The 55,737-nt window shown below is 72.8% G+C and carries 57 protein-coding genes, 2 tRNA genes and 1 riboswitch (2 of these 60 cut by a window edge); of the genes, 35 read left to right on the top strand and 24 right to left on the bottom strand.

The annotated features are described in order from the left end of the window. The 4 genes in view from ACERM0_RS11975 to flgF are tightly spaced (at most 26 nt apart) and all read left to right on the top strand, a layout consistent with a single transcriptional unit that may run on beyond the window. Window positions 1–543, top strand: the 3' portion of a protein-coding gene (locus tag ACERM0_RS11975; protein ID WP_373678823.1) for a lytic transglycosylase domain-containing protein. 159 nt of this gene lie to the left of the window's left edge; the window shows 543 of its 702 coding nt (coding positions 160–702); its start codon lies off the left edge, out of view; the stop codon is at window positions 541–543. After that, window positions 540–1,670 carry a hypothetical protein gene (locus ACERM0_RS11970; protein WP_373678822.1) on the top strand — a complete coding sequence of 377 codons (1,131 nt, stop codon included), beginning with the start codon at window positions 540–542 and terminating at the stop codon, window positions 1,668–1,670. The genes ACERM0_RS11975 and ACERM0_RS11970 overlap by 4 nt, the downstream gene beginning before the upstream one ends. A 9-nt stretch (window positions 1,671–1,679) precedes the next feature. Beyond that, a complete protein-coding gene (locus ACERM0_RS11965; protein ID WP_373678821.1) occupies window positions 1,680–2,114 on the top strand; it encodes a flagellar hook assembly protein FlgD in 435 nt (144 codons plus the stop codon). Between the two features lie 26 nt (window positions 2,115–2,140). Continuing rightward, on the top strand, window positions 2,141–2,929 hold the full coding sequence (flgF, locus tag ACERM0_RS11960) for a flagellar basal-body rod protein FlgF (RefSeq protein WP_373678820.1): 789 nt from the start codon (window positions 2,141–2,143) through the stop codon (window positions 2,927–2,929). Between the two features lie 168 nt (window positions 2,930–3,097). Here flgF and ACERM0_RS11955 read toward each other — a convergent pair whose 3' ends face one another. The 4 genes from ACERM0_RS11955 to ACERM0_RS11940 all read right to left on the bottom strand — a co-directional run bounded on the left by ACERM0_RS11955 (window position 3,098) and on the right by ACERM0_RS11940 (window position 6,408). Continuing rightward, a complete protein-coding gene (locus ACERM0_RS11955) occupies window positions 3,098–3,319 on the bottom strand; it encodes a hypothetical protein (protein WP_373678819.1) in 222 nt (73 codons plus the stop codon). A 500-nt stretch (window positions 3,320–3,819) separates the two neighbouring features. Beyond that, window positions 3,820–4,170, bottom strand: a complete 351-nt coding sequence (locus ACERM0_RS11950; RefSeq protein ID WP_373678818.1) for a hypothetical protein — start codon at window positions 4,168–4,170, stop codon at window positions 3,820–3,822. Beyond that, window positions 4,082–5,086, bottom strand: coding sequence for a DUF389 domain-containing protein (locus ACERM0_RS11945; RefSeq protein ID WP_373678817.1), 1,005 nt, complete (start codon window positions 5,084–5,086; stop codon window positions 4,082–4,084). The genes ACERM0_RS11950 and ACERM0_RS11945 overlap by 89 nt, the downstream gene beginning before the upstream one ends. A gap of 110 nt (window positions 5,087–5,196) precedes the next feature. Then, a complete protein-coding gene (locus tag ACERM0_RS11940; RefSeq protein WP_373678816.1) occupies window positions 5,197–6,408 on the bottom strand; it encodes an EAL and HDOD domain-containing protein in 1,212 nt (403 codons plus the stop codon). A 208-nt stretch (window positions 6,409–6,616) separates the two neighbouring features. Here ACERM0_RS11940 and ACERM0_RS11935 point away from each other — a divergent pair, with 208 nt between their 5' ends. The 15 genes from ACERM0_RS11935 (at window position 6,617) to ACERM0_RS11865 (ending at window position 19,480) form a co-directional block, all read left to right on the top strand. Continuing rightward, a complete protein-coding gene (locus ACERM0_RS11935) occupies window positions 6,617–6,859 on the top strand; it encodes a flagellar FlbD family protein (protein ID WP_373678815.1) in 243 nt (80 codons plus the stop codon). A gap of 2 nt (window positions 6,860–6,861) precedes the next feature. Further along, window positions 6,862–7,659 carry a motility protein A gene (locus ACERM0_RS11930; protein ID WP_373678814.1) on the top strand — a complete coding sequence of 266 codons (798 nt, stop codon included), beginning with the start codon at window positions 6,862–6,864 and terminating at the stop codon, window positions 7,657–7,659. Next, window positions 7,659–8,453 carry a flagellar motor protein MotB gene (locus ACERM0_RS11925; RefSeq protein ID WP_373678813.1) on the top strand — a complete coding sequence of 265 codons (795 nt, stop codon included), beginning with the start codon at window positions 7,659–7,661 and terminating at the stop codon, window positions 8,451–8,453. Before ACERM0_RS11930 ends, ACERM0_RS11925 begins: the two co-directional genes overlap by 1 nt. Then, window positions 8,450–8,902, top strand: a complete 453-nt coding sequence (fliL, locus tag ACERM0_RS11920; protein ID WP_373678812.1) for a flagellar basal body-associated protein FliL — start codon at window positions 8,450–8,452, stop codon at window positions 8,900–8,902. The genes ACERM0_RS11925 and fliL overlap by 4 nt, the downstream gene beginning before the upstream one ends. Before the next feature lie 62 nt (window positions 8,903–8,964). Further along, window positions 8,965–9,924 carry a flagellar motor switch protein FliM gene (locus ACERM0_RS11915; protein ID WP_373678811.1) on the top strand — a complete coding sequence of 320 codons (960 nt, stop codon included), beginning with the start codon at window positions 8,965–8,967 and terminating at the stop codon, window positions 9,922–9,924. After that, window positions 9,924–10,232, top strand: coding sequence for a flagellar motor switch protein FliN (gene fliN, locus ACERM0_RS11910; protein WP_373678884.1), 309 nt, complete (start codon window positions 9,924–9,926; stop codon window positions 10,230–10,232). Before ACERM0_RS11915 ends, fliN begins: the two co-directional genes overlap by 1 nt. After that, entirely contained in the window at window positions 10,229–10,726 is a 498-nt protein-coding gene (locus ACERM0_RS11905; protein WP_373678810.1) for a flagellar biosynthetic protein FliO, read from the top strand. Before fliN ends, ACERM0_RS11905 begins: the two co-directional genes overlap by 4 nt. A 43-nt stretch (window positions 10,727–10,769) precedes the next feature. Continuing rightward, the gene (fliP, locus tag ACERM0_RS11900; protein ID WP_373678809.1) at window positions 10,770–11,570 is read left to right on the top strand and encodes a flagellar type III secretion system pore protein FliP; all 801 of its coding nucleotides are present in this window, start codon (window positions 10,770–10,772) and stop codon (window positions 11,568–11,570) included. 8 nt (window positions 11,571–11,578) lie between these two features. Continuing rightward, the gene (locus ACERM0_RS11895; protein ID WP_373678808.1) at window positions 11,579–11,848 is read left to right on the top strand and encodes a flagellar biosynthetic protein FliQ; all 270 of its coding nucleotides are present in this window, start codon (window positions 11,579–11,581) and stop codon (window positions 11,846–11,848) included. Between the two features lie 13 nt (window positions 11,849–11,861). Beyond that, complete coding sequence (locus ACERM0_RS11890; protein ID WP_373678807.1) at window positions 11,862–12,647, top strand: flagellar biosynthetic protein FliR; 786 nt, start codon at window positions 11,862–11,864, stop codon at window positions 12,645–12,647. A gap of 113 nt (window positions 12,648–12,760) precedes the next feature. After that, the gene (locus ACERM0_RS11885; protein ID WP_373678806.1) at window positions 12,761–13,831 is read left to right on the top strand and encodes a flagellar biosynthesis protein FlhB; all 1,071 of its coding nucleotides are present in this window, start codon (window positions 12,761–12,763) and stop codon (window positions 13,829–13,831) included. Then, window positions 13,828–15,918, top strand: a complete 2,091-nt coding sequence (locus ACERM0_RS11880) for a flagellar biosynthesis protein FlhA (RefSeq protein WP_373678805.1) — start codon at window positions 13,828–13,830, stop codon at window positions 15,916–15,918. Before ACERM0_RS11885 ends, ACERM0_RS11880 begins: the two co-directional genes overlap by 4 nt. After that, on the top strand, window positions 15,896–17,041 hold the full coding sequence (locus ACERM0_RS11875) for a hypothetical protein (protein ID WP_373678804.1): 1,146 nt from the start codon (window positions 15,896–15,898) through the stop codon (window positions 17,039–17,041). The genes ACERM0_RS11880 and ACERM0_RS11875 overlap by 23 nt, the downstream gene beginning before the upstream one ends. Beyond that, complete coding sequence (locus tag ACERM0_RS11870) at window positions 17,038–17,283, top strand: hypothetical protein (protein ID WP_373678803.1); 246 nt, start codon at window positions 17,038–17,040, stop codon at window positions 17,281–17,283. The genes ACERM0_RS11875 and ACERM0_RS11870 overlap by 4 nt, the downstream gene beginning before the upstream one ends. A 100-nt stretch (window positions 17,284–17,383) precedes the next feature. Then, a complete protein-coding gene (locus tag ACERM0_RS11865) occupies window positions 17,384–19,480 on the top strand; it encodes an S-layer homology domain-containing protein (RefSeq protein WP_373678802.1) in 2,097 nt (698 codons plus the stop codon). 63 nt (window positions 19,481–19,543) lie between these two features. Here ACERM0_RS11865 and ACERM0_RS11860 read toward each other — a convergent pair whose 3' ends face one another. From ACERM0_RS11860 to ACERM0_RS11840, 5 genes are all read right to left on the bottom strand, one after another. Next, the gene (locus ACERM0_RS11860; protein ID WP_373678801.1) at window positions 19,544–20,356 is read right to left on the bottom strand and encodes an SGNH/GDSL hydrolase family protein; all 813 of its coding nucleotides are present in this window, start codon (window positions 20,354–20,356) and stop codon (window positions 19,544–19,546) included. After that, entirely contained in the window at window positions 20,353–20,919 is a 567-nt protein-coding gene (locus ACERM0_RS11855) for a hypothetical protein (RefSeq protein ID WP_373678800.1), read from the bottom strand. Before ACERM0_RS11855 ends, ACERM0_RS11860 begins: the two co-directional genes overlap by 4 nt. Then, window positions 20,916–21,872, bottom strand: coding sequence for a carbohydrate ABC transporter permease (locus ACERM0_RS11850; RefSeq protein ID WP_373678799.1), 957 nt, complete (start codon window positions 21,870–21,872; stop codon window positions 20,916–20,918). Before ACERM0_RS11850 ends, ACERM0_RS11855 begins: the two co-directional genes overlap by 4 nt. Next, on the bottom strand, window positions 21,869–23,017 hold the full coding sequence (locus tag ACERM0_RS11845) for a carbohydrate ABC transporter permease (protein ID WP_373678798.1): 1,149 nt from the start codon (window positions 23,015–23,017) through the stop codon (window positions 21,869–21,871). Before ACERM0_RS11845 ends, ACERM0_RS11850 begins: the two co-directional genes overlap by 4 nt. 158 nt (window positions 23,018–23,175) lie before the next feature. Further along, on the bottom strand, window positions 23,176–24,522 hold the full coding sequence (locus tag ACERM0_RS11840; protein WP_373678797.1) for an ABC transporter substrate-binding protein: 1,347 nt from the start codon (window positions 24,520–24,522) through the stop codon (window positions 23,176–23,178). 366 nt (window positions 24,523–24,888) lie between these two features. Between ACERM0_RS11840 and ACERM0_RS11835 the strand changes: the two genes are divergently transcribed. The 6 genes from ACERM0_RS11835 (at window position 24,889) to ACERM0_RS11810 (ending at window position 33,152) form a co-directional block, all read left to right on the top strand. Further along, on the top strand, window positions 24,889–26,268 hold the full coding sequence (locus tag ACERM0_RS11835) for a GH1 family beta-glucosidase (RefSeq protein WP_373678796.1): 1,380 nt from the start codon (window positions 24,889–24,891) through the stop codon (window positions 26,266–26,268). Continuing rightward, window positions 26,265–27,320: a LacI family DNA-binding transcriptional regulator gene (locus tag ACERM0_RS11830; RefSeq protein WP_373678795.1), complete on the top strand. Its 1,056-nt coding sequence runs from the start codon at window positions 26,265–26,267 to the stop codon at window positions 27,318–27,320. The genes ACERM0_RS11835 and ACERM0_RS11830 overlap by 4 nt, the downstream gene beginning before the upstream one ends. Before the next feature lie 246 nt (window positions 27,321–27,566). Then, entirely contained in the window at window positions 27,567–28,868 is a 1,302-nt protein-coding gene (locus ACERM0_RS11825) for an acetyl-CoA C-acetyltransferase (protein WP_373678794.1), read from the top strand. Window positions 28,869–28,939: 71 nt separating this feature from the next. Beyond that, window positions 28,940–30,283 (top strand): 3-oxoacyl-ACP reductase, encoded by a 1,344-nt coding sequence (locus tag ACERM0_RS11820; protein WP_373678793.1) that lies wholly within the window; start codon window positions 28,940–28,942, stop codon window positions 30,281–30,283. A gap of 3 nt (window positions 30,284–30,286) precedes the next feature. After that, the gene (locus ACERM0_RS11815; RefSeq protein ID WP_373678792.1) at window positions 30,287–31,156 is read left to right on the top strand and encodes a MaoC/PaaZ C-terminal domain-containing protein; all 870 of its coding nucleotides are present in this window, start codon (window positions 30,287–30,289) and stop codon (window positions 31,154–31,156) included. 1 nt (window position 31,157) lies between these two features. Beyond that, on the top strand, window positions 31,158–33,152 hold the full coding sequence (locus ACERM0_RS11810) for an acyl-CoA dehydrogenase (protein ID WP_373678791.1): 1,995 nt from the start codon (window positions 31,158–31,160) through the stop codon (window positions 33,150–33,152). Window positions 33,153–33,156: 4 nt separating this feature from the next. On the opposite strand, the gene ACERM0_RS11805 is transcribed toward ACERM0_RS11810, so the two are convergent. The 5 genes from ACERM0_RS11805 to ACERM0_RS11785 all read right to left on the bottom strand — a co-directional run bounded on the left by ACERM0_RS11805 (window position 33,157) and on the right by ACERM0_RS11785 (window position 38,670). Continuing rightward, window positions 33,157–33,930: a GAF domain-containing protein gene (locus tag ACERM0_RS11805; RefSeq protein ID WP_373678790.1), complete on the bottom strand. Its 774-nt coding sequence runs from the start codon at window positions 33,928–33,930 to the stop codon at window positions 33,157–33,159. 103 nt (window positions 33,931–34,033) lie between these two features. Further along, a complete protein-coding gene (locus ACERM0_RS11800) occupies window positions 34,034–35,089 on the bottom strand; it encodes an ABC transporter ATP-binding protein (protein ID WP_373678789.1) in 1,056 nt (351 codons plus the stop codon). Further along, window positions 35,090–36,721: an ABC transporter permease gene (locus ACERM0_RS11795; protein WP_373678883.1), complete on the bottom strand. Its 1,632-nt coding sequence runs from the start codon at window positions 36,719–36,721 to the stop codon at window positions 35,090–35,092. A 110-nt stretch (window positions 36,722–36,831) separates the two neighbouring features. Next, window positions 36,832–37,956: a thiamine ABC transporter substrate binding subunit gene (locus ACERM0_RS11790; protein WP_373678788.1), complete on the bottom strand. Its 1,125-nt coding sequence runs from the start codon at window positions 37,954–37,956 to the stop codon at window positions 36,832–36,834. A 9-nt stretch (window positions 37,957–37,965) separates the two neighbouring features. Continuing rightward, the gene (locus ACERM0_RS11785; protein ID WP_373678787.1) at window positions 37,966–38,670 is read right to left on the bottom strand and encodes a thiamine diphosphokinase; all 705 of its coding nucleotides are present in this window, start codon (window positions 38,668–38,670) and stop codon (window positions 37,966–37,968) included. Then, a riboswitch (TPP riboswitch) is annotated at window positions 38,663–38,806 on the bottom strand. Its footprint overlaps the gene before it by 8 nt. A 94-nt stretch (window positions 38,807–38,900) precedes the next feature. Between ACERM0_RS11785 and ACERM0_RS11780 the strand changes: the two genes are divergently transcribed. Beyond that, on the top strand, window positions 38,901–39,539 hold the full coding sequence (locus ACERM0_RS11780) for an SDR family oxidoreductase (protein WP_373678786.1): 639 nt from the start codon (window positions 38,901–38,903) through the stop codon (window positions 39,537–39,539). A 37-nt stretch (window positions 39,540–39,576) separates the two neighbouring features. On the opposite strand, the gene ACERM0_RS11775 is transcribed toward ACERM0_RS11780, so the two are convergent. Continuing rightward, window positions 39,577–40,659: an AAA family ATPase gene (locus tag ACERM0_RS11775; protein WP_373678785.1), complete on the bottom strand. Its 1,083-nt coding sequence runs from the start codon at window positions 40,657–40,659 to the stop codon at window positions 39,577–39,579. Between the two features lie 161 nt (window positions 40,660–40,820). Between ACERM0_RS11775 and ACERM0_RS11770 the strand changes: the two genes are divergently transcribed. Both ACERM0_RS11770 and ACERM0_RS11765 read left to right on the top strand, forming a co-directional pair. After that, complete coding sequence (locus ACERM0_RS11770) at window positions 40,821–41,087, top strand: DUF3253 domain-containing protein (RefSeq protein WP_373678784.1); 267 nt, start codon at window positions 40,821–40,823, stop codon at window positions 41,085–41,087. Window positions 41,088–41,192: 105 nt separating this feature from the next. Further along, window positions 41,193–41,735 (top strand): hypothetical protein, encoded by a 543-nt coding sequence (locus tag ACERM0_RS11765; protein ID WP_373678783.1) that lies wholly within the window; start codon window positions 41,193–41,195, stop codon window positions 41,733–41,735. A 62-nt stretch (window positions 41,736–41,797) separates the two neighbouring features. On the opposite strand, the gene ACERM0_RS11760 is transcribed toward ACERM0_RS11765, so the two are convergent. Beyond that, entirely contained in the window at window positions 41,798–42,202 is a 405-nt protein-coding gene (locus ACERM0_RS11760) for a DUF1992 domain-containing protein (RefSeq protein ID WP_373678782.1), read from the bottom strand. Between the two features lie 81 nt (window positions 42,203–42,283). On the opposite strand from ACERM0_RS11760, the gene ACERM0_RS11755 reads away from it, so the two are divergent. Then, entirely contained in the window at window positions 42,284–42,475 is a 192-nt protein-coding gene (locus ACERM0_RS11755; protein ID WP_373678781.1) for a PspC domain-containing protein, read from the top strand. 10 nt (window positions 42,476–42,485) lie between these two features. On the opposite strand, the gene ACERM0_RS11750 is transcribed toward ACERM0_RS11755, so the two are convergent. The 3 genes from ACERM0_RS11750 to ACERM0_RS11740 all read right to left on the bottom strand — a co-directional run bounded on the left by ACERM0_RS11750 (window position 42,486) and on the right by ACERM0_RS11740 (window position 44,599). Beyond that, a complete protein-coding gene (locus ACERM0_RS11750; protein ID WP_373678780.1) occupies window positions 42,486–43,058 on the bottom strand; it encodes a biotin transporter BioY in 573 nt (190 codons plus the stop codon). A gap of 9 nt (window positions 43,059–43,067) precedes the next feature. Continuing rightward, window positions 43,068–44,444, bottom strand: a complete 1,377-nt coding sequence (locus tag ACERM0_RS11745) for an MFS transporter (RefSeq protein ID WP_373678779.1) — start codon at window positions 44,442–44,444, stop codon at window positions 43,068–43,070. 80 nt (window positions 44,445–44,524) lie between these two features. Further along, a tRNA-Gly gene (locus ACERM0_RS11740) sits at window positions 44,525–44,599 on the bottom strand. 154 nt (window positions 44,600–44,753) lie between these two features. Here ACERM0_RS11740 and ACERM0_RS11735 point away from each other — a divergent pair. Further along, a complete protein-coding gene (locus ACERM0_RS11735) occupies window positions 44,754–45,077 on the top strand; it encodes an HPF/RaiA family ribosome-associated protein (RefSeq protein WP_373678778.1) in 324 nt (107 codons plus the stop codon). A gap of 12 nt (window positions 45,078–45,089) precedes the next feature. Here the strand turns inward: ACERM0_RS11735 and ACERM0_RS11730 are convergent. Continuing rightward, a tRNA-Pro gene (locus ACERM0_RS11730) sits at window positions 45,090–45,167 on the bottom strand. Between the two features lie 290 nt (window positions 45,168–45,457). Here ACERM0_RS11730 and tig point away from each other — a divergent pair. Continuing rightward, entirely contained in the window at window positions 45,458–46,879 is a 1,422-nt protein-coding gene (tig, locus tag ACERM0_RS11725; protein WP_373678777.1) for a trigger factor, read from the top strand. A gap of 94 nt (window positions 46,880–46,973) precedes the next feature. Here the strand turns inward: tig and ACERM0_RS11720 are convergent, their stop codons facing one another. Then, a complete protein-coding gene (locus ACERM0_RS11720) occupies window positions 46,974–47,825 on the bottom strand; it encodes a hypothetical protein (protein WP_373678776.1) in 852 nt (283 codons plus the stop codon). A gap of 248 nt (window positions 47,826–48,073) precedes the next feature. Between ACERM0_RS11720 and ACERM0_RS11715 the strand changes: the two genes are divergently transcribed. Together ACERM0_RS11715 and clpX are read left to right on the top strand one after the other, a co-directional pair. After that, a complete protein-coding gene (locus tag ACERM0_RS11715; RefSeq protein WP_373678882.1) occupies window positions 48,074–48,703 on the top strand; it encodes an ATP-dependent Clp protease proteolytic subunit in 630 nt (209 codons plus the stop codon). A gap of 155 nt (window positions 48,704–48,858) precedes the next feature. Further along, window positions 48,859–50,133, top strand: coding sequence for an ATP-dependent Clp protease ATP-binding subunit ClpX (clpX, locus tag ACERM0_RS11710; protein ID WP_373678775.1), 1,275 nt, complete (start codon window positions 48,859–48,861; stop codon window positions 50,131–50,133). Between the two features lie 349 nt (window positions 50,134–50,482). Here the strand turns inward: clpX and ACERM0_RS11705 are convergent, their stop codons facing one another. The 3 genes from ACERM0_RS11705 to ACERM0_RS11695 are packed head-to-tail and all read right to left on the bottom strand — an operon-like array spanning window position 50,483 to window position 54,248. After that, on the bottom strand, window positions 50,483–51,391 hold the full coding sequence (locus ACERM0_RS11705; RefSeq protein WP_373678774.1) for a carbohydrate ABC transporter permease: 909 nt from the start codon (window positions 51,389–51,391) through the stop codon (window positions 50,483–50,485). Window positions 51,392–51,402: 11 nt separating this feature from the next. Beyond that, window positions 51,403–52,782, bottom strand: coding sequence for a carbohydrate ABC transporter permease (locus ACERM0_RS11700; RefSeq protein ID WP_373678773.1), 1,380 nt, complete (start codon window positions 52,780–52,782; stop codon window positions 51,403–51,405). Continuing rightward, on the bottom strand, window positions 52,782–54,248 hold the full coding sequence (locus tag ACERM0_RS11695) for an extracellular solute-binding protein (RefSeq protein WP_373678772.1): 1,467 nt from the start codon (window positions 54,246–54,248) through the stop codon (window positions 52,782–52,784). Before ACERM0_RS11695 ends, ACERM0_RS11700 begins: the two co-directional genes overlap by 1 nt. A 168-nt stretch (window positions 54,249–54,416) precedes the next feature. Between ACERM0_RS11695 and ACERM0_RS11690 the strand changes: the two genes are divergently transcribed. Continuing rightward, on the top strand, window positions 54,417–55,415 hold the full coding sequence (locus ACERM0_RS11690; RefSeq protein WP_373678771.1) for a serine/threonine dehydratase: 999 nt from the start codon (window positions 54,417–54,419) through the stop codon (window positions 55,413–55,415). A 160-nt stretch (window positions 55,416–55,575) separates the two neighbouring features. After that, window positions 55,576–55,737, top strand: the 5' end (the start) of a protein-coding gene (locus ACERM0_RS11685) for a DUF2157 domain-containing protein (protein WP_373678770.1). 831 nt of this gene lie beyond the right edge of the window; the window shows 162 of its 993 coding nt (coding positions 1–162); its start codon is at window positions 55,576–55,578; the stop codon falls past the right edge of the window.

Below are 55,737 nucleotides of genomic sequence, written 5' to 3'. Positions count from 1 at the left end.
GCCAGCGCCTCGTACCCGGTCATGTCCGCCACGGCCGGTGCGGCGACGACCACCCCCGTCGGCGCCACCCCCGGCAGTGGCACCCCGGTCGGTGCGACCGCGGGCACGCCGGCCGAGGCGACGACGGGCACGAGCGGCGCGTGGGCGGACCGGCTGCCGCCGGCCGGCCGTCGCTGGGCCGGGGCGATCGAGCAGGCCGCCACCGAAGCCGGTGTCGACCCCGCCCTGCTGGCGGCCCTCGTGAAGCACGAGTCGAACTTCGACCCGAACGTCCGCTCGCACGCCGGCGCCATCGGCCTCGCCCAACTGATGCCCGGCACCGCCGCGGGCCTGCGGGTCGACCCGACCGACCCGCTGGACAACCTGCGTGGTGGTGCCCGCTACCTCAAGCAGCAGCTCGACCGGTTCGGGTCCGTGGACCTCGCGCTGGCGGCCTACAACGCCGGCCCCAACCGCGTGGCGCAGGCCGGCGGGGTCCCACGCATCCGCGAGACCCAGACCTACGTCCAGCGCGTCATGAACACCTGGGAGCAGCTGCGGTGATCCACCTCCACACGACGGCGGCACCGACCGCCACCACGCCGGCCGGAGGCAGGGACACGCCCACCACCGGTGACTTCCTCGCCCTGCTCGCCGCCCTGGTCGGTGGCATCACCAGCGAGGCGACCGAGGACGGCGCCGGCGCGCTGTTCCCGGGCACGCCGCTGCTGGCCGACCCGGTCGCACGGGACGGCGAGGCCGCCGGCCGCACGGCGCAACCGGCGGCGCCGCCCGACGAGCCGGAGACGGCCGAGGATCGCGACGGGGCGTCACCCGCTGCGGGCGGGTGGCCCTCGGGACCGGTGCTGGCCGCGCTGCTCGCCCTGCCCGCGCCGGAGGTGGCTGGCATGACACCGGCGACCACGGGGGCCACGTCCCTCGACGCCGAGGACGGCGTGTCGGTCGCCGCCGAACCGGACGAGGCTGGCGTTCCCACTTCCGCTGCCCCGGATGCCGACGTCATCGGTGTCGACGCCACCACCGGGCGTGCGACCGGCGCGACCACCGGTGTCGTGCTGCCGCTGGAGACCGGGGGGGCCGTCGGCGAGGTCGACGGCAACTCCGACCTCGCCACGAAGCAGGACGCGTCGTCGGAGCCGGCGTCCGCTGCGGGCGTGACGGGGGCGACGGCGGGCAGCGACCGGCGCGCGGAGCGGGCGGCAGCCGACCCTGCCCGCCCACGCCTCGACGGGCTCGACGGGCAGACGGCCGAGACGGCCGCCGTCGCCGGGCCCCGCGGTCACGGCGAGGTCCGGGGCCGTACCACCTCGACATCGATGGGCGCGGCGATCTCGCGGGTGCTCGACGCGCTCGAGCAGCTGGAGGCGGCGCCGCCGCCGCGGCAGGTCACGCTCGAGCTGGGTGACCTGCGGGTCCGGGTGGCCCTGGAGGACGGCAACGTCCGGCTGCAGGTCCTGGGCGACCAGCGCGACGCCGCCCGCGAGTTCGTGCGGGCGGCCACCGACGCCCTGCGCGAGCGCGGCTTCGACCTCGGCCGCGACCAGGGCGAGCGTGCCCGCGACGGCCACCCACCGTCACGGCCCGACGTGCCGGCCGCGAACCGGGCCGGGCGTGGGACGGCCACCACGACCGCGACGACCGCCGGCACCCGCCCCGGCGTGCACCTCTAGGAGTCCACGATGACGACCATCGCCACGGGCACCGGGATCGGCGCGACCGCCGGCCTGCCCACCGGTGACGGTGCCCTGACCGCGCTCGGCGGTCTCGGCAGCGACGGCTTCCTCCAGCTCATGGTGGCCCAGCTGCGCTACCAGAACCCGATGAACCCGTCCGATCCCACCGCGATGATGATGCAGACGGCGCAGCTCGCGCAGCTCGACGCCGTCCAACAGCTCGCAACCCTCCAGCGTCGCGACCTCGGCCTGCAGAACGCCGTGGCCGCCGCGGGGCTGGTCGGATCCAACGTCAGTGCGCTCGCCACGGATGGCGGCACCGTCGAAGGCGTCGTCGACGCCGTTCGCTACACGACGCTGGGCCCGGTCCTGGACATCGGGGGACAGGAAGTCCCCTTCGACCAGGTCACCGAGGTCCGCCGCACCACCGACGACGCCTGATCGCCAGGCGAGAAGAGAGCCATCCGATGCTTCGTTCGATGTTCTCCGCGGTCTCCGGGCTGCGGTCCCACCAGACCATGATGGACGTGACCGGCAACAACGTCGCCAACGTCAACACCGCCGGCTACAAGTCGGTACGTACCACCTTCCAGGAGACACTCACCCAGGTCGTGCGCGGCGGCACCGCCGGCGGCGCGAACAACGGCGGTGTCAACCCGATGCAGCTCGGACTGGGCTCGTCGGTCGCGGCCACCGACCTGGTCTTCACCCAGGGCGCCTCGCAGGTGACCGGCCGGGCGACCGACGTGGCGATCCAGGGCGACGGGTTCTTCGTCGTGCAGGACGCCGCCGGCACCAACTTCTACACGCGTGCCGGCGCGTTCGGCGTCGACAACAACGGCAACCTCGTCACCCCGGAGGGCCTGCGCGTCACCGGCACCAACGGTCCGATCAACGTCGGCCAGGCCACCGACCTGGCCATCGGTTCGGACGGGACCGTCACCGGCCGGGTCGACGGCCAGCAGCAGCAGCTCGGTCAGATCCAGCTGGCCCGCTTCCCGAACCCGGGCGGGCTGACCCGCGTCGGGAACGGCCTGTTCGACGCCGGCGACGCGGCCGGCGCGCCGATCGTCGGCGTCCCCGGCGACGGCAACGGGCTGGGGGGTCTTCAGGCCGGCACGCTGGAGATGTCGAACGTCGACATGGCCGCGGAGTTCACCAACCTGATCCTCGCCCAGCGCGGGTTCCAGGCCAACGCCCGCACCATCACCGCCAGCGACGAACTGCTGCAGGAACTGGTCAACCTCAAGCGCTGACCACGCCACGACCTGCGAGGAGGCCGGCCCGATGGGCCGGCCTCCCGTCGTACTGGACGCGCGTCTGTCATCTCGTCGCGCACCGCCCGGCGTACGCGGCGCCGTCGACGCCGTCGCGGCGAGGTCGCGTCAACGGCTCACCGCCTGCCACCGGCCCGGCGACGCGCGCTACCGGCTCTTCGCGATCGCCATCCCGAGGAAGATGCCGATGATCAGACCGGCGGCGCCCGCCACCATCGTTCCCATCGTGCCGGCCTGCATGGCCGTCATGGTCGAGCTCATTCCGGCCATGCCGGCCGTCTGCGTCGCCTGCGCGCCCGCCAGTGTCGCCGCCTGTGTGGCCTGCGCGGTCTCCAGAGTTCGAACCCGGTCTTCCATGTCCTCCGCCATGCGCATCCCTCCCTGTGGAGTAGTGGTCTCGCCGTACATGACGCTTCCCTGTCTGCCGATGCGGCTGGCCGAGCGTCTGCTGAGGCGACCAACCCTGTCTTGGTGGGGTTGGGCCCTTCGGCCGGGGACCCCGAACGTCCATTGCAGACGTCCCTGTCAGGAAGGCGGTGCGAGGCGGCCGCCCGCCCGGTGACCGCCGGCCTCCGAGAGACCGGGATTCGCCGGGCGCAACCCGCCGCGGGTGGCCCAGCGTGGTGGCCGGACCGCGGTGGGTCGGGAGCGGCGCCACCGATGGCGGGGGCGGCCGCCATTGCGCGCACCCCCGGTCATGCCATCGCGGACCAGCCTCGACGCTGAGAGGCGAGGTAGCCGGTATGGCACGAAGCGCACCGAGATCGGATGCTGAGCAACGTGCATACTCGCACCCGTTTCGGTCCGCGATGCCGCGAAGGCGCCTCGCAGACGGTGGTCCGCAGGCGGGCCGGCGGCAGCGAACCGCGTCAATGGGCGCCGACGACGTCGACGGCGACGCGCGGGTCGGCGTTGGGGAACTCGCTGCGCAGCCGCTCGAGGACCAGCGCGGCAAGCTCGTCCTCCATGTCGCCGGATTCCTCCGTACGCAGCACCTCGACCTGCAGGACGAAGAGCTCGTCGGGGACGTGCGAGCTCAGTGGGAAGCGGGCCTCGGCCGCGACCGGGATCACGCCTGGCGTCTCGTCGAGCACCGCGGTGGCGATCGCCTGCGCCCGCGTCGTCACCGTCTCACGCGTGAGCGCCGGGGCGGTCGCCCACTGCAGGCCCAGCAGCCCGGCGAGGGCCACGACGGTGACGGCGATGGTGGCCAGTCCCACGAGCCGACTCCCGTCGCGCGCCCGCGGGATCGTCCGGCGCACCCCCATCACGTGGAACACGATGGCCGGCGGCGACGTTGATGCCGACCAGCTGCATCGCACCGACGAACGCAGCCGACGTCACGAGGTGCGCTTCGCCCAGGACGAGACCGATGCCGAGCAGCCCCGCCTGGGGTGCCAGCGCCAGCGCCACGAGCATGCCGACCCCGGCGCCGGAGACGATGCCGGTGCGGTCGGCTCGGCCGAAGCTCAGCGCTCCGGCGACGCCGGCGGCCATCGGCAGCAGGATCGCCGTCGTGCCGACATCTGCCACGCGCACCATCAATGGGGTCGGGTCACGCCCACCGACGGTCAGCGTCAGCAGCGCCGCCACCACCGCCGTGGTGGCGATGCCGGACACGTACCGCCCCACGCTGCGCCGCAGCAGACGCGCGTCACCCCGAGCCGTGGCCAGGGCCGTCGTCATCGCCGGCGCGGCATAGGGGGCGATCAGCATCGCGGCCGTCAGCAGGAAGGTCGTGTCCGACACGAGACCGGCCCAGACGACCGCCCCGGCGACCGCGGAGTAGAGCAGGAACGGAGGCCACGCACCCAGGCTCTGCAATCCCTCGACGAGGATCTCCAAGGGTCCTCGCGAGGTGACGTCGGTGACCTGGTCCGGCAGTGCCTGCGGTGGTGGCTCGATCAGCACGATGCTGTCACGGTCGAATGCTCCGCGCAGTTCCTCCACGGGTTCGAGGGCGGCCAGCACGGCATCGAACCGGTCGTTCGGCAGGTGGACGTACAGCAGTTCCTGCGGTGGTCCCTGCCCCGGTGTGGCGGCCACCCGCAAGGTGTGGGTCGCTCCGGCGCCGGCGGCACGGGTGCAGACCTCCTCGGCCTGGTCGCTGCGAACCCAGAACAGCAGTTGCCGCACGTCGGCCCTCCTCGGCGTCGGGGGTCGAGTCAAGGTCGCGACGAGGGACCGCGCGGTGCTGAGGGCCTCCCATCGGACAGACCGCGGACCGCGAGCCCGCAGCGCGAGCGTCAGCCGGCGGCGGCGTCGAAACGCAGGCCCTCGAGGCTGGCGCGGGCCAGTTGTTCGCCGCTGAAACCGTGCGCGGCGCCTGCAAGCAGCAGGGGGTCCCATGCCGCCTGCTCGGCGGTCATGGCCAGGTCCAGCAGCGGTCGCAGCGGCCCCTCGCCGGTGACCAGCGCCGTCTGCACCGCGGGCTCCAGCGGCAGCTCCGCGATGACCGTCGGTGCGACCCGCCCGTCGGGCCCCAGGACGGAGAACAGGCCGAGCACGAAGGCGTCGAAGGCGGCCGGCGTGCCGGCCGTCTCGGCGAGGCACTCGCAGAAGCGGGCGCGCCCGGCCGCACGCGCGACGAGGTCGGCGGTGTCGTCCTGCACGGTCGCGGCCAACACCAGCAACGAAACCCACCGCCGCACGGCCCGCTGCCCGAGGAACAGCAGCCCGTCCTGGACACCGCTGAGCGGACGCCAGCCGACCTCACGCCGGACCAGCCGGAGGAACCGGTCCGCCAGCATCACGTCGCTGCGCACCAGGTCGGCGACCCGTCCGAGGTCGACCTCCTCGTCGGCGAGCGCCCGCAGCAGCCGCAGGTGCGCAGCGGGCAGCCCGAGCGGCCGCACGGCGCCGAGCACCTCGGGGCGCGTGACGTGGAAGCCCTGCAGCAGCGTGGCGCCGGCGGCCAGGGCGCGGCGGGCCACCTCGGCGTCCTCGACCTTCTCGGCCAGCACGGTGCAGCGCGGGGACAGCTGCGCCACCAACGCCAGGGCGTCGTCCAGCGGTGCGGCCAGCAGGTCGACCTTCGCCACGTCGACGAGGTCGACCAGTCCCAGGCGCGGGTCGTCGGGGACGAGGTCGTCCAACGCCAGCCGGAACCCCGCCTCGCGGTGCTGGGTGAGCGCCTGGCGGAAGGCGGGGTCGTCGGCGCTCTCCTCGAGGACCTCCAGCGTGACACCGTCGCTGGGCAGCGCGTGCAGGTCGCCGGCGAGGAACATCGACGGCGGGATGTTGATCCACGCCTCCAGACCGCCGGTCAGCGCCCCGCGGCCCAGCGCGAGCAGGCCGTTGACGATCACGCGCGCGGTGGCGGCCCGCCCGTCCAGCGGCGGTGCGCCGCTGGCCACGTCCGGGACGGGACGGTGGAGCAGTTCGTAGCCGACCGCGCGGAAGCGGGCGTCGACGATCTGCTGGCGCGCCACCAGCACCTGGCCAAGGAGGTTCGACAACGGATCCGGTCCCCGTCGCGGCATTCGTCGTCACCTGGTCGGCCGTCCGGGCGCCGGCTTGCGCGGTTCGGCTCCATCGGTACGGGGACCGCACCGCGCCGGCCACGGTCGAATGGCGCACGCGCCGCTTCAGCCGGTGATCGGCGCGCCGATCAGAGAGGGAGGGCATACGGACGTGCCCGCAGTGCCAGCACATGGAGGTGCGGCAGTGATCCTCGTGCACCGACTCCGCGGCGAACCGATGTTCGTCAACGCGGACCTCATCGAGTCGATCGAAGCGACCCCGGACACGGTGCTGACGCTCGTCGACGGCCGTCGCGTCATCGTCGAGGAGCAACCGCGTTCGGTCGTGGAACGCATCGTCGCCTTCCGCGCCTCCCTGCTGGTCGCCGCTGACGACCTGCGCGCCGCCGGGCCCACGCTGTCCGTCGTGCGCGACGAGGAGCACTGACCGTGGATCCGCTCTTCCTCGGCGGGTTCGTCCTCGCCCTGCTCGGCATCATCGTCGCGACGCTGATCGACGGGAACTCGTTCGGCCCGCTCATCGGCCCGTCCTCGGCGGTCCTGGTGCTGCTCGGTGCCCTGGGCGCGGGCGTCATGGCCTACCGCAAGTCCGAGATCACGGCCGTGCCCAAGAGCGCCATCAAGGCGATCAAGGGCCAGTCCCTGGACGTCCAGGACACCATCACCCAGCTCGGGCTGCTGGCCGAGGTCGCCCGCCGCGACGGGATGCTGGCGCTGGAGGCGAAGCTCGACGAGATCGACGACCGCTTCGTGCGCACCGGCGTCCAACTGCTGGTCGACGGCGTCGACGAAGAGGTCCTGAAGGACACGCTGGAGATCGAGATCAGTGCCCTCGACGAGCGGCACAACACCGCCATCGGTTTCTTCCGGTCGCTGGCCGGCTATGCGCCCACGTTCGGGATGGTCGGCACCGTCATCGGGCTGATCAACATGCTCGGCAACCTCACCGACCCCTCCCAGCTCGGCAAGGGCATGGCGCTGGCGCTGCTCACCACGCTCTACGGCGTGATGTTCGCCAACCTGGTGTTCAACCCGATCGCCGAACGCCTCACGCGCCTCAACGACGTCGAGTTGGCCGCGATGGACGTCGCGCTCGACGGCATCCTGACGATCCGCCGCGGTGCCAGCCCGCGCGGGGTCATCGAGCGGCTCGAGTCCTACCTGCCGCCCTCGCAGCGTCTGGGTGTGGCCGACCGGCTCAACCGGTCCGCCGGGAAGGCTGCCTGATGCCCGCCCGTCGTCGGCGCGCCGCCAAGGGCGGCGGCAACGAACGCTGGCTCGCCACCTACGGCGACATGGTCACGCTGCTGATGGCCTTCTTCGTGATGCTGTACTCGATGTCGACGATCGACCAGCTGAAGTGGGCCTCGTTCGTGCAGGGCCTGACGGTGCCGTTCGGCAACAACGCCGCCCAGGGCATGCTGCCGGAGGCGACCGGGCTGCTGCCCGACGGCAACGGCCTGGACGTCGACCAGCCGGGCATCCAGCCGGCCGACACGGCGGTGCTGCCCGAGGCGATGGAAGCGGCCGCCGCGGCCGTGGACGCCGCCCGGGAGGCACAGCTGGACCGCATCGCCGGCAGGCTCGAGGAGGCGCTGCAGGACGCCGGCCTGGAGGCGCTGGTGGAGCAGCGCCGCGAGGAGCGCGGCCTGGTCGTGTCGATCGCCACCGACGACGTGCTGTTCGCGCTCGGGTCGACGGAGATCGACGATCGCGGCCGGGAGATCCTGGGGGCCGTCGCGACGATCCTGGGTGACTTCCCCAACCAGCTCATGATCGAGGGCTACACCGACGACCTGCCGCTGCGCCGGGCTGGCTACGACAACTGGAACCTGTCCACCGACCGTGCCGTGGCCGTGCTGCGGCTGATGGTGGAGGAGCACGGGCTGCCGCCGACCAAGGTGGGGGCGGTCGGCTACGGCGAGCACCGTCCGCTCGTGCCCAACTCGTCACCCGCGAACCGGTCCAAGAACCGGCGCGTGGACATCGTCGTGCTGTTGGAAGAGGAGGCCGCCGCATGAGCGAGGCCGTGGTCGTCACGACCGAACCCGAGAAGACGTCGAGGAAGTTCGTCCTGCTGGGCGCCGTCCTGGTGCTGGTGGTCGCCGCGGTCGCCGGGTGGTGGCTGTTCCTCAAACCGGCCGCCGCCGAGGAACCGCCGGCCGCGGCCGACGGCGAGATCGTCGCGCTGGACCCGCTCACCACCACGCTGGGGGTCGACTCGCCCAGCCACGCGCGCGTGTCGCTGGCGATCGTGCTGGTCGAAGGGGCGGACCCGGCGGCGATCCAGCCGCGCACGCCGCTGCTGCAGGACGCGCTGCTGCGCGAGGTCTCGGGCATGCGCGCCGACCAGCTGCGCAGCTCGGAGGGCTCGGACCAGCTGCGGGCGGCGCTCACGAAGGACGCGAAGAAGATCTGGGGCGACGACGTCATCCGCCGGGTCGTGCTCACGGAGCTGCTCGTGCAGTGACGCCGGCCACCGCTTGACCGGTTCCGGGGCCGGCCGACGGGCACCTCGACGTGGAGGTACCCGTGAGCCGAGCCCTGGCCGACGTGTCCACCACGACCGTGACCCCGGTGGACTTCCGCCGACCCAGCCGGATCAACCGGGACGCGGTCGTGGTCTTCGAGACTGCCCACGACGCGTTCGTGCGGCGGCTGTCGAGCGCGTGGACCGGCTCCACCCACGCCGTGCTGGAGATCGAGCACCTCGCCACCGAGCAGCTGTCGGTTGACGACTACGTGAAGACGCTGCCCACGCCGACGGCGCTGGCCAGCGTGCGCGTCGGACCGCTGGGTGCGACGGCGCTGCTGGACCTCGACCTCCCGCTGGCACTGCTGCTCGTCGAGCGGCTCCTGGGCGGCCCCGGCGACCCGGCCGAGACGGCCGTGCCGCGCCGCCCGACCGACCTCGAGACGGGACTGATCGCCAGCGGGCTGCTGACGCCGGCCGTCCGGGCCATCGACGAAGCCCTGCGCGACCTCGGCGGCGAGCCGTCCGAGCTGCTCGGCATCGAGACCAGCCCGCAGCCGATGCAGCTGTCCGCACCGGGCGAGCTGCTGCTGCTGCTCACCTACCGCATCGAGGTCCGCGGCGACCTGCCGGCCCAGGGCCTGCTCAGCATCGGCTACCCGGTGGCACCCCTGCTCGGCCACCTCGACGCGCTGGCCGGCGGCACGCCCGAGGACGTCGACCCGGCCGCCGCGTCCGTCGCCCGCGGCGCGCTCCTGGACGCCCCGCTCGAGCTGCGGGTCGTGCTCGGGGGCTCCACGCTGCCCGCCTCCGTCCTCGCCGGGCTGCAGCCCGGCGACGTGCTGTCGCTCGACCACCCCGTCGGCGCGCCGGCGCGGCTGGCCTGCGACGGCCACGACCTCGGCCGTGCCCACCCCGGCCGGCGCGGGCGCCGCCTCGCCGTCCAGATCGTCACCCCGCCCGCCAGCGCACGCGCCGCCGACCCGCTGGCCGCCCTGACCCAGGAGCTCGTGTCGTGATGCCCGAGACCGCCACCCGTGCCGAGTTGCCCGACCTCACCGCCGGCGCCGGCCTGGGCCCCGCCGGGGACCTGCACCTGCTCGCCGACGTCGAGCTGACGGTCACCGTCGAGCTCGGTCGCGTGCGGCTGCCGCTGCGTGAGCTGCTGCGCCTCCAGGAGGGCAGCGTCGTGGAGCTCGACCGGCTCGCCGGCGCGCCCGTCGACGTGCTCGCCAACGGCACCCCCGTGGCCCGCGGCGACGTGGTCGTCGTCGGTGACGAACTGGGCGTGCGCATCTCCGAGCTGCTCGGCCGGGTCGGCGCGTGATCGACTCGCCCCTGCTCGGCCTGCTGCTGCTGGGCGCCCTCGCGGCGACCCCGCTGCTGCTGCGACGCCTGAAGAGCAGCCAGCCCGGCGGCGTGCGCGTGCTGGGCCGCACCGCGTTGCACCGCAACGCCGTGGTCGCCGTCGTCGAGGTCGGCGACCGCCGGCTGCTCGTCGGCGCCGGCGAGAAGGGCATCGAACTGCTCACCGAACTCGAGCAGGACCCCGAGGCGGCCGCTGCGGCCGTGCCCTCGGCCGTCGAGCCGGACGTGCTCGACCTCACCACCACGGAGCGCACGGACGCCGCTCCGCACGACGTCCGGTCGACGCCGGCCACCGAGGAGGCGCTGGACGCGCTGCTCGGACCGGTCGGGTCGGCCGCGAACGAAGCAGGGCCAGGGATCGGCCTCGTCGACCGTCTCCGCGCGATGACGGTCCGCGTCTCGCCGCCGCCACGCGGCGCGGGAAGGCCGCTCCGTGTCCCGCTCCGCCGCTGATCGCCGGAGTCGTCCGGGGATCAGGCTTCGGCTCCTGCCCGCCGTGCTGCTCGTCGGACTGCTCCTCACGCTGCTCGGCGCGCCAGCGCCGGCGTCGGCCCAGGTGCCCGAACCGGCTCCGCCGACGGCGCCGACCGCCCCCGAGGAGGTCGGTCGGACCCCCGGCGTCGAGGACGCCAGCAGCCTGACCGTCACGCTCGAAGACGCGGAGAGCGGGCTGTCGCGCACGGTCACGCTGGTGCTGCTGCTGACGGTGGCGGCCATCGCGCCGATCCTGCTGCTGCTGATGACCACGTTCACCCGCTTCGTGGTCGTGCTGAGCCTGGTGCGCAACGGCCTCGGTCTGCAGACGGTCCCGCCCGCCCAGGTCCTGTTGGGGCTGGCGGTGTTCCTCACGCTGTTCGCGATGGGGCCCACGCTGTCCCAGGTCAACGAGGTCGCCCTGCAGCCGCTGCTGGCCGGCGAGGTCGACGCGATGGCGGCCGCCGAGGCCGGCTACGAGCCGTTCCGCGACTTCATGCTGGCCCAGACCCGCGAGAGCGACCTGCGGATGTTCACCGAGATGGCCGGCCAGCAGGCACCCGCCAACGCCTCCGAGGTCGGCCCGACCACCCTGATCCCCGCGTTCGTGATCTCCGAGCTGCGGACCGCGTTCACGATCGGGTTCGTGATCTTCGTGCCGTTCCTGATCATCGACCTGGTCGTGGCCGCGGTGCTGATGTCGCTCGGCATGGTGATGTTGCCGCCGGTGTTCGTGTCCCTGCCGCTGAAGCTGCTGCTGTTCGTCCTGGTGGACGGGTGGGCCCTGATCGCCCGCTCCCTCGTCTCCTCCGTCATGGGATAGGTGACCGCATGAGTGACGTGCAGGTCCTCGAGATCTTCGCCAACGGGATGCTGGTGGCGTCCAAGCTGGCCGGCCCGCTGCTGGGCGTCGCCCTGGTGGTCGGCGTCGGCGTGTCGCTGTTCCAGACCGTCACCCAGATCCAGGAGATGACCCTCAGCTTCGTGCCCAAGGTCATCGGGCTGGCAGCGGTGCTGCTGGTCAGCGGCAACTGGATGCTGCGCGAGCTGGTCAGCTTCTCCCAGCAGCTGTGGGGCTCCATCCCCACCCTCGTCGGCTGAGCGGGGGGCACGGGTGGACGTGGTCGTCCCGGTCGACGCGGCGTGGGCCGTCGGGCTCGTGCTGGCCGTGACGCGCGTCGCCGCGTTCGCGATCGCCTCGCCGTTGCTCGGCCGGGCGCTGCCGGCCACGGCCCGCCTCGCGGCGACGTTCGCGGTGGCGCTGGCCATGGTCCGGCCGGTGCCGGGCGTGGTCGAGCTGGGTGACCTGTTCGCCGCCGGGCTCGTCAACGCGGTCGTCGGGGTCGCCCTGGGCTACGTCAGCGGGCTGATCCTGCATCTGTTCACGTCCGCCGGCGGGATCATCGACCTGGTGTCCGGGCTGTCGATCGCGACCGTGTTCGACCCCATGCAGGGCGACCAGGGTGGCGTGTTCGCCCGGCTGTTCCACCTCACCGGGCTGGCGCTGTTCGTGGTCGGCGGGGGCCTGGCGCTGCTCGTCGGCGGGTTGGTCGCCAGCGCCCGCATCATCCCGCTGGGTGGGGCGCTCACCCCCGCCCCGGGCCTCACGGGCGTCGTCGTCGACCTGGTCTCGCAGCTGATGCGCTCGGCCGTGGAGCTCGCCCTGCCCGTCATCGGCGTGCTGTTGATGCTGGAGCTCGCGATGGGGCTGGCCGCCCGCTTCGCCCCGCAGGCCAACATCTTCATGCTCGGCATGCCGGCGAAGATCCTGGCCGCGATCACCGTGGTGGGCTCCGCCTGGGTGCTGTTCCCCGACGCCGTCGACGGCGTGGAGACGACCGTGGTGCGCTCCCTCGAGGCCGTCCTGCGTGGCCTGGGCGGCACCGTCCCGCCCGCGTAGCGACGGGTGCTTGAGCGTTCGCGCGTGCGGCCGACAGGGCGGCGCAGCGGAAGGATCCGCGCCAGCAGGGCCACGGACGGGCCGGTCGGAACTGGACCGAGGTAGCCGGAACCGTGGCAAAGGATGGGCGGACCGAGAAGGCCACGCCCCAGCGTCGCAAGAAGGCCCGCGACGAGGGGACGGTCGCTCGCTCACAGGAGGTCGCCGTCGCGGCCTCGTTCGCCGCGCTCCTCGCCACCCTGGCGGCCGCCGGCCCGATGATGGTCCGCCGCACGATGGGGGACCTGTCCGAGGTCTTCCGCACCGCCGGCAGCGCCCACGCGCTGGCCGACGCCGGTCCCCGCGCCCTGCAGATGGCGATGGTGCTCGCCGGCCCCTTCCTGATCGCCTCCGTGCTCGCGGCCCTGGTGAGCGGCGTGGTGCAGGTCGGGTTCAAGGTCAACCCGAAGCTGGCCAAGCCGAAGCTCAAGAACCTGTCCCCGAAGAAGGGCCTGGAGAAGCTCAAGCCCATCGTGGCCGGCTGGGAGCTGATCCGGTCCATGCTCAAGCTCGGTGCCGTCGCCATCGTCGTGTGGCCGACCCTGGCGGTCTGGCAAGACCACCTGCAGACCGACCGCACGCTGGCCGGCGGGATCGACCGGCTCACCGGCGTGTACGGGACGATCCTGATCCGGGCCGCGCTGCTCGCCCTGGTGATCGCCGGTGCCGACTACGCCTACCAGCGGTGGCGCACCGCCAGCCAGATCAAGATGAGCCACCACGACATCAAGCGCGAGCACAAGGACACCGAGGGCGATCCGCTGCTGCGGGCCCAACGCCGCCGCCGCGCCAGCGACCTGTCACGCAACCGCATGCTGCGCGACGTCGCCACCGCCGACGTGCTCATCACCAACCCGACCCACCTGTGCGTCGCGCTGCGCTACGACCCCACCGAGGGGGCGCCGCGTGTCGTCGCGAAGGGTGCCGACCTCGTGGCCGACAAGCTCAAGACGATCGCACGCCGGCACGGCGTGCCCATCACGCCCGACATCCCGCTCGCGCGCGCGCTGTACAAGCGCTGCAAGGTCGGCCAGCACGTCCCGGCCGCCCTCTACGAGGCGGTCGCGGTCGTGCTCGCGCTCGCCTACCGCCGCTCCGGGCGCGGCCCGGGCAGCCGGCTGCTGCAGCGGGCGGGCGCGGCATGAGCGACGGCGCACGCACCACGGCCCGCGGGGGCCGCAACCTCGCCCGCTCGATCGTGCCGCTGCTGCTGGTCGGCGCGGTCATCACCATGGTCGTGCCGATCCCGCCGGTGCTCCTGGACCTGCTGTTGGCGCTGAACCTCGCGTTCGCGCTGCTGATCCTGCTGGCCGTGCTGACGCTGCGCGACACGCTCGACCTGTCGAGCTTCCCGTCGCTGATCCTGCTCACCACGCTGATGCGGCTGGCGCTGAACGTGTCGTCGACCCGGCTGATCCTGCTCGACGGCTACGCCGGCAAGGTGATCGCCACGTTCGGCAACTTCGTCGTGGGCGGGTCGATCGTCGTCGGTCTGGTCGTCTTCCTGATCCTCGTCGTCATCCAGTTCGTCGTGATCACCAACGGCGCGGGCCGCGTCGCCGAGGTGGGTGCCCGGTTCGCGCTCGACGCCATGCCCGGCAAGCAGATGGCGATCGACGCCGACCTCGCCGCCGGCCTGATCGACGAGCGCGAAGCCCGCGAGCGCCGTACCCGCATCGCACAGGAGTCCGACTTCTACGGCGCGATGGACGGGGCGTCGAAGTTCGTCAAGGGCGACGCGATCGCCGGCATCGTCATCGTCGTGATCAACCTGATCGGCGGCCTGGTCATCGGCATCACGATGGCCGGGATGTCGGCGGGGGAGGCGGCCTCGACCTATTCGCTGCTGACGGTCGGTGACGGCCTCATCAGCCAGATCCCCGCGCTGCTCATCTCCGCTGCGACCGGTCTGCTGGTGTCCCGGGTCGACGGCGAGGAGGACCTCGGTCCGACGGTCGGCCGCCAACTGCTGCGCGACCCGCGCGTGCTGCGGATCGCGGCGCTGGTCATGGCCGGCATCGGCCTGCTGCCCGGCCTGCCCAAGCTGCCCTTCGTCGCCATCGTGGTCACCCTGCTCGTGCTCGGCGCCCGCGGCGCCAACGCCGCGAAGGCGGCCGAGGCCGCGACCGGCGGCGACGCCGGCGAAGGGGACGGTTCGGTCGTCCGCCTCGACCCCGACGACCCGCGGGCACTCATCGAGCAGCTGCGCGTCGAGCCGCTCGAGCTGCACCTGGCCTACGACGTGCTCGACCTCACCGACCAGGAGGCCGGCGGCGACCTGCTGCAGCGGGTCCGCGCCCTGCGCCGACAGATCGGTGAGGAGCTCGGCGTCGTGATGCCGCTCGTGCGCACCGCCGACGACGTCACCCTGCCCTCGGGCACCTACCGGATCCTGCTCCACGGCGTCGAGGTGGCCCGTGGCACGGCGCCGCGTGACCGGGCGCTGGCGCTGCCGGCGGTCGGTGACGAGCTCGGTGGCGTGCCGGGGGAGGAGACCGTCGAGCCGGTGTTCGGGCTGAAGGCCTACTGGATCCCGGTCGAGGCGCGCAGCCGTGTCACCGCGACCGGCGCCACCGTGGTCGACCGGTCCGCCGTCGTCGTCACCCACCTCGCGGAGATCGCCCGCCGGCACGCCGGCGAGCTGCTGTCGCGCCAGCAGGTCCAGCAGCTGGTCGAATCGCTGCGCTACGACGAGCCGCTCCTGGCCGACGAGGTCGGCACCGAGTCGCTGCCGATCGCCGTCCTGCACGACGTGCTGCGCGAGCTGCTGCGCGAGCGGGTCAGCATCCGCGACCTCGCCCGCATCGTCGAGGCGGTCGCCGGCCGTGCCCGCGAGACACGCTCGCTCGACCAGCTCGTCGCCGCCGCGCGCGTCGCCGTCGGCGCCGGCATCCTCGCCCGCATCGCGCCCGAGGGCCACCTCGGCGCCATCACCCTCGCGCCGGCCGTCGAGGGCGAGCTGCACGAACGGGTCCGCGACATCGACGGGACCCTGCAGTTGATCGTCGAACCCGCCCGACTCGCCCCCCTGATCGCCGAGGCCGCCGAGCTGGTCAACCGCTCGCCCGGCGCGCCGGTCGCCGTCGTCTGCGGCCAGCTGCTGCGCCGCCCGCTGCGCAACGCCCTGGCCGCCTCCGGTGTCGACGTCGCCGTCGTCGCCTACCCCGAACTGCCCACCCACCTGCAGCTCAATGTGATCGGAGCCATCGGTGCCGCGCACGCAGACGTCTGAGTACCCGCCCGCGGCGACCCTCGCCGAGGACACGCCCGTCGCCGGCGCGACCCTGGTCGCCGAGGCGCCCACGGCCGAGGCCGCACTCGCCGAGGTCCACGCGACCTACGGTGCCGACGCCCGGATCGTCGCGGCCAAGCGTGTCCTGCGCGGCGGGATCGGCGGGTTCTTCGCCAAGGAGGTCGTGCAGATCCACGCCGCGGCAGCCGACGAGCCGACGGCCGTCCCGCCGCCGGTCGAGCCCTCCATCGGCGTGAGTTCCCCGATCGACCGGCTGCTGGCCGACGCGGACACGGCGCCCGAGGAGATCGACTTCGCGACCTTCCTGCGGCGGCAACTGGCTCCTGACACCGTGGCGACGGAGGCCGTTGACGGGCCGACGGCCGAACCGACGGATGCGCCGGGTGCGGCCGCCGCGACCGAGCAGCCACCGACCCCGCCACCGCCGACCGCCCCGGTGACGTGGCCGGAGGCCGCCGACCTGCGCCGGCCGGCCTGGGCGGACGCCGGCGTCGGTGAGCCGACCACCGCCGGTCTCGGCACCGTCACACCCGTGGTCGACGCGGACGTGGACACTCCGGCCGGCGACGCACGGGCGTGGTCGCGGACGACGCTGGTGCGGTTGGGCCTGCCGGTCGCGTTCGTGCAGTCGCTGGACGTCGCGGATCCGGCCGACGACGTCGCGTGGACCTTCGCGCTCGCCGAGGCGCTGCGGCCGCTGTGCCGGCCGCTGCCGACCGGACGGGCGCTGCTCGTCGGACCGCGGGCGCGTGGCCTGGCGACGGCGATCGGGATGCCGGTCACCTCGGTCGGCCAGCCGCTGCACGCGCTGGGAGACGTGGCGGCCGCCGTCACGGGCTCGCAGACCAGCCTCCAGTGGCTCGACCGGGCGCGGGAGGGCCGCTGGCTGCACCTCGTCGTCGGCGGCAAGGGGTGGCGCGACCTGCTGCACCGCGACCCGCTGGCGGTGTCGTGGGCCGACGAGGAGTACCTGCCCGAGGCGCTTCGCGTCGCCGTCGAACTCGGGCTGGTGCTCGGCTACGGATCGCTCGGTGCCAGTGCCGGGCGGGCGCGACCGCTGGACGTCGCCCTGGCCGTGCGCGACCTGGTGCCGGTCCGATGAGCGCGGGTCCGCTGCGGCGACTGTTCGCGGGTCTGGGGATGCTGGCGCTGATCCCGATCCTGGCCTTGATGGCCAGTGGGGCGATCACGCCGGTGGACGCTGCCGTGCGTGCCCTCAGCGTCGCCGTGGCCGTGGTCGCCCTGGGCAACGTCGCCCGCCTGGTGCTCACCGGCGCGCTGCGGCGGGTCGAGCGGCGCACCGCGGCCCGCGCCGAGCAGGAGGAGCAGGTCGCCGTCGGCTGAATGTCCGGACGGCCGTCGGAAGGTCGATAGACGCACGGACGGGGTCCGGCCGGCCGGGGCCTCGGCAGAGTTCCGCGCATCGAGGACGACGGGGGCCCACGTGGGGTGGCGAAAGTGGTTCACGGCCGGCGTGGCGCTCGCGCTCGTCCTGCCGGCCGCGGCGGCGTCGGGCGTCGACGCCGGGAAGGCTGCCGTGTCCGCCGGCTCACCGGCGACGGCGAGTTTCCGGATCGAGGGCGGCATCGCCCGCACCTACGACGCGTCGACGGCCGCCTTCGAGGCCGGGCCCCGAGACGGCGTGTTCGTGCTGAACGTGCAAGGCGACCACCGCCTGACCATCGACGCGACGCTCGAGGCCGGCGTGGCGCTGGCCGACGATGCCTCGACGACCTTCTCCGGCCGCCCCCCCGCCGCGCACGTCGGGGTGAGTGGCTTCTTCTTCTGCGCCACCACCAGCGGGGTCGAGGTCCACGAGCTGGTCATGACCGACGGCCGGGTCGAGCGCTTCCGCGCCTCGTTCGACGTGGCCTGCGACGAAGGTGCGCTGCGAGGCCAGGTCGACTACGCCGCGGAAGCGGCCGGCCTGCCCGCTCCGCCGCCATCGAGGGACCTGTGGCGGCCGTCACGGACCAGCGGGGGGACGTGGGTCGAGCTGGCCAGCGAGCCCGGCGACTTCGTCGGTCAGGGTCGTCGTCGCGCGTACGACCAGACCACGGCCGGCATCCGGCTGGAGGAAGGCGACCTGGGCTCGAACGTCCAGATCGCGGTGCACGGGGACCAGCGCTGGTCGAGCCAGTTCATCCAACCGGGGCTCGGCCCGCTGCGGGTGGGCTTCTACGGGCCGTTCACGGCGGCGACCTCGCCATTCAGATGGGACGGTGAGGCGCGCGGTTGCAGCGCCGGCACGGGCTGGTTCGCCATCGACGAGCTCGAACGCGGCTCCGACGGCCGGATCCGACAACTGGCGCTGCGCTTCGAGCAGCGCTGCAACGACCTCGGCGCACCGCCGCTGCGCGGAGCCGTGCGCTACGACCACCGCGACGTGCTGCCGGCGGCGAACAACCCGCGCCCGTCACCCGGCCCACGCTGGGCACCGCCGGCCGCCGCGGTCCCCGACTCGGACACCTACGTGCTGGTGCAGGGGCAGCCCGGTTCCTGGGTCGGTGAGGACACCGACGGTGCGTGGACCGAAACGGACGGCGACCTGCGGGTCTGGCTGGCCGAGCAGCCACGGCAACCCTCGACGCGTCTGGTGCTGAACGTCATGGTGCAGCCGCCGTTCGGCGAGGCCGGCGACACCTGGTCCGGCTCGTTCATGCTCCCGCGCGGCCTCGATGAGGTCCGGCCGGGCTACTACGGCCGGCTGACCCACGGCCGCAACGCCGTCGACGGCGGCCTTCAATGGCGCGGCAACGGGCGGGGCTGCGGCAGCGTCGCGTCCGGCTGGTTCATCATCGACGACATCGAGCTCGGGGCGCCGCGGCCAGGGCCGGACGGCGACGGCCCCCATGACCTCGAGACGCCGATCGAGTCGCTGGCGCTGCGGTTCGAACAGCGGTGCTACTCCCGCTTCGAGGTATTCGTGCAGCCGGCCGCCCGCGGTGAGATCCGCTATCGCTCGGACGCGCCGCGACCGGTGTCGCGCCGAGCACCGGTCGACGGGCCCGCGGTCAGGTTCGCGGACGTCGACCCGGGCGCCGTGCACGGCGAGGCCATCGAGCGACTGGCGCGGCGAGGCGTGATCGGCGGCCACCCGGACGGCACCTACCGGCCGGCGCGCCCCGTCACCCGAGCCCAGCTCGCCAGCCTGCTCGTACGCGGGCTCCAGATCGAGCTTCCCGACCGGCCGGTCCAACGCTTCCCGGACGTGCCGTTGGACTCGCCGCACGCCGCGACGATCGATGCGGCGGTCGCCGCCGGACTCGTCCAGGGCTTCTCGGACGGTTCGTTCCGGCCGGGGCAGCCGGTTCGCCGCGACCAGACCGCCGCGATCATCGTGCGGGCCATGGACATGCCGCCGGACGCGACGGAGCTCTTCCCCGACCTGCGTGACAACATCCATCAGGACGCCGTCACGATGCTGGCGAAGTCGCTCGTCCTCACCGGACACCGCGACGGCACGTTCCGTCCTTCGGCCTCCCTCACCCGCGCGCAGGTGGCCAGCGTGCTGGACCGGGCGCTCGCGCAGCTGGACTGACCGCTCGTCGATGCCCGTCGCACCCGGAGACGTCCCCCGGCCGCGGGGGGTCGCGACGTCCGGTCAGCGGGGGGAGACGGGCCGAGGCACCGGCCGCTTGGCGCTGACCCCGTCACCGGACGACCGGCCACGCAGGCGCCGGTACAGCCACGGGCCGAGGTGCGTGCGTGCCCAGGCCAGCTCCGCCGCGGCGAGCTCGGAGCGGCGGCGCGCCGGGGCCGGTGGGAGCGGCTCGGTCCAGTCGTCGCGGGCACCGGGCAGGCCGAGCCGGTGGGCGAGCGCGTCCGCGATGCGCTCGTGGCCGGCGCTGTTGGCGTGGAGCCGGTCCTCGCTCCACAGCCGCGGATCGCTGGCCACCGGATGGGCCGCGAGATCCAGCAGCCGGGCGCCGGAACGCTCGCAGGCGCGCCGGATGCCGTCGTTGAGGGCCCGCAGCCGCCCGTCCAGCGGCCGCGCCAGCGGCAGCACCGGGGACAGGTCCGGCAGCGTGAAGCTCAGCACCGTCGCCCCTTCGTGGACGAACGCGGCCTGCATCACGTGCAGGTCACGGACGACACCGCGCAGGTCGAACGACGGGCGCAGCAGGTCGTTCATGCCGGAGACGACCGTGACGAGGTCCGGTTCCAGCGCGAGCGCGGGCAGCAGCTGCTCGGCACGGATCGCCGCCGTGGTGCGCCCGCGCACGGCGAGGTTGGCGTACTCGAGCCCGCCGCCCTGGGCGCGGTCGACGTGCTCGGCGAAGCGGTCCGCCCAGCCGCGGTAGCCGCCCGCCCCGTCGGGGTCGTCCATGCCCTCCGTGGTGCTGTCGCCAACCGCGACGTAGCGGCGCCAGCGCACCCGACCGGCCTCCGCGCCCGGACCGTGCGGTGACGTCATGCGACGCCGCCACCGCGGCGCCCGACCGTGATCTCGTCGGCGATGCCCACGACGGCGAACGGCAGTGCGGCGGCGCTGAGCAGCGCGAACAACTCGTCAGGCCCCACCGTCAGCAGCGCCAGGGCGTAGACCGAGGCGGCGGCGACCGCGATCGCGCGTGGGCGCAGCCGGCTGTCGCTCGGGGCGCGCAGCGTGGCGATGCCGCCGGCGCCGAACCCGGCGACCAGACCGACCACCGGATTGAGCAGCGCCACCGGTAGCCCGACGAGCAGGAACAGCCCCATCGCCCGCAACACCGCGCCGGGTGCCCGGCGGTGCCGCGAGGTGAAGGCGAGCACGAGGAACGAGGCCGGGACGAAGGCGAGCCCGAACAGCAGCAGCTCGACCGGCACGGGATCGCCGGCATGGGACGCGCCCAGCGCGAAGATGATGGGCCAGTAGGCGACCTGGAGCACGGCACTGGCCGCGAGGATGGCCAGCCAGCGCCCCCGGGAGGACAGGGGCCGGCTGCTGAACAGCCGGCCCGAGCCGTCGTCCCCCTCGAACCGGGGGAGGAACGTCATCCCTTCACCGCACCCGCCGTCAGCCCGCGGACGAAGAAGCGCTGGAGGGCGAAGAACACCACCATCGGCAGACCCATCGTGACGAACGCCGCCGCCGGCAGGATGTGCCGGTTCTGGCCGAACGCGCCCTGCAGGTCGGCCAGCGCGATCTGCAGCACCCGGACGTCGGGCGTACCGCCGAGGAACACGAGCGCGACCAGCAGGTCGTTCCAGACCCACAGGAACTGCAGCGTGGCGAACGCCGCGATCGCGGGGACCGACAGCGGGACGACCAGTCGGGTGAACGTCTGCATGTGCGAGGCGCCGTCGACCCGCGCGGACTCGATGATCGACGAGGGCAGCGACCCGACGTAGTTGCGCAGCAGGTAGATCGCCAGCGGCAGACCGAAGCCCGTATGCGCCAGCCACATGGCCGGGAAGGTGCCCTGCAGTTGCAGGGCGGGGAAGATGGTGATCCCGAAGAGCTCCATGCCCTGCTGGTACAGCCGCAGGATCGGGATCAGGGCCACGTGCAGCGGGACGGCGATCAGCGCCACCACGCCGACGAAGAGCAGGTAGCGCCCGCGGAAGTGCATCCACGAGAAGGCGTACGCCGCGAACATGGCGATCGTGATCGGGATGACCGTCGACGGGATCGTGACGGCCAGGCTGTTGATGAAGGCGTTGCCGAAGCCGCGCGACTGACCGAGCACGGTGGCGTAGTTGTCCAGCGTCCACTGGCCCTCGGCGAAGGGCCGCACGAACGCCGTCCACCAGCCCTCGGACTCGATGAACGTCCGGGTCCGGAACGAGGAGATGAACAGGCCGACCGTCGGGATCAGCCAGAGCGTCACGATCCCGATCACGGCGATGCGGACGAACCAGCCACTGCCCCCGCCGGGAGCACGGCCGTTGCCGGTGGTCGTGGTCGGGGCCGGAGCCTCCGGGGCAGGAGTCGCGGTGGCGGTGCTCATCGGATCTCCTCCTCCTCGCGGAAGCGCTTGACGTTCCAGATCATCACCGGCAGGACGAGCACGAAGAGCATGGTCGCGATGGCCGCCCCCTGTCCCTGGTTCCGGAAGTTGAAGAACCACCGGATCATGCGTTCGGCGATGACCTCGGTGCCGTCGCGGCCGCCCGTCATGACGAAGACGATGTCGAAGATCTTCAGCACGTTGATGATCATCGTGGTGGTCACGACCACGATGGCCGACATGATGGACGGCACGGTGATGCGTCGGAAGACCTGGAATTCCGTGGCGCCGTCGATGCGCGCCGCCTCCAGGATGTCCTCGGGCACGCCCTTGATGGCCGCCGACAGGATCACCATGGCGAATCCGGTCTGCATCCAGACCATGACGACCATCAGGAAGAAGTTGTTCCAGGGGTAGAAGTCGCCGGTCCACGACACCGGGTCCTGGCCGAGCGCGACCATGATCCCGTTGAGCAGGCCGGTCTGGTTACCGAACACCTGGTAGTCGTAGATGAACGCCCAGACGACGCTGGCGCCGACGAACGAGATCGCCATCGGCAGGAAGATCAGCGACTTGGCCACCGATTCGCCTCGCCGCAGGCGGTCGGCGAGGACGGCGAAGACCAGGCCGATGCCGACGGCGAGCGCCGGGACGATGATCATCCAGGCCAGCGTGTTGATGACCGAGCGACGCAGCGAGTCGTCGCGCCAGATGTTGACGAAGTTGTCGGCCCCCACCCACGCGGTGCCGTTGGCGTCCTGGAAGCCCAGCAGGATGGTCCGGATCGCGGGGTAGAGCAGGAACACCGTCAACAGCACGAGTGCCGGGCCGACGAAGACCCAGGGCCGCACCGTCTCCTGCATGCGCAGCGGCAGCGCGTCCGTCGTGCGGTCGAGCAGGAGGTAGAAGGCGAAGACGCCCAGCACGCCGATGGCCAGGGCCACCACGACGACGAGCGCCGTGCTCGCCCGCGTGTTGCGCATCCACTCGAACGCGGCCAGTGACACGACGGCCGTGAGCAGTAGCAGTCCGAGGCTGATGGCGAGCTTGGTCGGATCGGCGCGACCGGCCGGCGGCAGTCTCGTGGCCGCGGCGGTCTGCTCGTCCTCGAGCTGGGTGGTGGGAGGAGGAGGGGTGGTCGTCACAGCAACTCTCCCAGTCGTGCGCGCCTACCGGCGAACGCTAGCGAGTCCGGGGTGGCTCGGCCGGCGTTTCCCCGCTGGTGCGCTGGTCCGTGCGCTACCGACACGAACACGGGGGGCGCCTGCCGACGCCCCCCGTGTCGTGATCCACGAGCCGGTCGTTACTCGGCCGGCCAGCTGTTCTGGACGTCGGTCAGCAGGGCGTTGATGTCGCCGCCCCGCATCCACTCGTTCATGGCGGTCCAGAAGGAGCCCGAGCCCACCTGCGGCGGCATCAGGTCCGACGCGTCGAAGCGAGCCGTGCCCTCACGCAGCGCGGTCAGCACGTTCTCCGCCGAGGTCGCCACGACCTCGTCGTCGTAGCACTCGGCCGTCGTGTTGACGTTCGGCGAGATCCGGGCGACGCCCTCGAAGGTGCCCTGGGCGCACTGCGCGTCCGTGTCCGTGAAGACCCGGATGAATTCGCGGACCGCCGGTGTGTCGTTGAACACGGTCGCGAGCTCACCGGCGATCAGCGCGCCGTCGTTGCCGTCGATGGTCGGGAACGGGAACACGCCGTAGTCGGTCCCGAACTCCGCGCCCTCGGGGAAGAAGTTGACGATGAACGACGCCTGCCGGTGCATCAGGGCCTGCGGTTCGTCACCGATGATCCCGTCGGGGGCGTCGCGGAAGTCGATGTCCGGGATCGCCGACTTGCCACCCGCGACGAAGCCCTCGCCGTCGAGGATCTGGTCGAAGGTCTCGGCAGCCTCCACGATGGCGGGGTCGTCGAACGGCACCTCGTTGCTGACCCAGCCGTCGTAGGTGTCCGGCCCCGCCTGGCGCAGGACGATGTCCTCCATCCAGTCGGTCGCGGGCCAGCCGGTGGCGTCGTCGGAGCCGGTCCCGATCGCCCACGGGGTGTAGCCGTCGGCGACCATCTGCTCGGAGAGGGCGACCAGGTCCTCGTAGGTCTCCGGGATCTCGTAGCCCTGGGCCTCGAAGACCGGAATGTTGTACCAGATGAGCGACTTGTAGTTGACGTTGGTCGGGATGCCGTAGTGCTCGCCCTCGTACTCGCCGAGCGAGATCAGGTACTCGCCGAAGCGCTCCTCGAGCTCCGCGATGTCGAAGCCCATCGACTCGAGCGAGATGGCGTTGCCCTGCTCGGCCTGGTCGACGACGGCGCCGGGCTGCGGGTAGATCGCGATGTCCGGCGGGTTGCCACCGTCGATGCGGATCTGCACCTGCGACTCGAAGCTGTCCGAGCCCTCGTAGAACGCGTTCGCGCCCGTGGGCTCGTTGAAGTACTCCTGGATCACGGCGTTGATGGCGTCGCCCTCGACGCTCGTCGGTGCACCGAAGACGGACACCTCCTCGCCGCTGATGTCGCTGTCGCCCTCGCCGCCCTCGGCGGTGCCGCCCTCGCCCTCCGGCGCGGCGGTGTCCCCGTCATCACCGTTACCGCAGGCGGTCAACGCGAGCGCGGCGGCGGCCATCGCCGCGACCAACCTCTTCGTGTGACGCATTCGTGTGAGCCTTCTTCCGTGGCGCCGGCGCGCGACGCCCCTGGACGTTTCACCGCTCGCTCTCCCTCGAGCGGGCAGGCGGTAGAGCGGCGCGGGAGCCGACCTACGATCGCCACCGTAGGTCATTCGGGACCACGGCGTGCCAGGTTCGGGACAAAAGCCCGGCCAACCGCGCGGCTGCCGGTGGGCGGCGCTCACGGCGTTGACAATGCTGGCCGGGATCCGGATGCTGTGGGAGCGCTCCCACGACGCGCGGCCGGCGCGACGGCCGCCCGTCACCGTGGGGGCGTTCGGTGTCCTTCCCCGCCTCGCTGGGCGCGACGCCCGCGAAGCATCCTCTGCCCACCGCCGGAGCAGGAGCCCCACATGGTCGTCTCCGCGGACCGGCTGCCAGCCGTCACCTACGGCGTGGCGACGTCCAGCTACCAGATCGAGGGGGCGGTCGACGTCGACGGCCGCGCCCCGTCCATCTGGGACACGTTCAGCCACACGCCCGGCGCGGTGGCCGGTGGCGAGACCGGCGACGTGGCCTGCGACCACTACCACCGCTTCGAGGAGGACCTCGACCTGCTCGCGTGGCTCGGCGTGGACAGCTACCGGTTCTCGATCGCCTGGCCCCGCGTCCTGCCTGACGGTCGGGAGGTGGAGGCGCGCGGACTGGCCTTCTACGACCGCCTCGTCGACGGTCTGCTCGCGCGCGGCATCCGGCCGCTGGCGACCCTCTACCACTGGGACCTGCCCCAGGTGCTGGAGGACGCCGGCGGCTGGGAACGACGGGAGGTCGTCGACGCCTTCGCCCGCTACGCCCGGGTCGTGGCCGAACACCTCGGTGACCGGGTCCGCGACTGGAGCACGCTCAACGAGCCCTGGTGCTCGGCGTTCCTGGGCTATGACCTCGGCGTCCATGCTCCCGGCGTGCGCGACCCACGCCGCGCCGTGGCGGCCGCGCACCATCTGCTGCTGGCCCACGGGCGCGCGAGCCGGGTCCTGCGCGAGACGCTGGGCGCGGGCGCCCAGGTCGGCATCGTCCTGAACCCCGCCCCGGTGCGTCCGGCGTCCGACGCCGCCGACGACCGGGCAGCCGTAGAACTCGCCGACGGCCTGCGCAACCGCGTCTGGACCGATCCGCTGTTCCGCGCGGCCTACCCCGACGACGTGCTGGCGGCCTGGGACCCGATCGCCGATCTCGCGACCCTGCACCGTGAGGGCGACCTGCAGGAGATCGCCGCTCCCGTCGACCTGCTGGGCGTCAACTACTACACGCCGCTCTACGTCGGCGCCCGCACCAGCGGCCACACCGGTCCGGCGCCCGCCGGACCCGGGCAGGACCACCTCGTCGAGGTGCCCGGTCCGGCCCCGGCCAGCGCCCTCGGCTGGAGCATCGACGCCAGCGGCCTGTTCGACCTGCTCACGCGCCTGCACACCGACTACGCGGTACCGCTGGCCGTCACCGAGACCGGCGGTGCCTTCCCGGACCCGGTCCGCGACGGCGGCGAGGTGGACGACCAGGACCGCATCGCCTACCTCGACGGCCACCTCGAGGCGTTCGCGCGGGCGGGCGAGGCCGGCGCGGACCTGCGCGGCTTCTACGTGTGGACCCTGCTCGACAACTTCGAGTGGGCCGAGGGCTACGCGCCGACCTTCGGCATCGTGCACGTCGACCGCGCCACCTTGCGGCGCACACCGAAGGCGTCGGCGCACTGGTACCGCGCCCTGCTCGCCGACCGCGCCGGGGCGGTGGGGTGAGCTCCGGCGGGACGCCGCGGCCGGGGGCGCCGACCCTCGAGGCGGTCGCGCGTGCTGCCGGCGTCTCCCGGTCGACCGTCAGCCGCGTCGTCACCGGCAACCCGCGCGTGTCGCCGTCCGCGCGACGCGCCGTCGAAGCGGCCGTCGCACGCCTCGGCTACGTGCCGAACCAGGCCGCCCGCTCGCTGGCGACGCGCCGGACCGGCACGGTGGCGCTGGTCGTGCGCGAGCCGGAGTCGCGCGTGTTCGACGAACCGTTCTTCGGGGCGGTCGTCCGCGGGGTCAGCCGGGCGATCGCCCGCACGGACCTGCAACTGGCGCTGCTCCTGGCCGCCGCCGACCCGGCGCACGACCCCGACGGCGAGCACGCGCGCCGGCGCGTCGAGCGCTTCCTGCTCGGCGGGCACGCCGACGGTGCCCTGCTGTTGTCCCTGCACGTGGACGATCCGCTCGCCGGCGATCTCCACGCCGCCGGTCTGCCGATCGTGCTGGGCGGCCGCCCCAACGTCGAGGACCTCGAGGTGTCCTGGGTCGACGCCGACAACCGCGGCGGCGCGGCGGTGGCCACCGAGTACCTGCTGGCCGCGGGCCGCCGGCGCGTCGGGATCCTGACCGGGCCGCTCGACATGGTGGCCGGCCGTGACCGGCTCGCGGGCTACCACGACGCCCACGTCGCCCGAGGCCTGCCCGTGGCCGCCGAGCTCGAGACGACCGGGGACTTCACCCGCGAGGGTGGCGCCGCCGCCATGGCGCGGCTGCTGGCCGCGGCGCCCGACGTCGACGGCGTGGTCGCCGCCTCCGACCTCGCCGCCCTCGGCGCACTGCAGGTGCTGAGCACGGCCGGCCGTCGGGTACCCGGTGACGTCGCCGTCGTGGGCTTCGACGACTCGGTCGTCGCTCGCTCCGCCCAGCCGCCACTGACGACCGTGCGACAGCCCGTCGAGGAACTGGGCGCACGGATGGTGGACCTGCTGCTGGCGCGCCTGGCGGGGGAGGAGGCACCTCGCCACGTCGTGCTGCCGACGACGCTCATCGTCCGCGACTCCGCCTGACCGCACCCGCCGCTCACGGTCGCGACACCACCGGATCTGACGCTGACGTCGAGAATGGAAGGGGTCCGCTCGCCCGTGGCGCACCCTGGCGCTTCCGCCGGTTCGCCGGAACGCTTGCTGCAGTTCGCGGTCACCCGACCGCGTCACCACCGGGGCGACCAGTCGTTGGACGTCCTCGACGTCGAACGGCGTGACATCGTCCGGTGTCACATGTGTCCCCGGGTCGGCGAACACGAAAGGTCACCCATGGAGGCGCGTCCCGCAGCGATCCTCGGCGGCAACCGCACGCCCTTCGCCCGCCAGCACGGGCCCTATGCCCGCGCGAGCAACGCCGACCTGCTCGGCGCCGCCCTGGACGGACTCGTGGCCCGCTTCGGGCTGCGCGGCGAGCGGCCCGGCGAGGTGGTGGCGGGTGCGGTGCTCAAGCACAGCCGCGACTTCAACCTGACCCGCGAGGTGGTGCTCGGCTCGGCCCTCGACCACGCCACCCCCGCCCATGACGTCCAGATGGCGTGCGGCACGGGGCTGGAGACGGTGATCGGCGTGGCCAACAAGATCGCCCTTGGCCAGATCGACTGGGGCATCGCGGGCGGCACGGACACCACCAGCGACGCGCCGCTGGCCTTGAACGACCGGCTGCGCCGGCTGCTGCTCGACCTGAACGCCGCACGCTCGACCGCCGAGCGCCTCAAGCTGGTCGCCCGCCTCCGGCCCGGGCAGCTGGTGCCGGAGCAGCCGCGCAACGCCGAGCCCCGCACGGGGTTGTCGATGGGCGAGCACGCCGCCGTCACCGCCGCCGCGTGGGAGATCGACCGCGAGTCGCAGGACGCGCTGGCCGTCGCGAGCCACCACCACCTCGCCGCCGCCTACGAGCGCGGCTTCCTCGACGACCTCGTGACGCCGTTCCTGGGTCTGCAGCGCGACCAGAACCTGCGCCCCGACACCTCGCTGGAGAAGCTCGCGAAGCTGAAGCCCGTGTTCGGTGTCGGCACCTTCGGCGACGACGCGACCATGACCGCGGGCAACTCGACGCCGCTGTCGGACGGCGCGTCCACGGTGCTGTTGGGCTCCGACGAGTGGGCGCAGCAGCGTGGCCTGCCCGTGCTGGCACACCTCACCCACGCGCGTACCGCGGCGGTCGACTACGTCCACGGCGGCGAGGACGGCAGCCCGCCCGAGGGCCTGCTCATGGCTCCGGTGTACGCCGTCCCGCGGCTGCTCGAGGACGCCGGGCTCACGTTGCAGGACTTCGACGTCTACGAGATCCACGAGGCCTTCGCCTCCACCGTGCTGGCGACGCTGGCCGCGTGGGAGGACGAGCGCTTCTGCAAGGAGCGGCTCGGCCTGGACGCGCCGCTGGGCGCCATCGACCGCGACAAGCTCAACGTGACCGGCTCGTCGCTGGCCGCCGGCCACCCCTTCGCGGCCACCGGCGGCCGCATCGTCGCCACCGCCGCGAAGCTGCTCCACGAGCGGGGCGGCGGCCGGGCCCTGATCTCCATCTGCGCCGCCGGCGGCAACGGCGTCGTCGCCATCCTGGAGAAGTGACCGAAGCGGCCGGCGGTGGCGCCACCGCCGGCCCGCCCGCCAGTGCACCCCCTTCGCGACAAGGAATCGCCGTGCCCGACCGTTACCAGCAGCTCGTGACCTCGTCGCTCGGCCGTCAGGTCGCCGACGCCCTCAGCCTGCCCGTCCCCGAACCGCTGCGCCGCCACGAGCCGGGCCAGCCGCTGATCGAGGGCCTGGCGCTGGTGGGCGCGGCCAAGGGCGGCCGGCTGCTCGACGCCGCCGTGGAGGTGCTCGAAGCCGGCGGCGCCGACGTGCGGCGCACCGTCGACGACTCGGCCAACCCCTACGGGGCGGTCGTGTTCGACGCTACCGGCCTGGACGACAGCAGCCGGCTGCGGGAGCTGTACGAGTTCTACGCCCCGGTCGTCCGGCGAACCGGCCCGAGCGCGAGGCTGCTGGTGCTGGCCGGCGCGACCGACGAGGGCAGCGTCCGCCAGCGCACCGCCCAGCGCGCCATCGAGGGGTTCACCCGCTCGCTCGCCAAGGAGATGCGTCAGGGCGCCACGTGCAACCTGCTGCGCGTCGCCGAGGGCGCCGAGGACCGGGCCGCCTCCACCCTGGCGTTCCTGCTGTCGGCGCGCTCCGCGTTCGTCGACGGACAGGTGGTGACGCTGCGCCCGACCGACGAGCCGGTGCCGGAGATCGCGGACGCGGCCGCCCCGCACGCCGGCCGGGTCGCCGTCGTCACCGGCGCCGCCCAGGGCATCGGCGCGTCGATGGCGGCGGTGCTGGCGCGCGACGGTGCCCACGTCGTGTGCGCGGACGTCCCGGCGCAGGGCGAGGCGCTGGCGCGCGTCGCCAACCACGTCGGCGGCAGCACGCTGCACCTCGACGTCACCGCGGAGAGCGCCCCGGCGACGTTGGTGGACCATCTCCGTGAGCGCCACGGCGGCGTCGACGTGGTCGTCCACAACGCCGGCATCACCCGTGACAAGACGCTGGCGGGCATGGACGACGCGCGCTGGGACGCCGTGCTGGCGGTGAACCTGTCGAGCCAGGAGCGGCTCGACGAGGCGTTGCTCGACGCCGATCTGCTGCGTCCCCACGGGCGCATCGTCGGGGTGTCCTCGATCGGCGGCGTCGCCGGCAACCGTGGGCAGACCAACTACGCCACCAGCAAGGCCGGCGTGATCGGCCGGGTGGAGGCGCTGGCGGGCGAACTGGCCGGCCGGCAGGCCACGATCAACGCGGTCGCCCCGGGCTTCATCGAGACCGCCATGACCGCCAGCATGCCCATCGGCGTGCGCGAGGCGGGCCGGCGCCTGAGCAGCCTCGGCCAGGGCGGGCGCCCGGTCGATGTCGCGGAGACGGTGTCCTGGCTGGCCGATCCCCGGTCCGGCGCCGTCAACGGGCAGGTCGTGCGCGTGTGCGGCCAGGCCCTGATGGGGGCCTGAGCGATGGCCGTCGTCGAACTCCCCGGTCTGCCGAACCTCGGCCGGCTCTACGCACGCACGCTCGGCTCGCTGGTCGACCCGCGCGGTCGGCCCGACGCGCTGCCCGACCGGGCCGTCGAGGTCGCCGACGTCGAGGTCCGCGCCGACCACGTCGCCGACTACGCGGACGTCTGCGGCTTCCGGCTGGCCGACGAGGTGCCAGTCACCTACCCGCACCTGCTCGGCTTCCCGCTGTCGGTGCACCTGATGGCGGCCGGTGACTTCCCGTTCCCGCTGCCGGGGCTCGTCCACGTCGCCCAGCGCGTGCGACAGTCCGCGTCGATCCGGGTGGGCGATCGCCTGGACGTGCGCGTGACGGCCGGCGACCTGCGACAGCACCGTCGCGGCCGCCAGTTCGACGTCGTGACCGACATCGCCCGCGACGGCGCGAGCGTGTGGACCGGCACCAGCACCTACCTGCGCCGTGAGCGCGCCGGGGACGGCGCCGGCTCGTCCGGCGGACGCGACCACGAGGCGGCGCAGGCGGATGCGTCCAGCGCGACGCTGCGGCTGCCGGCCGACCTCGGACGCCGCTACGGCGCCGTCTCCGGCGACCGCAACCCGATCCACCTGCACCCGCTGACGGCCCGGCTCGCCGGCTTCCCGCGGCCGATCGCCCACGGCATGTGGACCGCCGCCCGGTGCGTCGCCGCCGTGGACGAGCACCTGCGCGGCACGGCCGACCTGGAGGTGGCGTTCAAGCAGCCCGTGCCACTGCCCTCCGTGGTGCGGCTGCGGACCGCCCGCACCCGCGCCGGCTGGCGGTTCTCCCTGCACGACCGGTCGGGTGCCCGTCTGCACCTGACCGGCACCCTCGACCGCGAAAAGGGCTGACGTGAGTGCCACCACCGATCTGCCGCCGTTGCCCGGTGACGGCGTGGACCCCGTCCGGGTGCAGCGCCACCTCGACGGCCGCTGGGCCGAGGTACGCGACCGCACCCGCGAAGAGCTCCGTCACCCGCTGCTGCACCCGCGGCAGGGGCTGTCGGTCGAGGAGCACCGTGCCCGCACGCTCGAGCAGGCGCAGTACCTCGCCAAGACCGACGGTCCGCGGCTGCTCTTCCCGGAGACCTACGGCGGTGGCGGCGACCTCGGCGGGTCGCTGACCGCGTTCGAGACGCTGGCCCACGGCGACCTGTCGCTGCTGGTCAAGGCCGGCGTGCAGTGGGGGTTGTTCGGCGGCGCGATCCTCAACCTCGGCAACGAGGACCACCGCACCCGCTACCTGCCGGACGTGATCAACCTCGACCTGCCCGGCTGCTTCGCGATGACGGAGACGGGCCACGGCTCGGACGTGCAGTCGCTCAGGACCACCGCGACCTTCGACGTCGACGCCCAGGAGTGGGTGATCCACACCCCGGACGAGGACGCGCGCAAGGACTACATCGGCAACGCCGCCCGCGACGGGCGGATGGCGGCCGTCTTCGCCCAGCTGGTCACCGGCGACGAGTCGCACGGCGTGCACTGCTTCCTCGTGCCGATCCGCGACGAGGACGGCCAGGCGCTGCCCGGCGTCACCATCGAGGACTGTGGCCACAAGGGCGGCCTCAACGGGGTCGACAACGGCCGGCTCGCGTTCGACCACGTGCGCGTGCCCCGCGAGAACCTGCTGGACCGCTTCGGCCGGGTCGACGAGGACGGCGGCTACCACAGCCCCATCCAGAACCCCACCCGCCGGTTCTTCACCATGCTCGGCACGCTCGTGACGGGACGGGCCAGCGTGTCCGGTTCGGCCCTGTCGGCGGCCAAGACGGCGCTGACGATCGCCGTGCGCTACGCCGGCGTGCGGCGCCAGTTCAAGGCCCCCGACAGCGACCGCGAGGTCGTGCTGTTCGACTTCCGCCAGCACCAGCGCCGCCTGCTGCCGCTGCTGGCGAAGACGTATGCGCTCCACGCCGCCCAGCGCGAGCTCATCGGACAGCTGCACGAGTCGTTCACCGACGACCTCAACGCCGAGGAGCTGCCCGACCGGCAGGAGCTGGAGGCCCGGGCCGCGGCGATCAAGACGGCCACGACCTGGCACGCGACCAACGCCATCCAGGTCAGTCGCGAGGCGTGCGGCGGCAACGGCTACCTGTCGGAGAACCGGCTCACCGAGCTGAAGGCCGACACCGACATCTTCACCACCTTCGAGGGCGACAACACCGTCCTGCTCCAGCTCGTCGCCAAGGGTCTGCTCACCGACTACCGCGAGGAGTTCGGGTCCCTCGACACCTTCGGGATGGCGCGTTTCGTCGCCGACCAGGTCGTGGAGACGGTCGTCGAGCGCACCGCCGCCCGGCAGGTGTGGCAGTCGATCACCGGCATCGTCAGCCGCGACGAGGACACCGACCTGCACGACCGGGCCTGGCAGCTACAGACGTTCGCGTGGCGCGAGCAGCACGTCATCGCCGGGGTGGCCCGTCGCCTGAAGGCCGGCATCGGCGCCGGGCGCGACGCCTTCGACGTCTTCAACGAGGTCCAGGACCACGTGCTGCTGGCAGCCCAGGTCCACATCGACCGGGTCGTGCTGGAGGCCTTCGCCGCGTCGGTCGAGTCCTGCGAGGACCCCGCGGCCGCCGCGCTGCTGGACCGCCTGTGCGACCTGCACGCCCTGGCGACCATCGAGGCCGAGCGCGGCTGGTACCTCGAGCACGGCCGCTTCAACGCCCAGCGCTCGAAGGCGATCACCGCCGCGGTCAACGAGCTGTGCACGCAGCTGCGGCCGTACGCACCGACCCTGGTCGACGCGTTCGCGATCCCCGACGAGGCGATCGGTGCCCCGATCGCCCTGGGTGCCGAGCACGAGCGGCAGCGCCTGCGCGCCGAGGCCCTCGCCGGGCCGGGCTGACCCGTCAGCCGCCCTCGGCCACGCGCTCGACCAGCTGTTCGGCGACGTCGCGGAGGCTGCGGTTGGTGGTCTCCGCGGTGCGCTGGAGGAGTGCGGCCGCCGTGCGGGCGTCACAATCGCGGTCGGCCATCAGCACACCGACGGCCTGGTGCAGCACGGCGATGTCGTGCAGCCGCTGCTGCAGCTGGCGGGAGAGGCGATCGGAGGTGCGGAAGGCGCGGGCATTCGCCAGCGCCGCGCCGACAGGCGTGGCCAGGCGCCGGCACAGGGCCATCGTGTCCTCGTCGATGCCGCCGGGGGCAGCGGCGAACAGGTTCAGCGCGCCGTAGGTGTGACCGTTGGCCTGCAGCGGGATACCGGCGACGGCGTGGAAGCCGTTGTCCAGGGCGGCCTCGTTGAAGGCCGCCCAGCGGTCGTCGCTGCGGACGTCGCGGACGAGCTGTTCCTCGCCGGTCTCCAGGGCGACGACACAGGGGCCCTCCTTCTGGGCGTACTCCAGCTCGTCGACCGCCTGTGCCCGTGGATCACTGGCGACCGCGGTCGTGTAGCCACCTTCCTCGTCGATCGTGGTGACGCTGACGGAGGTCAGCCCGGGGACGGCGAGCCGGACGGCCTCGACGACGTTGCGGAGGACGACCTCGAGGTCCTCCTCGTCGATGAGCAGCCCGCCCAGTCGGGACAGGGCGGACGCGTAGCCGGCGTCGGGCCGGTCGATCAGGTCGACGTGGTCCTCGACCGGCTCGGTCGAGGAGGCGTCGTGGTCGGCGGCGTCCGGCACCGGGTCACTCCTTCGCATGTCGGGCGACCACCACGGCGGCGCCCGGCCGACACCGGTCCGCCTCGTCTCGACGGGCCGGCACGCCTCACGGTAGTGGGTGTGCTCACTCCGCGATCGTCGCACCTGACCCTTGGAACAGGTGGAGCCGACCCGGGTCCAGCCGCAGACGCACCCGCTGGCCCGGGGTGCCGCCGATGTCGACGTGGGGGGTGGCGACCTCCCACTCGCGCCCGGCGGCGGCGACGAGCAGGTCGCTGCGGTGGCCGGCGAAGCGTCGCCGCACGACCGTCGCGTCGATCGTCAACCGGTCCGCCGACTCGGCGTCGGGAGGGCCGACCGTGAGGGCATCGGGCAGCACCAGCAACCGGGCCGGACCGTCCGCGGCGGCCGACAACGAGATCTGGCCGAACGGCGTGTCGGCCCGGCCGTGGAGGACGACGACCTCCAGGATCTGGTCGAGTCCGAGGAAGCGGGCCACGAACTCGTCGACCGGCCGGGTCCACAGCTCCTCGGGTGGCGCGACCTGCAGCAGTCGTCCGGCCCGCATGACCGCCACCCGGTCGGCCAGCGTGAGCGCCTCGTCCTGGTCGTGCGTGACGTACAACACGCCGCAGCCGACCTTGCCGAACACCTCCGGCAGCTGGTCGAGGAGTTGGTCGCGCAGGGCACGGTCGAGCGAGCCGAGCGGCTCGTCCAGCATCAGCAGGCGCGGCCGAGAGGCGAGGGCGCGGGCGAGGGCGACGCGCTGCTGTTCGCCGCCGGACAGCTCGGTGACCCGCCGGTGTCCCGCGCCGCGCAGGGCCACCAACGCCAGGGCCTCGTCGACCCGGTCCCGGATCTCCGCGGCCGACAGGCGTTGCATGCGCGGGCCGAACCCGACGTTGTCGCCGACGTCGCGGTGTGGGAACAGCGCGTGGTCCTGGAACATCAACCCGACCGGCCGCTGGTCGGGCCGGCGGCCGGCGAGGTCGCGGCCGTCGAGGTGGATGCTCCCGGACGTCAGCGGCTCGAGGCCGGCGATGGCGCGCAGCAGCGTCGACTTGCCGCAGCCGCTGGGGCCCAGGACGGCCACCACCTCGCCGTCGCCGACGTCCAGTCCCACGCCGTCGACGACGGCCCGGTCGCCGTAGGACACGCGGACGTCGCGCAGTGCGAGCATCTAGAACCGTCCCACCTGGCCCACGCGGAGCCGGTCGAGCAGCGCGATCGCGCTGGCCGTGACCAGCATGAGGATGGTCGACATCGCCATGGCCTGTCCGAAGTTGGTCACGCCCGGACGGCCCAGCAGCCGGAAGATCGCCACCGGCATGGTCGGGGTCTGTCCGCGGGCGAGGAACACGGTGGCGCCGAACTCGCCGACCGCGATCGCGAAGGAGAAGCCGGCCGCCGCCAGCACGGCCCGTCCCACGATCGGCAGGTCGATCTCGCGCCAGACCCGCCGCGGCGCGGCGCCCAGCGTGGCGGCCGCGTCGCGCAGGCGCTGGTCGATCGAGCGCAGCACCGGCAGCAGCGTGCGTACCACGAACGGGGTGGCGATCAGCGCCTGCGCGGCCGGGATCAGCAGCCGCGAGCCGCGCAGGTCCAGCGGTGGGCGCGCCAGCGCGAGCAGGAACCCGAAGCCGACCGTGGCCGCCGACGTGCCGAGCGGCAGCATCAGCGCGCGGTCGAGGAGGCGGCCACTCCGGCCCGGCCGCGAAGCCGCGACGGCCGCGCAGCCGCCGACGACCAGCGCCACCGACGTGGCTGCCAGCCCGTAGAGGACCGAGTTGCGGATCGCCTCGAACGGCGCCACCGCCAGCACGGTCGAGCGCTGGGTCCCGAAGAGCGCGGCGTAGTGGTCCAGGCCGTAGCCGTCACCGGTGGCCAGGGAACGCTCGACCAGCACGAGCAGCGGCGCCAGCAACAGCCCGGCGACGACGAGGAGGTTGACGGCGAGGAAGGCACGCTCGCCGCGGGTCCGGGGCGGCCGGGCGGTGGTGGCGGCGCTGCGCAGCGGCTGGGCGGTCGCGCGCTTCTGCAGGCGGCCGTACACCAGCAGGGCGGCGGTCACGGCCGCGAGCTGGAGCAGCGCCAGCACGGACGCCAGCGGCAGGTCCAGCAGCTGGACGGTCGCCCGGTAGATCTCCACCTCGAGGGTCGCCCGCCCCGGCCCGCCGAGGATCAGCACGACCCCGAACGACGTGAACGTGAACAGGAACACGATCGCGGCGGCGGCGGCCACCGCGGGGCGCACCAGCGGCCAGGACACCTCCCGGAACGTCGCCCAGCGCGAGGCGCCGAGGGTGCGGGCCGCCTCCTCGAGGCGTGGGTCGAGGTGGCTCCACAGGCCACCGACGGTGCGGACCACCACCGCGTAGTTGAAGAACACGTGGGCCAGCAGGATCGCGGTCACGGTGCGGCGCAGGTCCAGCGTCGGTGCGGCCTCGCCCAGCACGCCACCCAGCAGTGCGTTGAGCGGGCTGCGCGGGCCGAGCAGGGCCAGGAACGCGCTGCCGACCACCACGGTCGGCAGCACGAACGGCACGGTGATGGCGGCGCGCAGGGCACTGCGCCCGCGGAACGACAGCCGTGCCAGCACGTAGGCGCCCGGCAGCCCGACCAGCAGTGTCAGCACGGTCGAGGCGGCCGCCTGCCACAGCGTGAACCACGCCACCCGCAGGGTGACCGGGTCGCTGAGCACCGCGGGCACGGCGGCGAGGTCGAGCCGGCCCTCGGGACGCAGCCCGGTCAGCAGGATCGTGCCGACCGGCAGGACGAAGAACACGAGGAGGAACGCAGCCGGCACGAGCAGGAGCAGGCTCCGCCCGGCCGCGGCGCGGACCGCCTGCGGCACCCCGTGTGCAGCGGCGCGCCCCGCGGCACGGACGTCGCCCGCGCCGCGAGGGGGCCGCTGATCGACGCTCACCGCAGGACCGTGCGCGTCCAGGCGTCGATCCATTCCTCGCGTCCCGCGCCGATCTCCTCCGGGTCGAGCTGCAGCGGCTCGTCGGGGACGACGGCGTGCTGTTCGAACACCTCCGGCAGCGGCGTGTCCTCGACCACCGGGAAGACGAACATGGTCAGCGGCAGGGTCTCCTGGAAGGCCTCGGACAGCAGGAAGTCGACGAGCAGGCGCGCTTCCGCCTCGTGCTCCGTGCCCTGCAGGATCCCGGCGAACTCGACCTGCCGGAAGCACGACGCCTCGATGACGCCGGTCGGCGGCTCGTCGGGTGGCGGGTCGGCGAAGTAGACCTCGGCCGGCGGGCTGGAGGCGTACGACACGACCAGCGGGCGCTCGCCGTCACCGGTGGCGCTGAACTCGTCGTAGTAGGCCTCGGACCAGCCGTCGGTGACCAGCACGTCGTTGTCCGCCAACGCCTCCCAGAAGTCGAGGTAGCCGTCCTCGCCGAACCGTTCGACGCTCGCCAGCAGGAACGCCAGGCCGGGGGAGGAGGTGGCGGGGTTCATCACGGTGAGCAGCCCGGTGTAGGCCTCGTCGGTCAGGTCCTGGAGGTCGTCGGGTACCTCGACGTCGTTCTCCTCGAACCAGGCGCGGTCGTAGTTGAGGCACACGTCGCCGAAGTCGACCGGGGTGACCCGGTGCTGGTCGTCGAGCAGGAACTGCGGGTCGACCCCGGCCAGCGCGGGCGACTCGTAGGGGACGAAGATCTCTTCGTCCAGGGCGCGGGACAGGAACGTGTTGTCGACGCCGAACAGCACGTCGCCCAGCGGGGCGTCGCGGGTGAGGATGGCCTGGTTCACGGTCGAGCCGGCATCCCCGCCCGGCACGATGTCCACGTTGATACCGGTCTCCGTGGAGAACCTGGCGAGCACCTCCTCCTCGACGTCGAACGAGTCGTGGGTGACCAGCGTGATGGTCACCTGGTCGGGCAGGTCCTCGGGTGGCGACATGTCGTCGGGGCCGGTCTCGTCCTCCGTGGGCTCGGGCTCGTCAGGGCCGGCGGACTCGTCGGCCGCCTCCCCACAGGCCGCGAGCAGCAGGGCCAGGGCCAGGCCACCTGCGACGGCGCGCAGACGGGTGCGCATGGGTACTCCTCAGGCGTGGTCGGGACCGCGCTCACCGGGTTGGACGGCGAGCAGGACGCCGTCGGTCAACCGCACGGTGGCGCGATCGGACAGGAACTGGTTGCTGATGCCGCGCGTCGACCCGGCCGGGAGGTCCTCGTCCGAGAGCGGGAACCGCAAGCCCGACGTGGTGATCCCCCGCGCCGGGCCGTGGGCCGGGAGCAGGCTGACGTAGTCGCCCGGCTGCCCACGAAGTTCGCGTTCGCCGCGGACCACCGTGATCGTGGCCGACGCGACCAGGGCGGTCAGCGTCAGCTCGCGATACGCCTCGGCGGCGAGCACGAGGGCGTTGCCGAGCAGGTGGTCGAGGCGTCCGCCGTGGCCGCCCAGCAGGGTGACCCGCGCCGGCGCGAACCGGGTGGCCGCATCCAGCGCGATGGCCAGGTCGGTCTCGTCCTTGTCCACCGGGTGCTGGTGGACCGGGACCCCGGCGGCCCGGGCCGCGGCGAGGCGCTCGGGCCGGACCGAGTCGAGGTCGCCGACGACGAGGTGGACCGGCAGACCGAACTCGTGGGCGAGGTGCAGCCCCGAGTCCGCGGCGATGACGAACGCCCGCTGCGGCAGCTGCGGGACCCGGTCGTGCAGGACCGGGTCGCCACCGACCAGCACCACGATCTCCGGCGCGATGTCCGGGGTCGCGGCGTCCGGGAACGGGACCGAGGGTCCGGGCAGCATCGTCGCACCTCCCTCCGCCGGCATTACCCGGCTCAGGTTCCACGGGTCGGTGACGCCCTCCACCGCCGCGCAGGTGCGCGGCGGTGAGGCGGCCACCCTCTCAGCCCGGCTGTCCCGAGCTCCCCGGGTGTCGTCGTGTCGAGCGGCCAGGTGCCGCCGACACGAGCCAGCCTATCCGCTCGGTAGCGTCGATCCCGTCCCTGCGACGCCGAATCGAACGAGGAACGTCCATGCGTGTCGCCATCGCCGGAGGCCACGGCAAGATCGCCCTGCACCTGGCCCGCATCCTGGCCCGGCGTGGCGACGAGGTCCGCTCCATCGTCCGCAAGGAGGAGCACTTCGACGACCTGCGCGACGCGGGTGCCCAGCCGGTGCTGTGCGATCTCGAGGAAGCCGACGCGGCCGCCCTCGCCGAGGCCGTCGGCGAGGTGGACGCGGTCGTGTTCGCGGCCGGGGCCGGCCCGGGCAGCGGCGCTCCGCGCAAGGAGTCCGTCGACTACGGCGGCGCCGTCAAGCTCGTCGACGCGGCGCGGCAGGCCGGCGTGTCGCGCTACGTGATGGTCAGCTCGGTCAACGCCGATGCCGACCACCCGGGTGACGAGGTGTTCGACGTCTACCTGCGGGCCAAGGGCCGCGCCGACGCCGCGCTGGCCGACAGCGGTCTGGACCACACGATCCTGCGGCCGGTCGGACTGACCGACGACCCCGGCACCGGCCGGATCACCACCTCGGTGTCCCGGGGCGACAAGATCCCACGTGAGGACGTGGCGGCGACCATCGCCGTGTGCCTTGCCGCGCCGGCCACCATCGGACAGACCTACGAGATCGCCACCGGTGACACGCCGATCGCCGACGCGCTGGGCGGCTGACCCTCGTCGGAGCTCGCAGCAACACGCCGGCGGGTGGTCAGAGCGGGTGGGTCTCGACCAGCCAGTCCGCGAGGAACGGGTCGGTGACGTGCAGGCTGCCGTCCACGTCGACGAGGTGGCCGTGGTCGAGCAGGCTGCGGTGGGCGCCCTGGGCGCTGCCCTTGCTGAGGTTGACCAGTTCGCCGGCGACGCCGAGCGCGGAACGGCGGTGGGCGACGACCCGCAGCGTCCGCTGGTGGGTGTCGGGCAGTTGCTCGTAGACGGCCGAGACCTCGGGGCGGGCGGACTTCCGGATGGTCGCGAGTGCCGCGCCCCAGGTGGTGTCGGCGGGGGCGTTGGTGGCGTGCAGCCAGGCGACGTGGGCGGCTTGCATGGTGCGAAGCGGGTGGCCGCGGGTGAACTGGTGGATGAGCGACGCGACCGCTCCGGGGGTGCGGCCGGTCGTGGTGAACCCGTCGTTCACGATGTGCTGGGTGGCGGGCAGGTCGAGCGGCCCGATCTCGACGATCTGTGCCTGGTGGAGGAACGGCTGGGCGTGGTTGGAGAAGATGCCGCGCATCGCCGATGGCGCGGACCCGGCGAACAGCAGGCCGATGTCCTTGTAGTGGTGCTGGAGCGCGGCGCGGAGCACCGCGGTGCCGTTGGGGACGGTCGCGATCTGCTGGAACTCGTCGAAGATGATGACGGTCGGGCGACGCAACGCGGTCCGGACGAGGGTGTCGACGAGGTTGGCGTAGGCGGCTGCGGGGTCGGGTCGGTCGGCAGGGCGGGTCGAGGTGACCTGGCCGCGCAGCCCGACGAGGTTGAAGCCGAGGGTGGCGGACACCTCGGTGGCGTTGCGGGCGACGTCGGCGTCGGTGTCGAGCAGCGCAGCGGAAAGGGCGCGGGCGACGTCGTTGGGGGTCTGCGCGGGCATCAGGTCGATGGTGACGACCGCGGATTCCGTGAGGTCGGCCGCGAGGCGTTGCAGCACGCTGGTCTTGCCGTAGCGGCGGGGTCCGAGCAGCGCGGTGGGCGAGCGGGCCGTGGCCCGTTCGGTGAGGTCGACGAGCAGGTCGTCGCGGCCGCGCACGAGCTCGGGCGGCAGCGGGCCGGTGTAGTCGAACGGGGAGAGCTCCACGCCACGCTCCGGGTATCACGCGAAAGTACCGAAAAGGTATGATCGGAGCATACCTTTGTGGGTCCCGGGGCGCGGCATCTGCGTCTTCGGCCGCGACCGAACCCCTGACGTCCCCGTCCTGGTCCCGCGGGCGGGGGGGGCGTGGACTCGAAGGAGCGACCGTGACCGATGTGGAGGACCGGCTCGAGGGCGCCATCCGTGCACTGCTCGCTGCCCGGGCCGACGGCGCGAGCATCTGCCCGTCCGAGGCGGCTCGCCGGGTGGGCGAGGACGACTGGCGCCAGTTGATGGGGCCCGCCCGACTGGCCGCTGCGCGGCTCGCCGCCGCCGGTGAGGTGGACGTCACGCAGGGTGGGGTCGTGGTCGACGCGGCGCAGGCGCGAGGGCCGATCCGCATCCGGCGCAGGGTGTCTGCTCCCGGCCCCTGACGTCCCCCGCCGCACCGGGAAGCCATTCCGGCACGCCCGCTTCACCACCTGACGGGCACGGCGCATGCAACGATGGCGACGTCGCGATGTGGGGGACGACGACCGATGGCTGGCGCGCCGAGCGACTTCCACCCGCGGTTCGATCGCGACCACACCTCGAACCCGCTCGATCCCTGGGGCCGATGGATCCTCCGCTGGTTCGGCGCGACGCTGACCGTCAGCATCCTGGCCATCGTGCTGATTCTCGCCGCCGACCCGGACTGGCCCGTCGGCTCGATCCTGCTCTTCGCGTTCCCGATCACCCTCCTGGTCGGCGGGCTGACGCTCTTCGCCTCCGGCGCGCGATGGCTGTTGTCGAGATTCGCGCCACCGCAACTGCAGGGCGCCCTCGTACCGGTCATCGGTGTCGGCGTGCTCGCAGGCCTCGTCCCGCTGTGGCTGTTCTTCTTCGGCGGCTCACTGCCCGACCTCACCGCAACCGGCCTTCGTGACTCGGTCGCGACGACCGTCCCGGCCGGGATCGGTGGGGGCGTGGCCAGCTACCTCGCCGAACGTCAGGTGTCGGCCCGCGGCCGGCGCTGGTGGCTGACCACCCTCGTCGCTGGGGTGGGCGCCGGACTCGTGAGCGTCTGGGTGTGGTTCGGCTGAACGGAAGCGGTCACGGCACACCCCACCAGCCGCGCTCTGCCGGACGCCGTGCCGTTCCCCGCTCAGCCGCCGTCGCGGCCGCGTCGCCACGCGGCGACCACGGCATCGACGTCCAGCACGCCGATCGACGTCGACGGTCCGCTGGTCACGGTCGCGTTCACGCGGCGGATACGCGCGTTCAGTGCCTCGACGATGGTGCGCACCTGCGCCTCGGAGCGGGCCTCGGTGACGCGCTGCATGGCTTCGTCGCGTTCGTGGCGGATGGCCAGCGCGGGCGGTAGCGCGGCGATGCGCTCACGCTCGAGCTTCTTCTTGATCCACCAGTTCTCGTCGCGTGGCGCGTGCAGGTCGGCGATCGGGCGGCCGGCACCGGGCAGGCCCTCGAACTCGCCGCGTTCCTGCGCCTCGCGGATCTGCCGCTCGATCCACGACTCCCAACTCATGCCGGAGGGCTTGCGTTCGGTCACGGTGTCCCCATTCGCCGTCGGCGATCCCCTGGCAGGGTGGCACGCGACGGAGCGACCGCGAAACGCGACGAGGAGCAGCCCATGGCCAGCAAGCGGCTCGACCGACCAGGACGCGGCGACGGGCGGCTGATCGCCGGGGTCTGCTCGGGGATCGCGCAGCACTACGGCTTCAGCACCGGGCTCGTCCGTCTGCTGTTCGTGATCTTCGCGATCACGGGTGCCAGCGAGCTCGCCTACCTGGTGCTGTGGCTGGTGATGCCCAAGCGACGTTGAGCCCCGTGGCTCAGCGGCGCTCGACCCGGTCGACCAGCTTCCACGCCGCCGGGACGGCCGCGGCCGCCGCGAGCAGCTTGACCGCGTCCCCGAACAGGAACGGGACGACGCCGGTGGCGACGGCCTCCGTGGCGGACAGACCGAGCACCAGCGCGAGCCCGGCGGCGCCGAAGGCCCAGATCAGCAGGTTGCCGACCGCCATGGCGCCGATCACCTGCAGCGGCGTGCGCGAGCCCAGCCGGCGGACCATCGCGCCGACGACCGCGGCCGCGACGACGAAGCCGACGATGTAGCCCAGCGTGTGGGGGCCGGCGGCCGTGAACCACGGGACGCCGGCGGCACCGACCGCGAGGTAGAGCAGGGCGCCGGCCGCGGCGCGCGTGCGGCCCAGCACGATCGCACCCACCAGGACGGCGAAGGTCTGGCCCGTCACCGGCACCGGGTTCCCGGGCAGGTAGAAGAAGAGCTGTGCCGACACGGCGATCGCGACGGCGAAGCCGACCGACAGCACGACGTCGCGGACGCGCTCGCCGGGCAGCACGTCGGTCAGGACACGATGGTGCGGATAGGCGGCGCTGGACACGAGGACACCTCACGGGGGACGACCGGTCGGCGCGGAATCTAGGCGCCCGCCGGCGGTCGCCGATAGTCGGGTGTCATCACGGGGTGTCCCTCGGGCGGCGTTCACCCCGCCCAGCGCACACGTGCCGGCCGGGCGAACCAGGCGCCGACCAGCACGACCAGCACGACCACGAGCAGTGCCACCCGCACCGAGGTCGCGTCGGCGACGGCGCCGTTGACGGCCGCCGCCAGCGGACGGGTGCCCAGGAAGGCCACCGACCACAGCGCCATGACCCGTCCCCGCAGCTCCTCGGGGACGCGCTGCTGGATGAGCGTGGTGAGCGCCGTCAGCGAGAAGGTCATTGCCCGCGCCGGCGACCACGAGGCAGCTCAGCGCCACCCAGGCCGTGCCGCTCCAGGCCAGGGCCGCGAACCCGGCGGCGAGCAGCAGCAGGCCCGTCGTGCCCAGCCGCGGCAGCCCGAGCACGCGCCGGGCGCGGCCGAGTACGACGAAGCCGATGGCCGCGCCGACGCCGAACGACGACGCCAGTGCGCCCACCAGCCGCTCGCCGGCGCCCAGCTCGTCCGCCAGCGACGGCGTCAGGGTGATGACGGGGTCGGTGCCGATGCCGACGGTCGCTGCACCGGCCAGCAGTGCCAACAGCACGGAGTCGGCCCGCACGTGGCGCAGGCCTCCGCGGACCGAGGTGTCGCGGGGCCGTGTGCGGGCGACCTCGCGGATCCGCACCGCGACGATGACGATGGCGAAGAGCAGGTTGCTCGCGGCGGCGATCGCGAACGCCGCCGCAGGGTGCGCCGCGGTCACCAGCACCGCGCCCAGGGCTGGGCCCGACGCGCGGGCGATCGTGAAGGGCACCGAGTTGAGCGCGACGGCGCTGGGCAGCTCCGCCCGCCGGACGAGCGAGGGGATCAGCGCCTGCATCGCCGGCCCGCCGATGGAGAACCCGATGCCGACGACGAAGGCCGCGACGATGACGGCGGCGGCGCCGGCGGTGCCCTCCAGCCCGACGACCAGGATGTACACGGCCAGGCCACCCGAGCCCGACGCGGCGACGAGCCGGCCGGCGACCAGTTGCCGGCGGCGGTCGCCGCGGTCGGCGTGCGCGCCGCTGAGCGGCGTGAGCAGGAACTGGGGCGCGAACTGGGCGATGCTGACGGCGCCGACCAGCGTTGCCGACCGGGTCAGCTGGAACACCACGATCGCCGCGGCGATGTTGTGGATCCAGATGCCCATGGTCGACAGGAGCTTGCCGGCGAAGAACGGGCCGAACACCGGATCGAGCAGGAGCCGGGCCGGACCACGCGCAGGCTCGGGCACGGTGTCGCTGGCGACACGTTCGCTCGCCGCCGTGGAGCGCTCGAGGCCGTGGGGGGTACCGGAGGACATGAGAGGTGTGTAGCAGCCACGGGTCCGGCCACGGTGTGCCGGCGTTGGCTGGCCGGACGGGCCACGGGCCGGGGAGGGAGTGGAGCGGGTGAAGGGAATCGAACCCTCATCGCCAGTTTGGAAGACTGGAGCTCTGGCCATTGAGCTACACCCGCGGATGCGGGCGGCAGGGTAGCGAACGACACTTGCGCGCACCTTCGCGACCTTCGCCCCGGTCGGCGGGAGGCACTGTGGCCCTGCTCGCCCCGTAGCCGCCGCCTAGCGTCGGCAACGAGCACCCGCACGTCCCCGCACCGAGGTAGCCACCACATGACCACCATCGCCGAACGGCTGCGCATCGTCCCCGAGTTCCGCCCCGACGAGTACGACCGGGTGACGGAGATCCTGTCCGGGAAGCTCGACCGCCGCCTGAAGCGCTGGAACCCGGAGCAGGTCGAGCTCGAGATCTCGGTGAAGGGACGTGACAGCGACCAGCAGCGGGTCGCGCTCGAGTGCTGGGTCAGCGGGCTGCCGAAGCTGGTCGCGACCTCCAGCCAGCGCAAGCTCGACGACGCCGTCGCCGAGGTGCGTGACGACCTGTTCACCCAGATCGACAAGCACGTGACGAAGAAGGAGGCCTCGCGTCGTCGCTGACGCGAGGCCCGCTGGTCGGGGTGGCCGGATTCGAACCGACGGCCTCCGGCACCCAAAGCCGGCGCGCTAGCCAAGCTGCGCCACACCCCGTGGCGGGCGGGAGCCTATCGCCCCCCGGGGCGCCCTCGCGCGCCAGCCGTCCGCGCGGGCGGGCCCGCGGAATGGACAGGCCGCGGTGGAGATGGAACGATCCCGGTCCCGACCGGTCGCGGCCGGCGTGCCCGCCTGCCACGGCGCGACGCCTCCTCCCTGAGGTGCCGCCGGTCCTCGCACCACCTCGCCGTCGGGTCCATGCCGCGTCCCCGGACCGTGCGACCGGCGCCGCTCGTGCCCGAGCGTCGCGGTGACGCCGGCCCAGAAGCAGACGAAAGCCACCCAACGTGAAGACGTCCGTCGAGACCCTCGACCCCGTCAAGGTCAAGCTGACCGTCGAGGTCGAGCCCAAGCGTGTGAAGCAGGCGTTCGACCGCGCCGCCCGCGAGCTGGCCAAGCAGGTCAACCTCCCCGGGTTCCGTCCCGGCAAGGCTCCGCGCCGGCTCCTCGAGCAGCGCTTCGGCCAGGGCGTGATCGCCCAGACCGCCATGGAGGACGCGCTGTCCGACTACTACGTCGAGGCACTGCGCGCCGAGGAGATCGACGCGGTCGCCCAGCCGGAGGTCGACGTCCAGAACTTCGACGAGGCCGAGGGCTGCACCTTCACGGCCACCGTCGAGGTGCGTCCGAGCTTCGACCCGCCGGAGCACGAGGGCATCAGCGTCACCTTCCCGGAGTGGGACGTCGACGACGACGACGTGGACGCCCAGCTCGAGCAGCTGCGCGAGCGCTTCGCGGAGGTCGACGAGGTCGAGCGCGCCGCCGCCGACGGTGACATGGTCACCCTCGACCTGCGGGTCGAGGTGGAGGGCACCGAGCTCGAGTCCGCGCGGGTCGAGGACGCGCTGTACGAGATCGGCTCGCAGGGCGTGACGCCCAAGCTCGACGAGGAGCTCGTCGGCAAGCGCGCCGGCGAGGAGTTCTCCTACGAGGACGCGCTGCCCGAGGAGTACCCCGAGCACGGCGGCGAGCAGGCCAGCTTCTTCGTCACCGTGAAGGACGTGCGCGAGAAGACCCTGCCGGAGCTCGACGACGACTTCGCCCAGACGGCGTCGGGCTTCGACACCCTCGACGAACTGAAGCGCGACCTACGCAACTCGTTGCTGCGCCGCAAGGTCGAGCAGGCCCAGCACGACCTGCGTGGTCGCATCCTCGAGGCCTACCTCGCCCGGGTCGACCTCCCGCTGCCGCCCTCGATGGTCGAGGCCGACAAGCAGGGCCGCATCCACCAGCTCGAGCACCAGGCCGAGCGCTTCGGCATCGAGATGGACCAGCTGTTCCAGATGGAGGGCACCTCGCGCGAGGAGTTCGAGACCAACGCGCAGCAGCAGGCCGAGGAGACGGTCAAGGCGCAACTGGTCCTCGACGCGCTCTCCAGCCGGCTCGAGCTCGACCTGCAGCCCGGCGACATCGACGAGGAGATCGTCCGCCACGCGCAGGCCAACGGCGTCTCCCCGCAGCAGATCGCGCAGATCATCCAGCAGCAGGGCACGCTGCCGGCGCTGGTCGGCGACATCATGCGCCGCAAGACGATCGACACGATCGTCGCCTCCGCCCAGGTCGACGGCGGCCCGTCCGACGAGGTGCTCGTCGAACTCGGCCTGCTGGACGACCCGGACGCCGCGGAGGCGACGGAGCCCGCCGAGGCGACGGACGCCGCGACGGACGAGCCGGTCGCGGCCCGCGAGGACGCCGACACCGAGGACTGAGCACGCCGGACCGCCCGTCACCGGCGGTTCCGAGCGCACGAGAACGGGCGCCCGCCGAGGATGGCGGGCGCCCGTCGTCGCGCGAGGGGGGCGGTCAGCCCTGGTCGTCGGCCGCGTCGTCACCCGTCGCGTCGTCACCGGCGGCATCGTCGCCGGCCGTGTCGTCACCCGTCGCGTCGTCGCCGGTCGCGCCGTCGCCGGTCGCGCCGTCGCCGGTCGCGCCGTCGCCGGTCGCGCCGTCGCCGGTCGCGCCCTCCTCGCCGCCGAGGCCCTCCTCGGGGGCCATGGGCTCGGGCGACGGCGGCTCGCTGTCGGGGTCGATCCCGGCTCCGGTCACGAGCAGGTCGGCGACCTCCTCGTCGAAGGCCTCGCTCGGTGCGGCGTAGTTGAACAGCGCGATGGTGCCCTGGCCGTCGTCGGCGAGCACGAGGTCGAGCGTGAACGCGGGCTGCTCCTCGACCTCGACGGACTCGAAGCGCAGCCGCTGGGCGCGCTCGGCGCCGCCGACCTCGACCTCTTCGTCGATCGTCGGCTCGATCTCCGGGTCGACCTCCTGGAACTGGGTGCGCTGCAGCTCGAGCAACTCGTCGAAGTCGATCTGCTGCTCCTCCTCCAGTCCGGAGGCGTCGACGGCCTGCGCGGCCAGCTGCTGGCTCTGGTCCTCGTCGGAGGTCGCGACGACGATGCCCTGCAGCAGGCCGAACTCGTCGACCGACCAGCCGTCGGGTACCGGCAGGACGACGCCCTGGCCGCGGAACTCGCCGTCGGTGATGAACTCCTCGGCGTCCGGGAGCTCGGGCTCGCCGGGAGCCTCCGCCGGGTCGTCGGTCGTCGGCTCGTCCGTCGTCTCGGGCGCGGCGCCGGGATCGGTCTCGTCGGCAGCGCCGCCGCAGGCGGCGAGCAGGACCGCCACGGCAGCCGCGGCGGTGGTGTTTCGGAGTCGCACGGGTGCTCCTGGGCATGGGAAGGTGGCCCCCGACGGTAGGGGTCCGCGGGCGGGCCTTCGCCACCGCCCCGGCCGTTCGGCCGGGACATCGGCCGGGGTGCGAGGCTGCTAGGAGGCCGGGCCGACGCCGGCGGGGACCCGTCTCCGGCACCAGCCTTCAGTCGCGGAGGCGCAACCCCACGGTCGGCTCGGACACCCCGGGTACAGTCGGCCGCCAGCCCGACCCGGAGGAAACCGCGGTGGACTTCATCCAGCAGACGCCGTCGCCGACCAGCTACCTCGTGCCGACCGTCATCGAGCAGACCAGCCGCGGCGAGCGCGCGTTCGACATCTACTCGCGTCTGCTGCAGCAGCGCATCATCTTCCTGGGCACGCCGGTCAACGACGAGATCGCCAACGTGATCATGGCGCAGTTGCTGCACCTCGAGTCCGAGGACCCGGAGAAGGACATCGCCCTCTACATCAACTCGCCGGGCGGCTCCATCACCGCGCTGTTCGCCATCTACGACACCATGGAGTTCATCAAGCCCGACGTGCAGACGATCTGCATGGGGCAGGCCGCCTCGGCGGCCGCGGTGCTGCTGGCGGCCGGTGCGCCGGGCAAGCGGCTCGCGCTGCCGCACTCGCGGATCCTGCTGCACCAGCCGTCGGGCGGCGCCGAGGGCCAGTCGGTCGACATCGAGATCCAGGCGCGCGAGATCCTGCGCATGCGGGACCTGCTCAACGAGATCCTGGCCGAGAAGACCAACAAGACGCCCGAGGAGATCGACCGGGACACCGACCGCGACTTCATCCTCGACGCGCCGATGGCCAAGGAGTACGGCATCGTCGACGAGATCATCGCGACCCGCAAGGCGCAGGAGCGCGCGGTCCGCTGAGCCGAGGCGCACGCGTTCGGCGCCTGACAGCGCCGGGCGGACGCGGTGGTTACCATCGCGGCGAGCCGCGGGCGGCGGTCGGGGGGAACCGGCCGCAGCCCACGAGACCGCTCACGTCCCGTGGGGGCGAGCAACGAGGACGGCGGAGGGCCGCGATGGCGAAGTTCGGTGAGGGCGACGCTCTCCTGAAGTGCTCCTTCTGCGGCAAGTCGCAGAAGCAGGTGAAGAAGCTGATCGCCGGCCCCGGCGTCTACATCTGCGACGAGTGCATCGACCTGTGCAACGAGATCATCGAGGAGGAGCTCGCCGAGCCCGCCGACCTCCAACTCGACGAGCTGCCCAAGCCCAAGGAGATCTACTCCTTCCTGAACGACTACGTCGTCGGCCAGGACACGGCGAAGAAGACGTTGGCGGTCGCGGTCTACAACCACTACAAGCGCATCCAGGTCGGCGCCGGCGCCGGCGAGGACGTCGAGCTGCAGAAGTCCAACATCCTGCTGCTCGGTCCGACCGGTTCCGGCAAGACGCTACTCGCACAGACCCTGGCCAAGCTGCTCAACGTGCCGTTCGCCATCGCGGACGCCACCGCGCTGACCGAGGCCGGCTACGTCGGTGAGGATGTGGAGAACATCCTGCTGAAGCTCATCCAGGCCGCCGACTTCGACGTCAAGAAGGCCGAGACGGGCATCATCTACATCGACGAGGTCGACAAGATCGCCCGCAAGTCGGACAACCCCTCGATCACCCGGGACGTGTCCGGCGAGGGCGTGCAACAGGCGCTGCTGAAGATCCTGGAGGGCACCGTCGCGTCGGTCCCGCCGCAGGGCGGCCGCAAGCACCCCCACCAGGAATTCATCCAGATCGACACCTCGAACATCCTGTTCATCTGCGGCGGGGCGTTCGCGGGGCTGGAGAAGGTTGTCGAGCAGCGGCAGGGCCGGCGCGGGGTCGGCTTCGGTGCCGACGTCGCGGCCGCCCGCGGTGACGACCTCGCCCAGCTGCTGCGCAACGTGCTGCCCGAGGACCTGGTCAAGTACGGGCTCATCCCGGAGTTCATCGGCCGGCTGCCGATCGTCAGTTCCGTGGAGCCGCTCGAGCGCGACGCACTGGTCGACATCCTGACCGGGCCGCGCAACGCGCTGACCAAGCAGTACAGCAAGTTCTTCGAGTTCGACGGCGTCGAGCTTGAGTTCGACGAGGAGGCGCTGGGCGCCATCGCCGACCTCGCGATCCTGCGTCAGACCGGCGCCCGCGGCCTGCGCGCCATCCTCGAAGAGGTGCTGCTGAACACCATGTACGAGCTGCCGTCGCGCCAGGACGTCGGCCGCTGCGTGATCACGGCCGACACCGTGCGCGAGAAGGTCAACCCGACGCTGGTGCCGCACAGCAAGCTGCGCAAGCTCGAGGAGCCCCAGGAGCGCTCCGCCTGAGCGCACCTCACCTCATCTGACGCCCCGCGGTTCGCGGGGCGTCGCTCTTTGCCTCCGTAGTTGCGCCCGCTCCGGCGTGGGGTGGCTGCCTGCGCAGGGGGCGTTCCGCCCCGACCCACACTGCACTCGTGAGCATCGCTTCGCTCGCTCACAGCCCCTGCTACGGCAGCCACCCCACGCCTCCGCTCCCGCACGCCAAGGGACGAAGGCCTGTCGGCGCCGCCGTCACTTGTCGGCGTCGCCCCTTGCGTGGGGCGCCGAGGGACGAAGGCCCTTCGGGGCCGCCGTCACTTGTCGGCGTCGCCCCTTGCGTGGGGCGCCGAGGGACGAAGGCCCTTCGGGGCCGCCGTCACTTGTCGGCGTTGATGGAGAAGCCGGCCAGGAACGGCTTCTGGAGCAGGACGAAGACGATCGTCGGCGGGATGGAGGCCAGCAGTGCCCCGAGCATGAGCGGGCCGTAGGTCTGGCCGCCGCCGGTGTTGCGCAGTGTGCCGAGCCCGATCTGGACGACCTGCGCGGACTGGTCGTTGATGATCAGCAGCGGCCACAGGTACATGTTCCAGCTGTAGATGAACGAGATGACGGCAAGTGCCCCGATCACGTTCCACGACAGCGGCAGCAGGATCCGCCACAGGTACTGCAGGGGCGAGGCGCCGTCGAGTTGCGCGGCCTCGGACAGTTCGGTGGGCAGGTTGGCGAAGTGCTGCCGGAACAGGAACGCGCCGGTGGCGGAGGCCAGGAACGGGATCGTCAGGCCGTACATGCTGTTGCCCCAGCCGAACCCGGACACGATCTGGAACAGCGCGAGCACCAGGATCTCGGTCGGCATCATCAGCGTGACGAGCACGAACCAGAACACGATCCACTTGCCGGGGAAGCGCAGGTGGACGAACGCCAGCCCGCACAGCAGCGCCGTCACGGTCTTGCCGACCGTGATGATGACCGCCTGGATGGTCGAGTTCCACAGGTAGCCGCCGAGGTTGCGGGTATTCCAGACCACGTCCCAGTTGTCGGCCAGCCGGTCGCCGGGGGTCAGGCGGAACGCGAAGAAGTCGGCGTTGCCCTGGGTCGCCACCAACGCGGCGTACAGCACCGGGAAGCCGATGACGAGGCAGGCGACGATCAGCGCGAGGTGGGTGTACCAGTGGTCGGCACGCGACCGCCGGGCGAGCAGGCGTCGTCCGCGCGAGGGACGCTTCGGCGGCGGGACCGGCGCGGTCGCCGGCGGGACGCGGGTGGACGGCAGGGTGTCGGCCATGTGGGTTGCTCCTACCGGCCGTAGCTGACGCGGCGCCCGGTGGAGCGGAACTGCCACACGGTCAGGGCGATGACGCCGGCGAACAGGATCATGGACTGGGCCGCGCCGCGGCCGAGGTCACGGCCGGGGATGGCGGTCAGGTAGATCTCGTACATCAGCACGCTCGTCTCACCGGCCGGCCCACCGCGGGTGAGGTAGTCGATCGTCCCGAACGTGTCGAAGAACGCGTAGGTGAGGTTCGTGACGACGAGGAAGAACGTGATCGGCGACAGGGCTGGCACGACCACGTGCCGGAACCGCTGCCAGGCGTTGGCGCCGTCGAGTTCGGCTGCCTCGAGCTGGTCGCCCGGCACGGTCTGCAGGCCGGCGATGTAGAAGAGCAGGTTGTACCCGAGCGTCTTCCACACGCTGGCCAGGATGACGACGATCTGGGCCAGCAGCGCGTTCTGACGGTAGTTGGGCAACGAGATGCCGAACAGCTGGCCGAGCCAGTGCTCGACGATGCCGGCGTTGGGATCGAAGATGACGAAGAAGATCAGGCCGGCGATGGGCGGGCTGATCGCGTAGGGCCACACCAGCAGGGTGCGGTACAGGCTGGCGCCGCGGATCGGCTGGTAGGCGAGGTAGGCGACCGCCAGCGAGATGCTCAGGCCCAGCACCACCGTGCCGGCCGAGATGATGAGGGTGACGACGTAGACGCGCTGGAACCCTGGCGTCCACAGCAGGTACAGCAGCCACAGGGCCCCGAACACGCCGGCGGTGGAGGCCCACCCGGCGTACTTCTCGAGCGTGACGCCGGCGCCGGGCACCGCGGCCCGCGCGCGGCGGCGCAGCGCGACCGCCAGCGTGAAGGCGACGGCGGTGGCGAGGAGGGCCACGCCCGCCAGCTGCGGGGCGTTGAGGCCGATGAGCTCGGTGAAGTTGGTCACGCACCGGTCGGCGGTACGCGGCGCGCCGAGCCGGACGTTCATGGTCGACAGCCGGGCCGTGCGCAACGCGGGCCAGTACAGGAACACGATCAGCACGGCCAACGTCGGTGCGAGCAGCACCCACGGCAGGAACGGGTGGCCGCGGAACACGCCGTGCGTGGTGCTGTCGCCACGCTTGGCCCGCTCGGCAGCGCCCGCGGGATCCAGCAGCGTCCAAGCGAGTCGCAGTCCGAGCAGCACGCCGACGGCCATCAGGAACAGCCCGAAGCCCACGTCGGCGGCCGGTCGTCCGGCCTCGAACGTGCAGAACCCGAGCGGCACCTGGAACAGGGCGCCGCCGCCGGCGCCGGCCGCCGCGCCCGCGGCGGCGGCCGGACCGGTCCGCCGGCCGGACCGGCGCGCCAGCGCGGTGAGCGCGAGCGCGCCGGCCAGGCCGGCCAGCAGCAGTGCGGCGACGACCATCAGTCGACGAACAGCTCGTTGTAGTCGTCGAGCAGACGCTGAGCTTCCTCGTCGGCCTGACTCATCCGGTCGGCCGGGTCCAGGTCGTTGACGAGCACGTCCTCGATCGCGCCGGTGATGACGTCACGGATGGCGACGAAGTTGCCCATCAGGACCCCTGCGGTCGCGGGCGAGGCCGGCGCGGCCGCCAGCTGCTCACCGGCCACGGCGGAGTTCGGGTTCTCCTCGAACCAGCCCTCCTCCTCGAGGAGTTCGACGGCCGCGTTGGTGATCGGGATGTAACCGGTGACGCGGTGCCAGTCGGCGGCGTTCTCCGGGTTGTTCAGGAAGTTGAGGAACGCCAGCGCGACGTCCTCGGTCTCCGTCTCCAACCCGTCGACCAGCCACAGGGTCGCACCACCGATGATGTTGCCGCCCTCGGCGCGGTCACCGTTGCCCGGCATGAACGAGGCCTCCACCTCGAAGCCGCCGTTCTCGCCCTCCTCGGTCAGGAGCGTGGTGTCGGACGACGAGTAGATGAGGAACGGCACCTGCTGGGACGCGAAGGCGTTGTACGTGCCGTCCCAGTCGCGCTGGACGCCCGTGTAGACGTAGTGGCCGGCGTCCTGCAGCTCCTTCCACCACGTCACGTAGTCGACCATCGCCGGCGTGTCGATGGCGACCTCGTCGGCGCGGCCGGCGCGGCCGTTGTCGTTGTTGGCCAGGACCTCGCCCTGCTGGGCGATCGACTGCTCGATGAACCAGGAGTGGTTGGGCCAGGTGATGCAGTGCTCCGGCGCGGCATCCGAGGCCATGATCGTGTCGCAGGCCTCGGTGATGCCCTGCCAGGTGTCGGGGATCTCGTCGACCCCGGCCTCTTCCAGCATCGTCCGGTTCGTGAACATGATCGCCGACGAGGTGTTCCACGGCATCGAGCGCAGCTCGCCGTCGATCGTGTAGTAGTTGGCGGCCGATTCGACGACGTCGTCGATCACGACGGGGACGTCGAGGATCTGGTCGCGTCCACCGATCGCCTCCGTCACGCTCGTGAACAGCGGGTCGCCGGCGTTGGTGACCGCGTCATTCGCCTCGGTGGTGGCCGCCTCGAAGTACTGCACGACCGCCGGCGGGTTGCCCTGGTCGACGGCCAACAGCGTCGCGTCGAAGAGCGCCTCGTAGTTGTCGTAGCCCTGGACGGTGATCTCGTAGCCGTCCAGCTGCTCGTTGAAGGCGGCGGCGACGTCGCGGGTCCAGTCCAGGCGGGCGTCGGTGAAGGCGATCCACACCGGCACCTCCGTGACACCCTCGGCGACGGGCTCGGGCTCGTCGACGCCCTCCTCCGCCGCGGCGCCGTCGTCACCGCCCTCCTCGGGCGCCGCGGTGTCGTCGGCACCCCCACAGGCGGCCAGGCCCAGGGCCAGCGCGAGCGCCGCCGCGGCGGCGCGGTTGGACGCGTGACCGCGTCGACCAGCTCGAATGTGTGACATGCGGCTTTCTCCCCGGAAAGTGCTACGTACGACGGGACGGACCGGCGGCACGCTAAGGACGAGGCGTTACCCCCATCCGTCGCTCCGCCAGCGACGCGGTGAACGCTAGACGGCCGCGAGGTGTCCGGTCTCATCGAGGTGCACCTGGTGCCGGTAGCGTGACCGGTCATGACCGACCCCGACCCGGCCGCAGACGGCCGACCAGCCCCCGCGTCGCACGGCCGTCAGTCGGGCGTGCAGCCCGTCACGCGGGCCGACGTCGCGGCCGCCGCCGTCCGCGTCGACGGTCACGTGCGCCGCACCCCGGTGCTGACCCTGGAGGCCGACGCGCTCGGCCGGTCGGCCCCGGTCGTGGCCAAGCTGGACCTGCTGCAGCCGACCGGTTCGTTCAAGGTCCGCGGCGCCACCTCGCTGTTGACGGGGGTGGCGGTGCCCGACGCGGGCGTGGTGGCGGCCTCGGGCGGGAACTTCGGGCTGGCCGTGGCGTACGCGGCGCGACGCCTCGGCCATCGCGCCATCATCTTCGTGCCCGACTCGTCACCGCCCGCCAAACTGCGTCCGCTGGCCGACCTGGGCGCCGAGGTGCACGTCGTCCCCGGCTACTACGCCGACGCGCTGGCCGCGGCCGACGAGCACGTGGCGACGACCGGTGCCCTGCGGGCCCACGCCTACGACCAGGCCGAGGTGGTGGCCGGGCAGGGCACGGCCACGGCGGAACTGCTCGTCGAGCACCCGGACGTCGACACGCTGCTGGTGGCGGTCGGCGGCGGTGGGCTCCTGGCCGGTGCCGCCGCCGTCGTGGGCGACGACGTGCGCCTGATCGGCGTGGAGACCCACGGCACGCCGGCCCTCACCGCCGCCCGCGCGGCCGGGCACCCGGTGGACGTCGAGGTGGGTGGGCTGGCGGCCTCGTCGCTGGGGGCCCGCCGGCTCGGCGACCTGGCCTGGGCGGCGCAACCGTGGGTCGACGACGCGCTGCTCGTCACGGAAGACGAGGTGGCACAGGCGCAGCGTGATCTGTGGGCGGCGGCCCGGCTGGTGGCCGAACCGGGCGGCGCGACGGCCCTGGCCGCGCTCACCTCGGGCCGGTACGTGCCGGCACCGGGCGAGCGGGTGGCGGTGCTGGTGTGCGGCGGCAACGTGGATCCCGCGACCGTGGTCGGCTGACCTCGGGTCCGGCCGTGCCGCGGGCCCGCGCCCGCGGCCCGCGCCCACGGCCCGCGCCCACGCGGCGGTAGGGGATTTCCCCTCTACCGCGCACCGGCGTCAGGGGAGCAGCATGGTGTCGGCTCGCGGGAACGCTGCCCGCGCCGTCAGGGATCGAGCCATGCGCGCCACCGTCCACCCACCCCGTGCCCCGGGCGGACTCGCGGGGCGGTTACGGGACTGGCGTGATGCCGGTCTCCTCACCGACGAGCAGCTGCGGTCCATCGCGGCCTACGAGCAGCAGCGGCAGACCGCCCCGCACCGCCGCACGGTCTTCGCCGAG

The organism is Egicoccus sp. AB-alg2 (genome assembly GCF_041821065.1).
Taxonomy (GTDB): domain Bacteria; phylum Actinomycetota; class Nitriliruptoria; order Nitriliruptorales; family Nitriliruptoraceae; genus Egicoccus.
The sequence above is the reverse complement of the archived record's forward strand: the minus strand, read 5'-3'. Positions and strand labels throughout refer to the sequence as shown.

Excerpts from the sequence above, each read along its gene's own strand:
- ACERM0_RS11925 (WP_373678813.1), top strand. The coding sequence starts at position 7,659 with ATGCCCGCCCGTCGTCGGCGCGCCGCCAAGGGCGGCGGCAACGAACGC.
- fliL (WP_373678812.1), top strand. The coding sequence starts at position 8,450 with ATGAGCGAGGCCGTGGTCGTCACGACCGAACCCGAGAAGACGTCGAGG.
- ACERM0_RS11835 (WP_373678796.1), top strand. The coding sequence starts at position 24,889 with ATGGTCGTCTCCGCGGACCGGCTGCCAGCCGTCACCTACGGCGTGGCG.
- ACERM0_RS11880 (WP_373678805.1), top strand. The coding sequence starts at position 13,828 with ATGAGCGACGGCGCACGCACCACGGCCCGCGGGGGCCGCAACCTCGCC.
- clpX (WP_373678775.1), top strand. The coding sequence starts at position 48,859 with ATGGCGAAGTTCGGTGAGGGCGACGCTCTCCTGAAGTGCTCCTTCTGC.
- ACERM0_RS11735 (WP_373678778.1), top strand. The coding sequence starts at position 44,754 with ATGACCACCATCGCCGAACGGCTGCGCATCGTCCCCGAGTTCCGCCCC.
- ACERM0_RS11815 (WP_373678792.1), top strand. The coding sequence starts at position 30,287 with ATGGCCGTCGTCGAACTCCCCGGTCTGCCGAACCTCGGCCGGCTCTAC.
- ACERM0_RS11790 (WP_373678788.1), bottom strand. The coding sequence starts at position 37,956 with ATGCGCACCCGTCTGCGCGCCGTCGCAGGTGGCCTGGCCCTGGCCCTG.
- ACERM0_RS11860 (WP_373678801.1), bottom strand. The coding sequence starts at position 20,356 with ATGACGTCACCGCACGGTCCGGGCGCGGAGGCCGGTCGGGTGCGCTGG.
- ACERM0_RS11825 (WP_373678794.1), top strand. The coding sequence starts at position 27,567 with ATGGAGGCGCGTCCCGCAGCGATCCTCGGCGGCAACCGCACGCCCTTC.
- ACERM0_RS11840 (WP_373678797.1), bottom strand. The coding sequence starts at position 24,522 with ATGCGTCACACGAAGAGGTTGGTCGCGGCGATGGCCGCCGCCGCGCTC.
- fliN (WP_373678884.1), top strand. The coding sequence starts at position 9,924 with ATGCCCGAGACCGCCACCCGTGCCGAGTTGCCCGACCTCACCGCCGGC.
- ACERM0_RS11850 (WP_373678799.1), bottom strand. The coding sequence starts at position 21,872 with ATGAGCACCGCCACCGCGACTCCTGCCCCGGAGGCTCCGGCCCCGACC.
- ACERM0_RS11755 (WP_373678781.1), top strand. The coding sequence starts at position 42,284 with ATGGCCAGCAAGCGGCTCGACCGACCAGGACGCGGCGACGGGCGGCTG.
- ACERM0_RS11895 (WP_373678808.1), top strand. The coding sequence starts at position 11,579 with ATGAGTGACGTGCAGGTCCTCGAGATCTTCGCCAACGGGATGCTGGTG.
- ACERM0_RS11785 (WP_373678787.1), bottom strand. The coding sequence starts at position 38,670 with ATGCTGCCCGGACCCTCGGTCCCGTTCCCGGACGCCGCGACCCCGGAC.
- ACERM0_RS11955 (WP_373678819.1), bottom strand. The coding sequence starts at position 3,319 with ATGGCGGAGGACATGGAAGACCGGGTTCGAACTCTGGAGACCGCGCAG.
- flgF (WP_373678820.1), top strand. The coding sequence starts at position 2,141 with ATGCTTCGTTCGATGTTCTCCGCGGTCTCCGGGCTGCGGTCCCACCAG.
- ACERM0_RS11765 (WP_373678783.1), top strand. The coding sequence starts at position 41,193 with ATGGCTGGCGCGCCGAGCGACTTCCACCCGCGGTTCGATCGCGACCAC.
- ACERM0_RS11690 (WP_373678771.1), top strand. The coding sequence starts at position 54,417 with ATGACCGACCCCGACCCGGCCGCAGACGGCCGACCAGCCCCCGCGTCG.
- ACERM0_RS11745 (WP_373678779.1), bottom strand. The coding sequence starts at position 44,444 with ATGTCCTCCGGTACCCCCCACGGCCTCGAGCGCTCCACGGCGGCGAGC.
- ACERM0_RS11695 (WP_373678772.1), bottom strand. The coding sequence starts at position 54,248 with ATGTCACACATTCGAGCTGGTCGACGCGGTCACGCGTCCAACCGCGCC.
- ACERM0_RS11965 (WP_373678821.1), top strand. The coding sequence starts at position 1,680 with ATGACGACCATCGCCACGGGCACCGGGATCGGCGCGACCGCCGGCCTG.
- ACERM0_RS11870 (WP_373678803.1), top strand. The coding sequence starts at position 17,038 with ATGAGCGCGGGTCCGCTGCGGCGACTGTTCGCGGGTCTGGGGATGCTG.
- ACERM0_RS11705 (WP_373678774.1), bottom strand. The coding sequence starts at position 51,391 with ATGGCCGACACCCTGCCGTCCACCCGCGTCCCGCCGGCGACCGCGCCG.
- ACERM0_RS11855 (WP_373678800.1), bottom strand. The coding sequence starts at position 20,919 with ATGACGTTCCTCCCCCGGTTCGAGGGGGACGACGGCTCGGGCCGGCTG.
- ACERM0_RS11780 (WP_373678786.1), top strand. The coding sequence starts at position 38,901 with ATGCGTGTCGCCATCGCCGGAGGCCACGGCAAGATCGCCCTGCACCTG.
- ACERM0_RS11800 (WP_373678789.1), bottom strand. The coding sequence starts at position 35,089 with ATGCTCGCACTGCGCGACGTCCGCGTGTCCTACGGCGACCGGGCCGTC.
- ACERM0_RS11700 (WP_373678773.1), bottom strand. The coding sequence starts at position 52,782 with ATGGTCGTCGCCGCACTGCTGCTGGCCGGCCTGGCCGGCGCGCTCGCG.